Raw genomic sequence first — 57,456 nt, forward strand, 5'->3', positions numbered from 1 at the left:
AAGGAGTTTTCCGTTTCGACTGCGCCGGAAGTGGGGCGAATTATAGACATCTGAAATCTGCCGTCAACCGTTAATTTCAGTTTTCTGTCGAGACACTGAAAAAGCCTGCTTATATATAGACGCAATCCCGGCGAATGCGCAGTATATTGCCCAACACCTAAAACAATACCCTGCTCCTACCTTCGGATGATGCCTCGCAATGACTGACCAACCTCGCTCTCTGGCCTCAATGCTGTTCCCGGTTGGCCTGTTATTAATAGCCATGGCATCCATCCAGTCCGGCGCGTCGCTGGCCAAGAGCATGTTCCCGGTGGTCGGCGCTCAGGGTACGACCACCCTGCGCCTGATCTTCGCCAGCGTGATCATGTTGATACTGCTGCGTCCATGGCGCGCCAGGTTGACAGCCCAGTCGCTGCGGACAGTGATCGTTTATGGCATGGCGTTGGGCGGAATGAATTTCCTCTTCTATATGTCATTGCGAACGGTACCGCTCGGCATCGCCGTCGCACTCGAATTTACCGGTCCGCTGGCAGTCGCCATTTATGCCTCTCGCCGCGCCATCGACTTTCTCTGGATAGCCTTGGCTGCGGTCGGCCTGCTGTTGCTGATCCCCACTGGAGCGACAACCGCAGGAATTGATCTGGTCGGGGCTGGTTATGCCTTGGGCGCCGGCGTCTGCTGGGCACTTTACATTCTGTTTGGCCAGAAGGCCGGCGCTGACAACGGCGTCACCACCGCCGCTTTGGGCGTAATGATTGCCGCACTGTTTGTTGCACCGATTGGCATTGTCCACGCCGGCGCAGCTCTGCTGACGCCGTCACTTATCCCGATCGCCATCGGCGTCGCGGTCCTGTCGACCGCTTTGCCCTACACGTTGGAGATGGTCGCCCTCACCCGTATGCCCGCTCGCACCTTTGGCACTTTGATGAGCATAGAACCCGCCTTTGGCGCGCTGTCGGGGCTGCTGTTTCTGCAGGAATACCTCACGTTGTCACAATGGATGGCGATCCTGTGCATAATTCTGGCCTCCGTCGGGGCAACCATGACCATGGGCAGCACCGCCAAGCCTGCCGTTGCGGCAGATTGAAACAGGATTTGACGAAGGTCTGGCAATTGGCGCTCATTTAGGCCATGTTTAGGCCCCTTAACTCAGTGCCAGATATGGATTTTTTCGGACAGGGACATCGAAACGCTTAAAGCGCAAGCGAATACAGGCAGACCCGAGCGTCAGACTCGTGGCTACCATAAGGACGGTAATGAAACGAATTTTGATACTGATCGCTGTGTTGGCAGTAACGGGGTGCGCAGCGACCTCCGAGACCCAAGTGAAGCACGGCAGAAAAGGGTTGCACATCAACTGTTCGGGGCTGTCGTCCTCCTGGGACAAGTGTTACACCAGCGCCGCCAATGCTTGCGCTCCGAAGGGCTACAAGGTCATTGCCAAATCGGGGGACGCCGTGGAAGAGCCAGGCGACTACCCGTTCGGTCTCAATCCGGCTGGCTATACCAGTCGAAGCATGATCGTCATCTGCAAATGAATCATTCTGGCTGCTCGCTTCGTCGAGCAGCCAGTTGACGCCCGATCTCCTCATGACTGGACTTCAATGCCGTCCGTTGAATCTCCGGCGTCACCAGCATCCGCGCAACCACCAACGCGCCGACGCATTGCGACAGAATCGCCCACGCAAGGCTGTCACTCTCCAGAATCTGCGCCCAACGGGTCTGCAGTCGGCAAATCCACAGCTCCGCCTGCTCGCGCACCTGAACATCTGAACGGGCTATTTCCGCACCCAGCGTCGGCAAGGCACACCCCGATTCAGGCTGCTCTACGTGTGCCATGCTCAGGTATTGCTTGAGACAGCGCTCCAGCCGCTCGCGATCCTGCTCGCCTCTCCCACCCAGTCGCTCCAGACTCTGACCCAACTCACGCTCGACGATTGCCGTGAACAGCTCATTTTTCGACGAGAAGTGGCTATAGAACGCGGCGCCACTCAGGCCGATGGCTTTCATCAAACCATCCACTCCGACCGTCGAAAATCCAGCTCGCTTTGCCGACAACGCACTGCTGTTCAGCAGTTTTTCCCGGGTTTCCAGCTTGTGACCGGCGGAATACCGCATGTGTTTGTCCTCTTGATCCAGCGCCTTGACGTTGCCCGAATCCTAGCATAACGTTCGTTCACTTAACGATCGTTTACCAAAGGGGTCTACCCATGAATAACAAGAAGGTCGTATTGGTTGTCGGTGCTGGCGATGCCACCGGGGGAGCGATTGCCAAGCGCTTTGCCAGAGAAGGCTTTGTCGCGTGCGTTACGCGACGCAGTGCCGACAAATTGCAGCCTTTGGTCGAGGCGATTCAGGCTGAGGGTGGAGAAGCACACGGATTTGCCTGCGATGCGCGCAAGGAAGAAGACGTGATTGCGCTGATTGAAGAGATCGAGACCCGCCTCGGCCCGATCGAGGCATTTGTCTTCAACATCGGCGCCAACGTGCCTTGCAGCATTCTTGAAGAAACCGCGCGCAAGTATTTCAAGATCTGGGAGATGGCCTGTTTCTCCGGTTTCCTCAATGCCCGCGAAGTGGCCAAGCGCATGGTCACCCGCAAGCGCGGCACTATTGTGTTCACTGGCGCCACCGCCGGGTTGCGCGGCGCCTCGGGGTTTGCGGCATTTGCCGGTGCCAAACACGGTATCCGCGCACTGGCACAAAGCATGGCGCGCGAGCTGGGCCCGATGAACATCCATGTTGCGCATGTAGTGGTCGATGGCGCTATCGACACCGACTTCATTCGAAACAGTTTCCCGGAGAAGTACGCGACCAAGGATGAGGACGGTATTCTCAACCCCGAGCACATCGCCGAAAACTACTGGTATCTGCACAGTCAGCCACGGGATGCCTGGACATTCGAGCTGGATCTGCGCCCGTGGAACGAACGCTGGTAAGCCCTGCCTCCTCCATAACAATAAATAGAGAGCAGCGAAGATGACGAAAACCGTGGAGTTCTATTTCGACCTCGGCAGCCCGGCCACTTATCTGGCCTACACCCAGTTACCGAAAATCTGTGCCGACACCCATAGCGAACTGAGCTACACCCCGATGCTGCTGGGCGGCGTGTTCAAGGCGACCGGCAATGCCTCACCGGCGATGATCCCGGCCAAGGGGCGCTACATGTTTCAGGATCTGGATCGCTATGCCAAACGCTATGGTGTGCCACTGAAGTTCAATCCGCACTTCCCGATCAACACGTTGATGCTGATGCGCGCCGTCACCGGCATACAACTTCGGCAGCCGGAGCGTTTTCAGGCGTTTATCGATTGTCTGTTCAAGGCACTGTGGGTGGAGGGACGCCCTCTCGATGAGCCAGCGACTGTCGCAGGGGTATTGAGCGAACATGGCTTCGATCCCAATGAAGTCCTGGCCCTGACCAATGACGAAGCAGTCAAGGCAGCACTCAAGGACAACACCGAGACAGCCATTAAACGCGGCGTGTTTGGTGCGCCGAGTATGTTTATCGGCAATCAGTTGTTCTTCGGCCAGGACCGCCTCGACTTCGTCGAAGAAGCCCTGCGTCAGGCCTAAACCCAGAATAGAACCCAGGCGCTGGCAACAGCGCCCGGGTTTCAGCCATCAGATAGCCGCTGTCCGCGTGTTCAACCACGCCAGCGCACTGCCCTCAAGCAACGGACTCAGACGCTCACGCACTTCGGCGTGATAGGCGTTGAACCACTGTTTCTCTTCCTGCGTCAGCAAGGACGGTTCCAGGCAGCGCGTATCGATCGGGCACAGGGTCAAGGTTTCAAACTTGAGGAACTCGCCAAACTCGCTGCTGCCCGCCTCGCGATTCATCGCCAGGTTCTCGATCCGCACGCCCCAACGGCCTGGACGGTAAGTGCCCGGCTCGATGGACGTGATCATCCCCGGCTGCATCGCCGTTTGCGGTGCCGGTGCGGCCTGATAGGCGATCACCTGTGGGCCTTCGTGAACGTTGAGGAAATAGCCGACTCCATGACCGGTGCCGTGACCATAATCCACGCTTTCAGCCCAGATCGGCGCACGCGCAATGGCATCGAGCAGCGGCGACAGAATGCCTTTCGGGAATTGTGCCCGCGACAGTGCAATCACGCCTTTGAGCACGCGCGTGCAGTCACGCTTCTGCTCGTCCGTTGGCGTACCGACCGGCACCATTCGGGTGATGTCGGTCGTGCCGCCCAGGTACTGGCCGCCCGAGTCGATCAGCAGCAAGCCGTCGCCCTCGATCACCGCGTGTTCTTCTTCGGTGGCGTGATAATGCGGCATTGCACCGTTGGCGTTAAACGCGGCAATCGTGTTGAAGCTCAGCGACACATAATCCGGACGACGTTCGCGGGCCGCGGTGAGTTTCTCGTCGATGGTCAATTCGGTGATGCGTTCGCGCCCCCAGGCCGACTCCAGCCAGGCGAAGAATTCGCACAGCGCCGCGCCATCCTGCTCCATGGCCTTGCGAATGTGCTGCGCATCGGCCTCGCTCTTCTGCGATTTGGCGAGAGTGGTCGGGTTCAGGCCTTCGACCAGTTTCACGCCGTCGTCCAGGTTGTCCAGCAAACCGCTGGTCACGCGCGCCGGATCCACCAGCAGGCTCGCGCCGTTTGGCACGGCGCGCAAGGCGTCGGCCACTTCGCGGTAATCACGCAGGGTCACGCCATCCTGCTCCAGTACCGCACGCAACTCGGTATCGACCTTGCTCAATGCCACAAACAGGGTCGCTTGCTGTTGATTGATCAACGCGAACGACACAAACACCGGGTTGAACGAGACATCCCCGCCCCGCAGGTTGAACAGCCAGGCAATGTCGTCGAGGGTGGCGATGAAGTGCCAGTCGGCGGCGCGCTCCTGCAAGGTCTCACGCAATTTGGCGAGTTTCTCGCCACGGCTGACCGTCGCCTGCGGTGGCAGATGCTGATAAATCGGCGCGTTCGGCAGGCTCGGGCGATCGGCCCAGACTTCATTCAACAGATCGAGGTCAGTACGCAGACGCGCACCACGAGCTTCAAGCTTGCTAATCAACGTACGCGCCGCGGCCACGGCCATCACCGCACCATCGACCGCCACAACGCCACCTTCCGGTGTCTGCTCGGCCAGCCAGTCCAGCGGACTCGGTTGCCCCGGTTGCAGCTTGACCAGTTCGATGCCGCTGCCCTTGAGTTCCTTGGTCGCCTGTTCCCAGTAACGACTGTCGGCCCAGACCCCGGCGAAATCAGCGGTGACAATCAAAGTGCCGACCGAACCGTGGAACCCCGAGAGCCATTGCCGCCCCTGCCAGTATCCCGGCAGGTATTCCGACAGGTGCGGGTCGGCCGATGGCACCAGCAACGCATGAATGCCTTCGCGGCGCATCAGTTCACGGGTGTGCGCCAGGCGCTGGGGAACCGTTCCTTCGGTCAAAGTCTGGGTACTCATCATGTCTCCTGCCAATCACTTCATCGTTATTGTTCGTAGCCGTGGAAGTCGGCTGGTTAACGCCCTGTCGCCCAGAATGCCGGGGCACTGGTGCAGGCGCCTTTGATCAGTTCTGCCGCCTGATCGATATCGTCGGTGGTGGTGAAACGGCCGAGGCTCAGGCGAATGGTGCGACCGGCCAGATGAGCGTCATGCCCCAGTGCCAGCAGCACGTGGGAAGGCGCGTCGCTCGCCGAGTTGCAGGCCGAAGTCGCGGAAAACGCGAGCGAATGGCTCAAGGCTGCACTGTTGAACTCGCCTTCGCTGAACGTCAGGCTCAAGGTATGCGGGATGCGCTGGTTGACGCTGCCATTGAGGCGTACGCCCGGCAGGCTCAGCAACTGTTCGAGCAAGCGTTCGCGCAGGGCCACGATGGCGTTTTTCTCCTCATCGAACGCGGCGGCAGCCAGGGCAAATGCGGTGCCCATGCCGGCGATCTGATGCGTCGCCAAAGTCCCGGAGCGCAAGCCGCCTTCGTGTCCGCCGCCATGAATCTGCGCTTGCAAACGCTGTTGCGCGCGGGGGCCGACATACAGCGCACCGATGCCTTTGGGGCCGTAGAGCTTGTGCGCCGAAAACGACATCAGATCCACCGGCCACTGCTGCAGATCGATCGCCACTTTGCCGGCGCCCTGCGCCGCATCGACATGGAACAACGCCCCACGGCTGCGCACGACTTCACCGATAGCCGGGATGTCGTTGAGCGTGCCGAGTTCGTTGTTGACCAGCATCAGCGACACCAGAAACGTGTCATCGCGCATTGCTTCGCTGACAGCCTGCGGGGTGATCAGGCCCTCGGCGTCCGGCACCAGATAGGTCACCGCAACGCCGGCGTCCTGCAGTTGCCGGGCGGTATCGAGGATGGCTTTGTGTTCGATCTGGCTGGTAATGATGTGTCCGCCGGCAACGCCGCGCGCCTGGGCCACGCCTTTGAGGGCGAGGTTGTTGGATTCGGTGGCACCGGAGGTCCAGACGATCTGCGCGGCCTCGGCACCCACCAGTTCGGCGACTTGCCGACGAGCGTGCTCGACCGTTTGCCGGGCCTGCTGGCCGAAGGCGTGAGAGCTGGACGCCGGATTGCCGAAGTTGGCGTGAAAACCCAGACAGTCGATCATCACCTGGATGACCCGCTCGTCCACCGGGGTGGTGGCGGCGTAATCGAAATACAACGGACGCTTATTCATAAAAGACTCGCAGAGCGTGTTCCGGGATCAGGAGGCTCGTATCTGCAAACGGCACAGCGCAGCCTTGTGAGCTGCGCGTCGGTTGGAGAGCGTCATCAATACCTGATCGGATGCCGTTAAAGAAGAACAACTTCATTTAAAAGTGCGTAGGAACGCTCCTGAAGCCGAGCTTAACAGGCATCGGGCCGGCGGTTGAAGCAATGCGTCAGTGAAAGCTTTCGAGAAGTAACGGGTACAGCGAAATCACCAACAGCGCGGCCATGCCCCAGTTGAATACGCGCAACCAGCGCGGGTCCTTCAGCACGTTGCGCAGCAGCGTGCCGCACGCCGCCCAGACGCCGACGCTGGGCAGGTTGATGATGGCGAACACCGCAGCAATCACCACGACGTTGGTGAAATAGCCCTGCATCGGCGTGTAGGTGCTGATGGCACCGATGGCCATGATCCAGGCCTTGGGATTGACCCACTGAAACGCGGCGGCACCCAGATAGCTGATCGGTTTGGCCTCGCCTTCCACACCCTCGCCCACCGGCCCCGAATGGGCGATCTTCCACGCCAGGTACAACAGATACGCGGCGCCGACATAGCGCAGCACCGTGTAGAGCAGCGGGTAAGTCTGGAACACCGCGCCCAGGCCAAAGCCCACCGCAACCACCAATACGAAGAACCCGCAGGTGATGCCGAGCATATGGGGAATGGTGCGGTTGAAACCGAAGTTGACCCCCGACGCCAGCAACATGGTGTTGTTCGGCCCCGGTGTAATCGAGGTGACAAGAGCAAACAGGGCAAAGCCCAACAGCAGATCAAGCGAGAGGGTCATGGGGGTAATCCGTCGAGGGTCATTCAGGTGTTGACCCTATCGCACGGCAGCCCGCAAACCCACGGACAGTTGGGTAAAACTTCGAGCAGTACAGTTTGCTATCAGCTTGGACGACCGTGCAGCTGTATGGCACGTCCGGCACTCATTTCAGCTTTCTTGTCGAATGGCGATTGGCCGAGCAGCGCGGATTTTTTCGCGTGGTATTCGTCGAAGGACAAGCCGCTGCGATTCAGCGCTTCCATCGCCAGTTCGCGGCTTTCTTCGGCGGTGTACGGTCGTAGTTCGGGGGAAACGTGGGTGGCGCAACCGGCGAGCACGGAGACAGCGAGCAGCAGCGAAACAGTCAGTAAGCGATTCATGGGGGAGCGTCCTGGCGAGCGGTGTTAGTCGATGGACAAAGGCTACGCCCGCGCCCGCCCGGGCAAAAATCAACGCTCTCAATAGTGGCTATCAGGATTTCAGCTTATCGGCCTTATATCCCTTAAAGATCTATAAATATCGATTAACGTTCTTTTACGGAATAACAGGCAGCCGCTATAAATCCCTTCACACGGCGAACAACTGTTGCCCCAGCAACTGTTGCCCCAGCAACTGTTGCCCAGGCAACAGCAGATCAACAAACCCGCCTGATATCTGCACAACGCACTCGCGTCAAAACGCTCAACGCCCGGTAAACCGGGGCTCTCAGGAATTGGTACAGCGCTTGCTCAAGCCTTGGCACTTACTCACTGCTCGCTGAGCAACTGTTGATAAAAAGGAACTCATCATGTCGCGTCCCCTGAAAGTCGTCGCCTTGTCCGGCGGCACCTGGCGTCCCTCCCGCACGCTGGTGCTGACTCAGGCCCTGCTGGCCGAACTGGCCGGGCACCTGTCGATCGACAGCCACCTGATCGAACTCGGCGACATCGCCCGTGCGCTGGGCGCCGCGCTGTCGCGTCAGGAACTGAGCAGCGACGTCGAAGCCGAACTGCAAGCCATCGAACAGGCCGATCTGCTGATCGTTGCGGCGCCGGTGTATCGCGGTTCCTACCCGGGCCTGCTCAAGCATCTGTTCGACCTGATCGACCTCAATGCGTTGATCGACACTCCGGTGTTGCTGGCCGCCACCGGGGGCAGCGAGCGTCATGCGCTGGTGCTCGATCATCAGTTGCGTCCGCTATTGAGTTTCTTCCAGGCCGTGACCCTGCCGATCGGGGTGTACGCCACCGAGGCCGATTTCGCCGACTACCAGATCACCAGCGAGCCGCTGAAAACGCGCATCCGCCTGGCCGCCGAACGCGCCGCGCCACTGTTCGGCACGCAAATCAAACCGTTGCTGAAAATCGCTTAAGGAGCTGTTCATGGATGTTTTCTGGTTCCTGCCGACCCACGGCGACGGCCACTACCTGGGCACCACGCAAGGCGCGCGCCCGGTCACCCTGAATTATCTGAAACAAGTGGCGCAAGCCGCCGACAGCCTCGGCTACCACGGCGTGCTGATTCCCACCGGACGCTCCTGCGAAGACTCGTGGGTGATCGCCTCGGCGCTGGTGCCGTTGACCGAGCGCCTGCGTTATCTGGTGGCGATCCGCCCGGGAATCATCTCGCCAACGGTGTCGGCACGCATGGCGGCGACCCTCGATCGACTGTCCAACGGCCGCTTGCTGATCAACGTGGTGACCGGCGGCGACCCCGATGAAAACCGTGGCGACGGCAGCTTCCTCAGCCACAGCGAACGCTACGAAGTCACCGACGAATTCCTCAAGATCTGGCGCCGGGTGTTGCAAGGCGAGTCTGTGGATTTCGAGGGTAAACACCTGAAAGTGCAGAACGCCAAAGCCTTGTATCCGCCGGTGCAGAAACCGTATCCGCCGCTGTATTTCGGCGGTTCCTCCGACGCGGCGCATGACCTGGCTGCCGAACAAGTCGACGTGTACCTGACCTGGGGCGAACCACCCGCCGCTGTGGCCGAAAAACTTGCCGATGTTCGCGAACGCGCCGCACGGCATGGACGCAAAGTGAAATTCGGTATTCGTCTGCACGTGATCGTCCGCGAGACCGCCGAAGAGGCCTGGAAAGCTGCGGACAAACTGATCGAGCACATCAGCGACGAAACCATCGAGGCCGCGCAGAAGTCCTTCTCGCGTTTCGACTCCGAAGGCCAGCGGCGCATGGCGGCATTGCACGATGGGCGTCGCGACAACCTGCAAATCGCCCCCAACCTGTGGGCCGGTGTCGGCCTGGTACGCGGCGGTGCCGGCACCGCGCTGGTGGGCGATCCGCAGCAAGTGGCGGCGCGCATCAAGGAATACGCGGATCTCGGCATCGAGAGCTTCATCTTTTCCGGTTATCCGCATCTGGAAGAAGCTTACCGCTTTGCCGAACTAGTGTTCCCGCTGCTGCCGGAACCGTACGCGAGCCTGGCCGGACGCGGCGTGACCAACCTCACCGGGCCGTTTGGCGAAATGATTGCCAACGATGTGTTGCCCAACCAATCCAAGGCTTGAAGCCGATCCCCTTGTGGGAGCGAGCCTGCTCGCGAAAGCGGTGTGTCTGCGGCGGTGATGTCGACTGTGCTGACCTCATCGCGAGCAGGCTCACTCCTACAGGGGATCGCGTCGATTTGATGAGGAACACCGTGTGACCGCCAAACCACAAAGTACTTTGATATCCCCCTTGCAGACCGCCCGCCAGCTAGCCGCCGAATTCGCGCTCACCGCCGTCGAGCGCGACGAGCGCGGTGGCACGCCGAAGGCCGAGCGCGATGCCCTGCGCGACAGCGGCCTGCTGGGCCTGAGCATCCCAACGCGCTACGGCGGCCTCGGCGCGCGCTGGAGCGAAACCCTGCAGATCGTGCGCGAGTTCGCCAAGGTCGACAGTTCCATCGCCCACGTCTTCGGTTTTCATCACCTGATGCTCGCCACCGTGCGCCTGTTCTCGCGCCCGGAACAATGGCAGCCGTGGTTCGAACAGACCGCACGGCAGAACTGGTTCTGGGGCAACGCGCTCAACCCGCTCGACATCCGCACCGTGGTCAAGGACTGCGGCGGCTGGCGCGAATTTTCCGGCAAGAAGAGTTTCTGCTCCGGCGCCAGCGACTCGCAGATGCTGATCGCCTCGGCGGTGGACGAAAGCGTCGGCGGCAAATTGTTGATCGCGGCGATCCCCAGTGGGCGCAGCGGCATCACCCTGCACGATGACTGGAACAACATCGGCCAGCGCCAGACCGACAGTGGCAGCGCCACGTTCGAACGGGTGCGCGTCGAAGAATCCGAGCTGCTGCTCGATCCCGGCCCGTTGAGCACCCCGTTCGCCTGCCTGCGTCCGCTGATCGCGCAACTGATCTTCACCCACATGTTTCTCGGCATCGCCGAAGGTGCCTTTGAAGAAGCCCGGCAATACACGCTGAGCGAGACCCGGCTGTGGCACAAATCCGCGGCCCGCGATGTGCGCGAAGACCCGTACGTGCTCGCGCATTACGGCGAGTTCTGGGTCGCGCTGGAAGGCATTCGCCTGCTGGTCGAACGGGCCGCGGCGCTGCTCGACGACGCCTGGGCCAAAGGCCCGAATCTGAGCGCTGAAGAACGTGGGCATCTGGCCACGGCGATTGCCACGGCCAAGGTCGCCGCCAGTCGTCAGGGCCTGGAGATTTGCAGCCGCTTGTTCGAAGTCACCGGCGCGCGCTCGACCCACGCCTCGCTGCGCCTCGATCGGTACTGGCGCAACCTGCGCACGCAGACCCTGCACGACCCGCTCGATTACAAACTCCATGAGCTGGGCGACTGGGCGCTGAATCAGGCGCTGCCGGTGCCGACGTTCTATTCCTGATCTTGCCTTTAATGGAGCGAGCCCATGCAACTGCTGACCCTTCCACCCTCACCCGCCCTGGCGACGTCGATCCGCGCCACCGCGCAGGTCTTCGAAGACCCGAAATCCCAGGCCCTGCTCGCGCATCTGCAACAGGTCGCGCCGAGCGAAGCCAGCGTGCTGATCATCGGCGAGACCGGCACCGGCAAGGAGTTGGTGGCGCGGCACATCCACAATCTGAGTAACCGCCGCCATCGGCCATTCGTCGCGGTCAACTGCGGCGCGTTCTCCGAATCGCTGGTGGAAGCCGAACTGTTCGGCCATGAAAAAGGCGCTTTCACCGGCGCGCTCAGCGCCAAGGCCGGCTGGTTCGAAGAAGCGGACGGCGGCACCTTGTTCCTCGACGAAATCGGTGATTTACCGATGGCGATTCAGGTCAAGTTGCTGCGGGTGTTGCAGGAGCGCGAAGTGGTGCGCCTGGGCTCGCGCAAGAGCATTCCCATCGATGTGCGGGTGCTGGCCGCGACCAACGTGCAACTGGAGAAAGCCATCAATGCCGGGAATTTCCGCGAAGACCTGTTCTATCGCCTGAACGTGGTCAATCTGGAACTCAGCCCGTTGCGCGACCGCCCCGGCGATATCCTGCCGCTGACCCGGCATTTCATCGAGGCCTACAGCCAGCGCCTGGGTTACGGGCGGGTCAGCATCAGCCCCGGCGCCGAGCACAAACTGCGCAGCTACAGTTGGCCGGGCAACATCCGTGAACTGGAAAACGTCATTCATCACACCCTGCTGATCTGCCGCAACGGCGTGATCGAGCGCGATGATTTGCGCCTGTCGAACCTGCGCATCGAGCGCCCGGACGATCAGCAGGCGAGCGCCGACGATTCACCGGAAGCGCTACTGGAACGGGCCTTTCAAAAACTCTTCGAACAACAGGCCGGCGCCCTCCACGAAAAGGTCGAAGATGCCCTGCTGCGCGCCGCGTACCGTTTCTGCCATTACAACCAGGTGCACACCGCCGCCCTGCTCGGACTGAGCCGCAACGTCACCCGCACGCGGTTGATCAAGATCGGCGAACTGGCGGTGAACAAGCGGCGACTCACGGAGAACCTGCAAGGCGAACGCCTGATTCAGTTGTCGATCTAGCCCACCAGATTGCAGTGCAGCGCATCGTCATGACTGCGGGCGATGCTGCTCAGCACCTGGAATGAATTGAAGGTCACGGTTTTCGCCTGATGGGCGCGGATCAGTTGCCAGAAATCCTGCTCGCCGCTTTCAAAACGGCTGAACGCCGCCTCTCCGGCTTCGCGGGTCTGCCATTGCAGCAGGCTCAGCACCCGCCGACCGTCGTCGCTGACCTGGACGCTGGCGCTGACGAAGCCTGCGTAGCGCTGCGCCAGATGTTCGGTCTGCTGCGACAGCGCCGTCACCAGCGACGGTTGCTGGCGTGGTTCGATTTCGAATTCGATCAATTGGGTAAAGCTGCGATTTTTCGCTGACGTTTGCATGACAAGTCCCCACTCACCGTAAGACGAGTCTTGCGACTCGAAGGCCTGCAGGGTAAAACCTCTAGTTAAGTCAAGGTCAAGAGCCTTTTGCCAATGATTACTAAAGAAACCCTGCACAAGCCGCTCACCGTCGGCGAAGTCGCCGCCCGCAGCGGTGTGGCGGTCACTGCCCTGCACTTTTATGAAGCCAAGGGCCTGATCAAGAGCCAGCGCAATGCCGGCAACCAGCGCCGCTATCCACGGGAAGTGCTGCGTCGGGTGGCGCTGATCAAGGTCGCGCAACGCCTGGGCATTCCGCTGGCGGAGATTGGCGAGGCGCTGAAAAGACTTCCGGACGACCGCGCGCCGACCGCGGCGGACTGGAAAGTGCTGTCCGAGCAATGGCGCCGCGAGCTGGACGAGCGGATCAACCAATTGACCCTGTTGCGCGACCGGCTCACCGGTTGCATCGGTTGCGGCTGCCTGTCGATGGAAGCCTGCCCGTTGCGCAATCAGGGCGATGTACTCGGTGAACAGGGGCCAGGCGCGCATTTCCTCGGCTGACTGCTCGTCGGGCAAAAATCGTGGCCGCGCAGACAGCTCTATAGTGAACCTTCCACAAATCCGGTGGAGCCACACACCTCGCCAAACAAAGAACAGGGAGAACGTCATGAGCGTCAAACCCATTCCCGAGGGGTATCACAGCATTACCCCGTACCTCGGCATCCTCAAGGCCGCCGAAGCCATCGAATTCTATAAAAAAGCCTTCGGCGCCACGGTGGTCATGCGCCTCGACATGCCGGACGGCCGCATCGGCCACGCCGAACTGCGGATTGGCGACAGCGCGATCATGCTCGGTACGCCATGCGATCAAGGACCGCTGAGCGGTCCGGACAACAGCGTGTCGGTCGGTCTGCATCTGTATGTCACCGATGTCGACAAGTCCTTTCAACGGGCGCTGGATGCCGGGGCGAAAACGGTGTCCGAGGTCAAGGATCAGTTTTATGGCGACCGCAGCGGGACGCTGAAGGATCCGTATGGGCATCTGTGGTTTCTCGCTACGCGCAAAGAAGATCTGACCGAGGAGCAGATCAAGCAGCGGGCGATCGAGATGTTCAGTCAGGGTTGAGATCTTCAGCGTCTGGACCGGCCTCTTCGCGGGCAAGCCCGCTCCCACAGGGATCTCTGGTGTGAACACTATCGTGGTCAAACAGCAGAACACTGTGGGAGCGGGCTTGCTCGCGAAGGGGCCAGTGCGGACACATCACACTTCATGAACCACCACACCACGCTGCGCCTGTTGCTCCCGAACGTAAACAATTTCAGCATGCCGACAACGACTGAAAAAAGGATCAGCCCGATGTTAGCCGGATTCGTCAAAGACCAGCGCCACGTCAACGGCGTCGACATCGCCTACCGCCTCGGTGGCAGCGGCCCGGGCCTGTTGCTGTTGCACGGGCACCCGCAGACCCACGTGATCTGGCACAAGGTTGCCGAGCAACTGGCCGAGCACTTCACCGTGGTCGCCGCCGACCTGCGCGGTTACGGCGACAGCTGCCGGCCCGCCGCCGATGAACTGCACCGCAACTATTCAAAACGCGAAATGGCCAGGGACAATGTCGAGCTGATGCAAGCGCTGGGCTTCGAGCAGTTTTCGGTGCTGGCCCATGACCGTGGCGCGCGGGTCGCCCATCGCCTGGGCCTTGATCACCCGGCAACCGTGCAGCGGATGATGCTGCTCGACATCGCCCCGACCCTGTCGATGTACGCGCAAACCAACGAAGCCTTCGCCCGCGCCTATTGGCACTGGTTCTTCCTGATCCGCCCGGCGCCGTTGCCGGAAACCCTGATTGAGGCCGATCCCGAAGCCTACCTGCGCAGTGTGATGGGCAGCCGCAGCGCCGGGCTCAAGCCGTTCACCGATGAGGCGTTCAGCGAATACTTGCGTTGCCTGCAACGTCCCGGCAGCGCCCGGGGCATTTGCGAAGACTACCGCGCCAGTGCCGCGATCGATCTGGAACATGACCGCGCCGACATTGCCGCCGGCCATCAACTGAATCTGCCGCTGCGGGTGCTGTGGGGTGCCGACGGCACGGTCGGGCGCTGCTTCGATCCGCTGCACGAATGGCAGCAAGTGGCAACAAATGTCAGCGGCAAGGCGCTGCCGGCCGGGCATTATCTGGCCGAGGAAGTGCCTGATCTGCTGCTCGCCGAAGCCCTGGATTTCCTGCGCTGAATCGAGCGTTCCCTGCCGATGCTATGCTGGCGGCTTGTGCCGCCAATGCTCGCTCCGACATGTCCCAGAACCAAGACCCCGTGCCCCTGCCCGAAGACCTGCGCGTACTGCTGACCGTGATCCGCAAGAACGGTTTCGCGGCCGCTGCCGACGAGTTGGGCCTGTCCCCGGCCTACGTCAGCAAGCGCATCCAGATTCTCGAATCGACCCTCGGCACTCGCCTGCTGCACCGCACCAGTCGCCGCGTGTCTTTGACCGAGGACGGTGAACGGGTACAGCGCTGGGCCTTGCGTATCCTCGATGACTTCCAGCAACTGCGCGATGACCTCGCCGACGCCCACGACAGCCCGCGCGGGCGTTTGCACATCTGCAGCAGTTTCGGTTTCGGCCGCAACCATGTGGCGCCCGCCGTTTCGCTGCTGGCCGAGCGTCACCCGCAGTTGCAGATTCGCCTGGACCTGTTCGACCGCGCGGTGGACATCGTCAACGAGGGCTTCGATCTGGAGATCCGTGTCGGCGATGACCTGCCCGGTCAGCACATCGGCCGGCAACTGGTGAGCAACCGCCGGGTGCTGTGCGCAGCTCCCGAGTACCTGCAACGCCACGGCACGCCGCAAGCGCTGGACGACTTGCAACAGCATGATTGCCTGGTGATCAAGGAGCGCGACAACGCCTTCGGCATCTGGCACCTGGATCGCGACGGCGCGCAGGAAAGCGTGCGAGTCAGCGGGCCGTTGTCGTCCAACAACGGCGAGATCGTCCTGCAATGGGCGCTCGACGGACGCGGCGTGTTGCTGCGCTCATTGTGGGATGTGAAACCGCTGCTGGAGCAAGGCCGGTTGATGCCAGTGCTGGCCGATTACAGCCAGAGCGCAAATGTCTGGGCGGTGTACCCGACGCGGCTGGCCAGCTCGGGGAAGCTGCGCGCGTGTGTGGAGTTTTTGCAGGGGCATTTCAAGGATCTTTCGCTGTAAACACAGTCCCTTGTGGGAGCGAGCTTGCTCCCACAGGGTCAGGGGTGTCAGGTTAGCCAGGGGTTGGCAGCCAGGTGTTCGCTTTCGAACGCCTTGATCTGCTCGCGCCGCTGCAAGGTACTGCCAATCGCATCAAGGCCCAGCAACAGGGCGGTCTTGCGCAAGCCATCAATATGGAAACCCAGCGCTTCACCGTCCGCCAGACGAATCTGTTGAGCGTCCAGATCAATGCTGATCCGCGCACTTTCAGGCTGACTTACCAACCTGCCAATACGCTGCACCTGTGCCTCGTCCAGAGTGATCAGCAACACCCCGTTGCGCTGGCAGTTGTCGTAGAAGATCCCGGCGAAACTGCTGCCGATCAGCGCGCGAATGCCCATTTGCTGCAGCCCCCACACTGCGTGTTCACGGCTGGAGCCGCAGCCGAAATTCGGCCCGACCACCAGAAAACTCGCGCGCTGCCAGGCCGGCTGGTTCAATACGAACTCAGGGCTGGGCGTACCGTCGGCAAGAAAACGCAGGTCGAAAAACACCCCGCGATCCAGTCCACGACGATCAATGCCCTTGAGAAACTGCTTGGGCATGATCACGTCGGTGTCGACATTGGCCGCGAGCAGCGGCGCGGCCTGGCCGCTAACTTGAGTGAAGGGTTGCAGGCTCATGGGCGTTCTCCAAAGTGGCGGATGTCGGTCAGGTGGCCACTGATCGCGGCGGCGGCGACCATCGCCGGGCTCATCAGGTGGGTGCGCGCACCAGCACCCTGCCGGCCTTCGAAATTGCGGTTGGTGCTGGAGGCGCAACGGTCGCCGGGCGCGAGCACGTCATCGTTCATCGCCAGGCACATCGAGCAGCCGGACTGGCGCCATTCAAACCCGGCGTCGATGAAGATCTGCGCCAGACCTTCCGCTTCAGCCTGAGCACGGACCTCGCTGGAACCTGGCACGATCATCGCTCGCACATGCCCGGCCACCCGTCGCCCGCGCACGACACGGGCGGCATCGCGCAGGTCTTCGATCCGCGCGTTGGTGCAGGAACCAATGAACGCATGGCTGATGACGATATCGCGCAGCGCCATCCCCGGCTCCAGGCCCATGTAATGCAGGGCCCGGCGCATGTCCTGACGCAGAATCGGATCGTCGATGCCTTGCGGGTCCGGCACTTGCGCGCCGATCGCCGCCACCTGATCCGGGCTGGTGCCCCAAGTGACCATCGGTTCCAGCAGGCTGGCGTCGAGGTGTACTTCACGGTCGAACACGGCGTCGGGATCGCTGCGCAGTTCACGCCACTTCTGCAACCCGCGTTCCCAGAGTTCGCCCTGCGGTGCTCGGGGTTTGCCCTTGAGATAAGCAAAGACTTTTTCGTCCGGCGCCATGAACGCACCGCGCGCACCGGCCTCGACCGCCATGTTGCAAATGGTCATGCGCGCTTCGACGCTCAGCGCGTCGATGGTCGAACCGCAGAACTCGATAGCGTAACCGCTGGCACCGGACGCACCGATCTGGCCGATCAGCGCCATGATCACGTCCTTGGAGGTCAGGCCTGGCGCCAGCGCACCGTCGACAGTCACGCGCAGGCTTTTCAGGCGTTTGTAGACCAGGGTCTGCGAGGCCAGCAGGTGTTCGATCTCTGAGGTGCCGATGCCGAAACCGAACGCCCCCAGTGCACCGTAGGTGGTGGTGTGGCTATCGCCGGCGGCGATGACCATGCCCGGCAGAATGAAGCCTTGCTCCGGGGCGATCACATGCTCGATGCCCTGGCGCTTGTCGAGGACGTCCAGCAGTTCGATGCCGAAGTCCCGGCAGTTTTCCGCCAGATACGACACCTGCCGCGCACCGCCGGCATCGGGCATCGCCGCGACCCGCAGCGGCGTGGTCGGGTTGACGTGATCGACCACCGCCAACGCCGTGCCCGGTCGCCAGACCTCGCGCCCGGCGGCACGCAGACCGCTGAACGCCTGAGGGCTGGTGTATTCGTTGATCACCTGGCGATCGATATACAGCAGGACATGGCCCTGCTCGTCGAGACGGCACACGGTGTGCGAATCGATGTGTTTGTCGTAGAGGGTTCTGGGGCTCATCAAGGCGCTCGCTCAGGCTCGTTCGGTGATGTCCATCATAGGGAGCAGGTGGCGGCCATCAATTGGCAGGCAGTGAGCGCGGCGTTCATGAATCGTGTTCGATCGGCTTATCACCGAACGCCCCCTGTAGGCCTTCGCCTGCTCGCGAAAGCGTCGTGTCATTCGACGTCTTCATTGACTGAGTCACCGCTATCGCGAGCAGGCGAAGGCCTACAGGGGTTGGTGGTGACTGGGGGAAGTGCGAAACATTTACTTTCATATATGCCATCGGGATTTGCCCGGCTCATCCGTCCTATAGAGATGCAGGCCGCTCGCGTAGGCAACAGCCACGACCGCGCCTTTCGGGGACACCCGCGCTGCGAAGCCCGTAGCCACGTGCCCTCTCATCGAAATCAAGACGCGCAATCATGTCGAAGAAATCCCGTTCCAAACTGTGGTTCCTGGTGCATAGCTGGCTCGCGCTGCCGATCTGGTTTTTTGTCCTGATCGTGTGTGTCACCGGCACGCTGGCGGTGGTCAGCCAGGAAATCGTCTGGCTGGCCAACCCGCAGATGCGCGCCAGTCAGCCGGCGGACGACGCACCGCTGCTCAGTTACGAGCAAGTGCTGGCCGCGATCAAGAAGGCCGAACCGCAATTGCTGGTCGAAAGCATCAGCCGCCCTGACGAATCGCATTTCGCCCTCGACGTCGAGGTCAGCTACCCCGACGGCCGCGCGCAGACGGTGTACGTCAACCCTTACACCGGCGTGATCCAGGGCCCGGCGCCAGACTTCAACTTCAAGGCATTCACCCGTGCCCTGCACGGCTGGTGGCTGGTGCCGTTCACCAACGGTTTCAGCTGGGGCTGGTACCTGGTGTCGTTCCTCGGCCTGCCGATGCTCGCGTCGCTGGTCACCGGATTGGTGGTCTACAAACGCTTCTGGAAAGGCTTCTTCAAACCTACGCTGCGTTTTCGCCATGGCGCGCGTATTTTCTGGGGCGACTTCCATCGACTGAGCGGCATCTGGTCGATCTGGTTCATCGCGGTGATCTCCATCACCGGCACCTGGTTTCTGATCCAGGCCTTTCTGGCCGACAACCAGGTGTCGATCACCACCGAGCCGATCATTCCCGCCATGTCCCGGGAAAGCGTTCCGATGTCGAGCAACGCCAGTCCTGCGCCACGGATCAGCCTCGATCGCGCGGTGCAGATCGCCGAACAGCACATGCCCGGGCTGGAAGTCAGCTTCATCAGCCTGCCGGGCAATGCCTACAGCCACCTGAGTGTCGGCGGTCGCGGCTGGTATCCGCTGATGTTCCAGACCGCCACGCTCAACCCTTACACCGGCGACATGGCCGCCACGCGATTGATCACTGACCGCTCCTCGCTGGAGTTCGTCACCGAGTCGATGCGTCCGTTGCACACCGGTGACTTCGGCGGCCTGTGGATCAAGCTGATCTGGTTCTTCTTCGGCCTGCTGCTGAGCATGATGGTGCTCAGCGGCCTGTTGATCTGGACCAAGCGCACCGCGCTGGCCACCGCCAACGCACTCAAGCGCGAGAATAAAAAGGTCCGCAGCACCCGCGTCAGCCGTGAACCGGCGGAGGTCAGCCTGTGAGCCAGTCCAACCGCATTGCCCAACCGTCCGCACTGCGCCGCTTCTGGCGCAAATGGCGCTTTCACCTGAACGCCTTGCTGCTGCTGATTCCGCTGGGCTTCATGCCCAAGTACTTCGCCGACGCCGCGCTGTTTCGCGGCGACATCGGCCTCGGCGAGCACGAGGTTGGCGAAGTGCAGGTCGGCCCGTGGAGCCTGCGCCTGGCCGAACTGCGTAACGAAGCGCCGCGCCTCAGTGGCCCCGCCGGTTACATGAAGGATTTCAATGCTGCCCTGTGCGACACCTGCGTCGAACAGGTCAAGGCCACCTACCTGCGCATCGGCAAACCCCGCAGCCTGCGCGCCGCCGGGGTGATCTTCTTCGGCACACCGTACCGCATGGGCGCGCAGTTGCCGGTAGCGGAAAAGACCCAGGCCGACGCCGAGCTGTGGATCACCATGGAAGGCTGGGACGGCAGCCTGCATCAAGCCTCGATTCCCCTGAGCCAGGCCTCCCCCGCCACCATTGCCTGGCTGAACAAACAAGGAGCCAAACCATGAACCGCGTTCAACGCCCCTCCCGCCTGCGGTTGCGCGCCGCGTTGCTGCTGTTGTGCAGCGGTTTCAGCGCCGGCGCCCTGGCCCACAACCCGATGTGCGAATGCAAGGCCGTCGATGCCGAGCAGATCAAATGCACCGGTGGTTTTTCCGACGGCAGCGGTGCCCCCGGGGTGACCCTGGACGTTATCGGCTACGACGAAACCATTCTGGTGCCGGGCAAGCTCGGCGCCGACTCGAGCCTGACCTTCAAGAAACCGGCGGCCGAGTTCTACGTGCTGTTCGACGCCGGCCCCGGCCACGTCGTGGAAATCGACCAAGCGGACATCGAAGCCCCATGAGTACGCCCACCACGCAAGTCGTCCGCCCGGCCGGTGCCGGCCATGAAACCCTCAATGTCCTGCTGCTGTGCCTGCTGATCCTCGCGGTTGCCGGGTCGGTGGTGGCGTGGCGCGGGGTGTCCCATGAACCGCAGCCGGTTGCCAGCCATCAGCTCGATGCCCGGCGCGACCTCAGCGCCGCCGAACAAGGCATCTACGCCGACCTGCGGGTGACCCTCGACGAAATCCGCCTGTTGCGCGAAGAGCAGCAAATCCTGCCGACGCCACAGACCCTGGCCGACGAAGGTTTCGCCCCGTTTGCCGAGGACGCCAGCTCGGTCAGCCGTGGCGGACATGCCTGGCAGTTGCTGGCGGATACCGCCTATTTCGGCCACAGCCAGTCGTCCGCCGTGGCCGGATCGTTCGTGATGCTGCTGAGCGCCGATGCCAATGCCGCGCCGGACATCTGGCTCAACCGCGCCGCCGATCTGCAGACGCCCGCCGAACTGACCGACGCCGCGCTGTCGGCCGCAGGCTGGAAGCAGATCGTCGCGCAATTCGATGCCGGCGTGACCCGCGAGCATCGCCACTGAACCTTCGCCTTCACCCCAGAGAAGACCGCTTGCCCATGTCTATTTCATCGCCTCGCCGTCCCTTCCTGCGCTTGCTGCTGGCTGGCCTTTGCGCCTGTCTGCTGAGCCCGCTGGTCAGCGCCGATCCAGCCAAACGCCTGCGCATCGGCATCACCCTGCACCCGTATTACAGCTATGTGGCGAACATCGTCGGCGACAAGGCCGACGTGGTGCCGCTGATTCCCGCCGGCTTCAACCCGCACGCCTACGAGCCACGGGCCGAAGACATCAAACGCATCAGCGGGCTCGACGTGATCGTGCTCAACGGGGTCGGCCATGACGACTTCGCCGACCGGATGATCGCCGCCAGCGAAACGCCGAACATCAAGACCATCGAAGCCAACGAGAACGTGCCGCTGCTGGCGGCCACCGGTACCGCTGCGCGTGGTGCCGGTAAAGTGGTCAACCCGCACACCTTCCTGTCGATCAGTGCCTCGATTGCCCAGGTCAACAACATCGCCCGCGAGCTGGGCAAACTCGACCCGGACAACGCCAGGACTTACACGCAGAACGCCCGTGCCTACGGCAAACGCCTGCGGCAGATGCGCGCCGATGCCCTGGCGAAACTGACCCAGGCCCCCAACGCCGAACTGCGTGTGGCCACGGTACACGCGGCGTACGACTATCTGCTGCGCGAATTCGGCCTGGAAGTCACCGCCGTGGTCGAGCCAGCCCATGGCATCGAACCCAGCCCGAGCCAGTTGAAAAAGACCATCGACCAACTGCGCGAACTCGACGTGAAGGTGATCTTCTCCGAGATGGACTTCCCGTCCACCTACGTCGAAACCATTCAGCGTGAATCGGGCGTGAAGCTGTACCCGCTGTCGCACATCTCTTACGGCGAATACAGCGCCGACAAATACGAAAAGGAAATGACCGGCAACCTCAACACCGTGGTGCGGGCGATTCAGGAGTCCGGGGCATGACGGTAAAAGAAACCCTCTCTGACACCCCCCAATCCCCTGTGGGAGCGAGCCTGCTCGCGAAAGCGCCTGGCCACTCAACCACATCGTTGAATGACACACCGCCATCGCGAGCAGGCGAAGGCCTACAAAGGGTGAGCGGGCCGACACTGGATTTTGCGCAGGTCAGCCTGACGCTTGGACGCACGACGATTCTCGACCACGTCAGCTTCCAGGTTCAGCCCGGCCACGTGCACGCACTGGTCGGCCCCAACGGCGGCGGCAAGAGTTCGCTGATCAAGACTTTGCTCGGGCAGATGCCGCATCAAGGTCAACTGAGCCTGCACTGGCCCGGTGAGCCCGGCACCATCGGTTACGTGCCGCAGGCGCTGGAGTTCGATCACGGCCTGCCGATGACCGTCGACGATTTCATGGCCGCCATGTGCCAGCGCCGTCCGGCGTTTCTTGGCCTGAGCAAACACTACGCCAAGGCCATCGGCGAAGCGCTGGAACGGGTCGGCATGCAGGACAAACGCAAGCGGCGCATGGGCGCGCTGTCCGGCGGTGAGCGGCAACGCGTGCTGCTCGCCCAGGGACTGATTCCGCCGCCGCAACTGCTGGTGCTGGATGAGCCAATGTCGGCGCTCGACGAAGCCGGGATTCAGGTGTTCGAACGCCTGCTCGGCGACTGGCGCGCTGCCGGCATCACGGTGCTGTGGATCGAGCACGATCTGGAAGCGGTCAAGCGCCTGGCCGATCGGGTCACCGGCCTCAACCGTCGCGTGCTGTTCGACGCCACGCCGCAACAGGCGCTGACCCCGGAGCGGCTGCTGACGTTGTTTTCGACGCATCCACGGAGCGCTGTCTGATGAGTTACGAAGCCTTTCGTTTGATGGTTCAGGGCTGGGCCTCCTCCGGTTATCTGCCGGAAGCGCTGGCCTATGGTTTTGTCGTGAATGCACTGCTCGCCGGCCTGTTGATCGGCCCGGTGCTCGGCGGCCTCGGCACACTGGTGGTGGTCAAGCGTTTCGCGTTTTTCTCCGAAGCGGTCGGTCACGCGGCGCTGACCGGCGTGGCCATCGGCATTCTGCTCGGCGAGCCCTACACCGGGCCGTACGGCAGCCTGTTCGGCTACTGTCTGTTGTTCGGCATCCTGCTCAACTACTTGCGCAACCGCACCGGTCTGGCGCCGGATACGCTGATTGGCGTGTTTCTCTCGGTGTCGCTGGCGTTGGGGGCGAGCCTGCTGCTGATTCTGGCCGGCAAGATCAACGTGCACATTCTGGAGAACGTGCTGTTCGGTTCAGTGCTGACGGTCAACGGCAACGACCTGCTGGTGCTGGCGATCGTCGGTTCGCTGGTCATGGCCCTGGCGCTGCCGCTGTACAACCGCATCATGCTCGCCAGTTTCAATCCGCAACTGGCGGCGGTGCGTGGCGTCGCGGTGAAGACCCTGGACTACCTGTTCGTGATTCTGGTGACGCTGATCACCGTCGCGGCGGTGAAGGTCATCGGCGCGATTCTGGTCGGCGCGCTGCTGGTGATTCCGGCAGCGGCGGCGCGCTTGCTCAGCCAGTCGCTGAAGGGCTTTTTCTGGTGTTCGGTGCTGATTGCCACCGTCAGCACCTTGTGCGGAATTCTCGCCCCGATCATCTTCGATCTGCCGATTCCGTCCGGCGCCGCGATCATTCTGGTCGCCGGCATTGCCTTCGCCCTCGCCGCGATTGCGCGCGGGGTTGTTCCGAGTCTGAAAGGGAACCTTGGATAAATGGCTTTCTCATTGCGCAAACTGACCCTGGCCATGGCCCTGTGCGGCGTGGTCTGCAGCCCGTTGCTGGCGGCTGAAAACCCTAAACCGCTGCGCGTACTGGCCTCGTTGCCCATCACCTATGGCCTGGGCGAAGTGCTGCTCAAAGGCACTGACGTCAGCCTCGAACGCGCGGCTCCGGCGAATCTGCCGGGCAGCCGCCAGACCGCGTATTTCACCGGTCGCGGTGCGCCGGCACTGGGCAAGCTGGCCTCCGGCGCCGATGCAGTGATCGGCGTGCGCTCGCTGTGGGCCGACGATCCGCTGTACCCGATTGCGAGGCGCAGCAACATTCGCATTGTCGAGGTCGACGCGGCGCGTCCAGTGGATGGCGCCCTGCCCGGGATTGCCGTGCAACCGGGAATCAAGGTCGATGGCTTGAACAGTCAGCCATGGCTGGCGAGCAACAACATGGGGCGCATGGCCGACGTGATGGCGGCGGATCTGGTGCGCCTGGCGCCGTCCGCCAAACCGAAAATCGAGGCCAACCTGGCGGCATTGAAACAGCGCTTGCTCAGGCTCAGTGCCGACAGCGAAGCGCGTCTGGCCGAGGCCGACAACCTGAGCGTGATGAGCCTTAGCGATCACTTCGGTTACCTGATCGGCAGCCTGAATCTGGAGCTGATCGGCGAGGATCCACGACCGGATGCCGAATGGACTCCGGAAGATCTGCAGAAACTCACGGCGACGCTCAAGGACAACGACGTGGCGCTGGTGCTGCATCATCGTCAGCCATCGGAAGCGGTGAAAGCGGCGATTGCCGAGTCGGGGAGTCGCTTGCTGGTGTTGAGTACCGATGCCGAGGATCCGGTGGCGGAGCTGGAGGGGAATGTGGATTTGCTGCTCAAGGGGCTGAGCGGGGCGTAGTTTCAGTTGCACCGCGTTATCGCTCTTCGCGAGCAGGCTCGCTCCCACACTGGATCTGTGTCACTCATAAATCCCCTGTGGGATCGAGCCTGCTCGCGAAGAGGCCCGCCAAAACACCACAAATGCCGGCCATGAAAAAACCCGCTGACTGTCACCAGTCCAGCGGGTTTCTTTTTGGCCGACGAGTTACTGAGCAGCCGCCTGCCCTTCCATCTTCTGGCGCAGGCTCAGCGGACGCATGTCGGTCCAGACTTCCTCGATGTAGGCCAGGCATTCCTTTTTCAGGCCGCTCTTGCCCACGGTGCGCCAGCCTTGCGGCACGGCTTTGTAATCCGGCCAGATCGAATATTGCTCTTCGTGGTTGACCACGACCTGAAAGAGGATGTCCTCGCGGTCGAATACTGACGTCATGCTGGTTCTCCATCACTGTAGGGGTGGGCTGCACACGGGGTGCAGCCGGGTATGTAGAAAGAACGTTGGGCGCTGAGAAAAATTTACCCGGCGGCCGTGGCGGCGGCCAAGGCACGGCCGAAGATCTCGGCAACGCGGTCGATTTCCGCAGCGCTGATCACCAGTGGCGGCAGGAAACGCACCACCGCGCCATGGCGGCCGCCCAGCTCCAGAATCAGCCCGCGCTTGAGGCATTCGCGCTGCACCAGCGGTGCCAGGCGGGCGAAGGCCGGCGGATGGCCGAGGGCATCCGGCGTACCGTTCGGGTCCACCAGTTCGACACCGAGCATCAAGCCGCGACCACGAATGTCGCCCAGTTGCGGGAAGTCTCGTTGCAGGATGCGCAGGTGTTCGCTCAGACGCTCGCCCATGGCGGCAGCGTGTTCGCAGACCTTGTGCTCAAGCAGATAACGCATCACCGCAGAACCGGCGGCCATTGCCATCTGATTGCCACGGAAGGTGCCGGCATGGGCGCCCGGTTGCCAGGTGTCGAGCCAGTCGCGATAGATCACCACCGCCAATGGCAGACTGCCGCCGATGGCTTTGGACAGCACCACCACGTCCGGGATGATGTCGGCATGTTCGAAGGCAAACATTTTGCCGGTGCGGGCGAAACCGCTCTGGATCTCGTCGAGGATCAGCGCCACACCAGCCTTCTCGGTGATCCGACGCAAGCCGCGCAGCCACTCGATGTCGGCCGGAATCACCCCGCCCTCGCCCTGCACCGCCTCGACAATCACCGCCGCCGGCAACTGCACCCCGGCTTCGGGGTCATTGAGCAGGTTTTCCAGATAACTCAGGTTGGCTTTCACCCCGGCCGCGCCGCCAAGGCCGAACGGGCAGCGGTAGTCATACGGGAACGGCATGAACTGCACGCCATTGCTGAGCAAGGCCCCCAGCGGCTTCTTCGGCCCCAGGCTGCCCATCAGGCTCAACGCACCCTGGCTCATGCCGTGATAACCGCCGGAGAATGACAGCACGGTGCTGCGCCCGGTGGCGGTGCGCACCAGTTTCAACGCGGCTTCCACCGCATCGGTGCCGGTCGGGCCGCAGAACTGGATCTTCGCCTCGGCCGCCAGCGCTGGCGGCAGCAAGCCGAACAGGTCCTGGACGAATTGATCCTTGACCGGTGTGGTCAGGTCGAGGGTGTGCAGCGGCAACTCATCGGCAAGCACTTGCTGGATCGCCTCGATCACCACCGGGTGGTTGTGCCCCAAGGCCAAGGTGCCGGCACCGGCCAGGCAATCGATGAAGCTACGGCCTTCAACGTCTTCGACATACAGGCCCTTGGCGCGCTTGAGCGCCAGCGGAATGCGTCGCGGGTAACTGCGGGCATTGGACTCCTGCTGGCTCTGACGGGCCAGCAGTGGCGATTCGTTGAACTGATACAGGGTTTCTGCCGGCGCGGAGGCAATCCGGGCCGACGGCTCTTCGATAAGGCTGGTGGCGACTGACATCTCTCGACCCCTCAATACGCTATGGATAGTGACCAAAACAGCACACCGCACAGGTGCGCGTTCCGGTCGCGGGGCGCACATGCAGGTTTTCCTGTTCTGGAAACGCTTAAGCGGGGCGAGGATTTAGACCCTTGATCGAGTTGTCAGTCGGGCAATGGCAACGGTTTGTGCATCGCCACGCGCTGCAAGCCCTGATCGATGAAGGTTGGCGCCGATTCGCGGTAGCCCAGATGCCGATAAAAAGCCGCACCGGTGCGTGTACTGACGATGCTCACCTGCGGCACTGCGCGAATCCGCAACCAGCCTTCCAGGTCCATCATCAGCGCCCGCCCCGCGCCACGGCGAAACCATTCCGGTTGCACATGACAAAAACCGATGTCCCCGCTGGCCGTGGCCATCCCGACACCTACCGGTTTGTCCTGTAACAACGCGATATTCAGGTAGCAATGCGAGTCGGCAAGCCGAGCGCTGATGAAGTCGGAGGATTGCCGGGCGATCCAGCGGTTGACCAATTGTGGGTCATTGCGATGTTCGAGCGCACAACCGAGACGGATCGAACGCTCGATGATGCGGCTGATGATGCCGGCGTCGGCGGGTTTCGCCGGGCAGATACAGATTGCTGCTTCCATGCTGCGGTCCCTCAATCCATTGAGTCAGAGCAGTCCCGACCATAACGCCGGGACTGGCGAATGACTAATGCACAGACGTTACATTTGATGTGCCACACCCACGGATCCACTTTAGGAGTGAGCCTGCTCGCGATAGCGTCGTGCCGGTCGACATCTTCATCGGCTGAATCACCGCTATCGCGAGCAGGCTCACTCCTACAGGATTTGTGGTGTTACATGGACTGCAGCGGCATGGTCAGCTCGACGCGCAGCCCATCCGGGCGGCTGTCGAAATGCAGAGTGCAGGCGCAACGCTGGACGATGGCCTGGACAATCGCCAGGCCGAGGCCGCAGCCGGTGCTCTGGCCGTTGCGCCAGAAGCGTTGGGTCAGGTGCTGCAGATCTTCTGCGGCAATCCCCGGGCCATGGTCGCGCACCACAAAATGTGCGCGCTGACCGACGGTTTCCAGACTCAGCTCCACCTCAGCGTCCGCCGGGGTATGGCGCAGGGCGTTGTCGAGCAGATTGCGCAGCGCGGCAATCGACAGCACCGCCGGCATTTGCACCGGCGCGCTGGACAGCGGCGTCGGCAATTGCAGTTTGATGCGCTGGCGCTCGCCACCGGCCGCATCCTGCATCGCCAGTTTCGCCACCTGCTCGGCGCTGCACTGCACGCCATCGTCAAACGACAGGCTGCCCTCGACCCGCGCCAGCAACAACAGTTGCTCCAACGTGCGGTGCATGCGGTCGGCGCCCTCTTCGGCCCGGGCCAGCGACTGATCGCGGGCACTGCCCTCGGTCATGCGCGCCACTTGCAGGTGGGTCTTGATCGCCGTCAGCGGGCTGCGCAGTTCATGGGCGGCGTCACCGGTCAGCCGGCGTTCACGTTCGATGGTCTTGCCGATGCGCTGAAACAACTGGTTCTGGGTGTCGAGCAGCGGTTTCAGTTCGCTGGGAAACGACTGCAGTTGCAGCGGCTCCAGCGAGTCGGCGTTACGCCGCATCAAGGCTTCGCGCAGCCGATTGAGCGGTGCCAGGCCCTGACCGATGCCCAGCCACAACAGGCACAGACAACCGAGCAACGCCACGCCGACCGGCACCGAGGCCGCCAGCAGAATCGACATGTTCAGGGCTTCGCGTTCGATCTGCCGGTCGGCGGTGGTGATGCGCACGTCACCGCGCGCGAGGGTGAAACTGCGCCACGGTGCGCCGTCGATCATCTGGTCGTGGAAGCCCATCTTCTCGGCTTCCAGGGTTTGCTCGGGACTGCTGTGGCTACGGGCCAGAATCTCCCCGCGCAACGAACTGACCTGGCAGGCCATGCCACCGGGAATGTTCAACTGTTCGGCACTGAAATGGGTGCCCTCGCCCTTGCTCGGCAATGCCGGCAGTTGCTCGAGCAATCCGGCGACCATGCGCGCCGAAGCCACCAGCCGCTGGTCGAGGGAAAACATCATCTGATTGCGCAAGTCGCTGAGCATCCAGGCCGCAGCCAAAGCCCAGATCAGGGCGAACGCGGCGCCGAGGGTCAGACTCAGGCGCAGACGCAGACTCATCACTTCTGTGGCTCTCCACCATCGGCCGGCCCGAGGCGATAACCCAGACCGCGCACGGTTTCAACAATTCCCTTGCCGAGCTTGCTGCGCAGGTGATGGATATGCACGTTCAGGGCGTTGCTCTCCAGTTCGTCATTGAAGCCGTAGACGCTGTCTTTCAATTGCTCGGTGGACAGCACCCGGCCACGGTTGTGCAGCAGCGCCTGCAACAACGATTGCTCGCGCCGCGACAGGTCCACCGGTTGCCCGGCGAGCATCGTTTCACGGCTGCTCGGATCGTAGGTCAGTGCGCCGTGTTCGATCAGGTTGACGCTGCGTCCGGCAACCCGGCGCAACAAGGTTTGCAGACGAGCGAACAGTTCGCGCAGATCGAACGGTTTGAGCAGGTAATCGTCAGCCCCCGCCTGCAAACCATCGACCCGGTCAGTCACCGAGTCCCGCGCGGTCAGAATCAGCACCGGAATTTCCAGGCCCTGCTGCCGTAACTGTTGCAGCAACTTGAGGCCATCTTCGTCGGGCAGGCCAAGATCGAGCACCATCACGTCGAATTCGGCGACCTTGAGCATCGCCCGCGCTTTCGAAGCCGTATTGACGTGTTCGACGGTCAGGCCTTGAGCGGTGAGGCCAGCGACGATGCCACTGGCGATCAACTCATCGTCTTCGCAAACCAGTACGTGCATGTGAGCTCCATGAGCAAAAACGCGATTCAAGCAACCGAAGATTAAGCCGCAATTATGCCAAGTGTACCAACTCACGAGAAGCGCGATGCGACGCTGCACACGGTAGCAGCCTGCCAGGCAAATAGCCCGGGCGCCTGCCCGCCTGCCAGTCTTATTAACAATAGCGACGACGCAACTTTCAAATTGAAACACACCGGGCATATTAAAAAACAAACTTAACAACTAGCATCAACCCGACCAAACAATCAAAGGCAAACAAAAACCAACAGACCGACAATCAAACCAGAGAACAAAAACACAGCAACTCATTAATACTTCACCCCATCGCATCGCGTGCACCCTGAACAAACCAGGTCGCACGCGATCAGCAACAACTCTTTCTCAAAACAACCATTCAAAGGATTGAACAATGTCTCGCTTAGGAAATGTCGTCACGGTTGACTGGCGCTCTGGCAAAGACCAGATCTACTTCTTCTTCAAGGACTACAACATTTATTCACGCTTCAGCATCCCTGACAATGAAGTACCCAGAAACTACCCGCGGGAGGTATCCGGTAACTGGAGCAACTTCCATAACGCCTACGATCTGCGTTTTGGCTTCACCACCACTGGATTCGACACTGAAGAATTTGACGGTGACATTTTGTGGCTGTTCCATTACCACGAGGATCGATTCACTCCCTGCGTCAGCAAATATGATCAGGACAATGATCACTGCATCAGCACTGTTCCAGTTAGTGAATCACGATGGAAACAACTGACGCCCTACTTCGACCGGATCGTTGCCGGCACATGGTGGCAAACCATTCCGGGGCGAGCGCACTTGTTCCGCTTCCTGCTGGACAATGGAAAGGCGCTCAAGCTTGATTTCGGCTATGAAACACTTATCGAAGAACCCATTGATGATGAAACATGGCCAGGGTTGGCCAAGTATCAAGACCGGATCATGACCGCTGCGCAAAACGATCGTACTTTTGCCGACAGTTACTGGTATCTGTTTTTGAATAAGGATGAATATATCCGCTACAACATCCAGGAAAACCGTGTTGTATCCGAACCGATAAAAATCGATAACGAAAGCTGGCCCGGACTGTTGCGCTATTGAAAATTCGCGACCTGAAACACACAGACGATCAGGTTCAAGCCACCACCATGCCAGGACCACAACCGACTTGACAGAGGTACCCACGCTGTCCCACACAAACTAGAAACAGCTAACAAATTACAAAAAAGCAGACATAAAACACACGACTTTTACAAACACAAAACAAACATTCAAAAAACCGAAAAAACAATGGAAGAATCGTATAAATGAGCATTACAAAAAACTTCGTCACCGTTGACTGGCGCACCGGCCCCGACCGCATTTATTTCTTTTTCCCCGAGAAAAACAACTATTCCCGTTTCGACTTCGAGGATGACAAAGTACTTTCCGGTTTCCCCAAGCCGGTGGATGGCAAATGGGCAGGCTTCGACAAGACTGCTGCCGACTTGCGCTTTGGCTTTACCACGACGAGCACCCGTTGGAACGGTGGTGTCGACACGCTCTGGCTGTTCTACGACGAAGGAGCAACGCCATCCGTTTGTGAGTTCAGCCAACAAGCCGACAAGGCGCTCTCCAAAACCCCCATCGCAAAATCAAAGTGGGAAAAACTATTGCCTTACTACTACAAAATAGTTGGCGTAATGTGGAGTGAAAACACTGCACAAAGGGAGAGCTACTGGTTATTGTTGAATGACGGAAATTACCTGATCTACGAAACATACTCCAACACCTTGGAAGTACTACCTCTAAAAGGTTCGTCCTGGGCACCACTGGAAGAATATAAAGACAAAATGATGACGGCCGTCACCAACGACTACCCGACACTTGATACTTACTTTTACGTTTTCCTGAACGACAACCGCTACCTGCGTTATGAGCAGGGCGCGAAAAAAGTATTTGGCCCGTATACAATCTCCGAATCCACCTGGCCCGGGCTGCTGAAGGACTGAGCCACTCGCAGGCACCAGTGAATCGGCGTCGGGTCGCCCATCCGACATCGTGCGGGGCGGTTAATCATCGGTTAATCGCCACCCGCCACTGTGCACCACACTTGCACAGGGACAAGGCTCCTCCATGCGTCATTTTTTTCTTTTCTTTGCACTGTTGATCTCCGGCCTGGCACAGGCGGGAAATAATCCATTCGAGACCAAACCGGAGTTTTTGCCGGTCGACAAAGCATTCGTGCTCACCTCCGAACGCCTGGAGTCCGGGGAAACCCAGCTGTTCTGGCAAATCACCGACGGCTACTACCTGTATCAGAAACGCCTGAAATTCGACGGTCTGAAGGCTGAACAACAGCCGGTTCTGCCCGAGGGCGAGTCCCACAGTGACGAATTCTTCGGTGAACAACCGGTATACCGCCAGGGGCTGGAGGTGAAAGTCCCGGCCTCGGCCAGCGGTCAGATCAAGGTCAGTTACCAGGGCTGCGCCGATGCTGGCTTGTGCTATCCGCCACAAACCCGGGTCATCGATCTGGGTGGCAAAGCGACGCCGTCAAGCAGCGCTGAAGCGCCGGACCAAGCCCTGGCCAGCGGTCTTGAGCAACGCGCGCTGGGCTGGAGCCTGCTGGTGTTCTTCGGCCTGGGCCTGCTGCTGGCGTTTACTCCATGTTCACTGCCGATGCTACCGATTCTGGCGGGGATGATTGTCGGCAGTGGTGCCACGCCACGCCGTGGTTTCGCTCTGGCCAGCAGCTATGTGATCTGCATGGCGCTGGTGTATGCGGCGATGGGGGTGATCGCGTCTCTGCTCGGCGCCAACTTGCAGGCATGGCTGCAAAATCCATGGCTGCTCGGTGCGTTTGCGGCGGTGTTCGTGGTGCTGGCGTTGCCGATGTTCGGTTTCTTCGAATTGCAATTGCCGGTGGCCTTGCGAGATCGCCTCGAACACGCCTCGCGCAGCCGCAACGGCGGCAGCCTGATCGGTGCCGGGGTGCTCGGCGCGCTGTCGGGGCTGCTGGTCGGCCCGTGCATGACCGCGCCGCTGGCCGGCGCCTTGCTGTACATCGCCCAGAGCGGCAATGCGTTGCACGGCGGGCTGATTCTGTTCGCGCTGGGCATCGGTATTGGAGTGCCGTTGTTACTGCTGGTGACCGTCGGCAACCGCTTCCTGCCAAAACCCGGGGCGTGGATGAACCTGCTCAAGGGCATCTTCGGCTTCCTGTTCCTGGCGACAGCGCTGCTGATGTTGCGTCCGGTACTGGACTCCTCGCTGTGGCTAGGCCTGTGCGGCGCGCTGCTGCTGATTGCGGCGTTCTGCGCCTGGAAGCAATCGGAAGGCTTCGGGCGCGTCGCCCAGGTGTTCGGCGCCAGTTCTTTGTTGCTCGGTCTGTGGGGCAGCCTGCTGCTGATCGGTGCCGCCGGTGGCGGTGATGACCCTTATCAGCCGCTGCAGGTGTACAGCGCCGGCCGTGTTGCCAGCGCTACGCCAAGCGGGCATGACGCATTCACCACGATCAAGAACCCGGCAGCGCTGCAACGTGAACTGGATACCGCCAGGGCCAGGGGTCAGTGGGTATTGCTCGATTACTACGCCGACTGGTGCGTGTCGTGCAAAGTCATGGAGAAACAAGTGTTCGGCAAGGACAAGATCATGCAGGCACTCGGCGATGTGCGTCTGCTGCGCCTTGATGTCACCGCCGACAATGCCGCCAGCCGCGAGCTGCTCGGCCGCTACAAAGTCCCGGGGCCACCGAGTTTTGTCTGGATCGGCACTGACGGCGAAGAGCGGCGTAGCCAGCGCATCACCGGTGAGGTTGATGCCGATACGTTCCTGCAACGCTGGACCACCACTCGAGACGCCAATTAATGCTGACGTTTACCCTCGGCACCTTTGCCATCGCGCTTAACCACCTGCTGCTGATCAGTGCCCTGGCGCTGGCGACCTTTGTCGGCTGGCGGGTGGCCAAGCGTGGCGGCGATAACCCCGAGTCGGCGCTGTTCAGTCTGTTTCTGCTCGGCATGCTCGCGGCACGCGTGGCGTTTGTCGCGCTGTATTGGGGCCACTATCGCAACGATCCGTGGCAGATCATCGACCTGCGCGATGGCGGTTTTCTCGCCTGGCCGGGGGTGATCGTGCTGTTGCTGGCGGCGTTGTATCGTGGCTGGCGCCGCCCGGGCCTGCGCCGGCCACTGGGTTTTGGCGTGGCCAGCGGTGTGCTGTTCTGGCTGCTGGCGACCCTGTCGTTGAATATCTACGAACAAGGCACGCGCCTGCCGGAAATCACCCTGCGCAACGCCGCCGGGGAGACCATCCAGCTCAGCGATTATCAGGGCGGTCCGCTGGTGATCAACCTGTGGGCGACCTGGTGCCCACCGTGCCGGCGCGAAATGCCGGTGCTGGAAAACGCCCAGCAACAACGCCCGGACCTGACCTTTCTGTTCGTCAATCAGGCCGAGAGCATGCAAAGCGTTGCCACCTTTCTCGAAACCCAGGGCCTGAGCCTGAACAACGTGCTGTTCGACCGCAGCGGCCGACTCGGTCAGGCCGTGGGCTCCATGGCGTTGCCGACTACGCTGTTCTATAGCCCTGACGGACGACTGTTGACCAGCCATCTGGGCGAGCTGTCGAACGCCAGTCTGGCCCGCGCCCTGGAAAACTTCGACAGTCCGAATCCATCCGCCGCACCGGCCACCTCTGCAAGGAAACTGCCATGCCCCGCCTCCGCCACCTGCTGACGCTGACTCTGGGCACTGCCCTGCTGCACCTGCCGTCGGTACAGGCCGCCGAAGAATTGCCCGCCGCGATCAAGCAGATCGAAGCCAAGGGCGCAAAAATCGTCGGCCAGTTCGACGCCCCGGACGGCTTGCGCGGTTACGCGGCGCAGTACCAGAACCGTGGCATGGCGTTGTACCTGACGCCGGACGGCCAACACGTGTTGCTGGGCAATCTGTATGACGCCGACGGCAAGGACTTGAGCAGCGAGCCGTTGCAGAAACTGGTTTACGCACCGATGACCAAGGAAATCTGGGGCAAGTTCGAAGCCAGCAACTGGATTCAGGACGGCAACAAGGATGCACCGCGCACCGTGTACCTGTTCAGCGATCCGAATTGCCCGTACTGCAACATGTTCTGGGAGCAGGCGCGGCCGTGGGTCAAGGCCGGCAAGGTGCAGTTGCGGCACATCATGGTCGGGATCATCCGCGAAGACAGTCCGGCGAAATCCGCCGCGCTGCTGGCAGCGAAGGATCCGGCCAAAGCCCTGGAAGAACACGAGAAGGCTGGCAAGGAAAGTTCGCTCAAGCCATTGAAGAACATTCCACCGGCCGTGCAGAGCAAACTGGCGGCCAACATGCAGTTGATGGAAGACCTGGAGTTGCAGGCGACTCCGGCGATTTTCTACATGGACGACAAGGGTGAGCTGCAACAGCAGCAAGGCGCGCCGTCGCCGGAGAAGCTGGCGAAGATTCTTGGGCCTAAGTAACGTCGGATTCTTTATTGCCTGAAGCGGCCTTTTCGCGAGCAGGCTCGCTCCCACACTTGGTTCTGTATACGCAGAACCAAGTGTGGGAGCGAGCTTGTTTGCGGGGCAGCGTTCCAACAAAGAACGATTACTCGGTGCGCCGGTGGCGCTCGCTGAGGAAGGTAAACAACACCTCGTTCACAAACTCCGGGTTCTCCAGACTGGAAATATGCCCCGCCTCCGGCACCAGCGCCCACGGACAACCAATCAACTCGGCCATTTCCTGCGCCTCCGACGGCGGTCGCGGTTTGTCCTGATCGCCGCACAGCACCAGCGTGGTCGCGGCATTCAATTCGCCCAGACGCGGCAACCGATCATCACGACTGAACGTGATACGCCCCATCGGCACAATGCTTTCGCGCAGGCGTTCAGTGGTGTAAGCCGCCAGTTTGGCGCGGAAGCCCTGATACAGCGCCGACTGTGGATCGATGCCTGGGCGGAAGAAAATCGGTACGACAATGTCGAGCAACTGCTCGGAAATTTCGCCGCTGTCCTCGATCTGCTTGAACAGCGAGAAGTAGTACTGGCGGGTAGGCTCAGGTTCCACGCCGACGTAAGTGTCCATCAGCACCAGGCCATTGATCCGCTGCGGCGCCGACAACGCCAGACGCACGCCCCACATGCCGCCGACCGACAGTCCGACCAGAGTGACCTGATCGATACCCAGATGATCGAGCAAGGCCTGCGCCTGACGGGCGATGTCATCCAGTGATGCCGTGCCTTCAGGTAACCGTCCCGACTCACCATGGCCCCAAAGGTCCAGCGCAATCACCCGATAGTGCGGCGCCAGCGCAGCGATCTGCGGCGCCCACATGGCGCTGTCCCACAGATAACTGCCAGCCAGCAGCACGGCCGGGCCGCTGCCTTGATCAATGTAGTGCAGCGCTTGTCCGTCAACCGTGAAGAAAGGCATCGACCACCCCCGCGATGAAAAAGAGAACCGGCAGACTGAGCTGCCGGTTCTGGATCGTCAACCGTGTAAATGTCTGAAAATGTGCCGCCCCCAATCGCGAGCAGGCTCACTCCTACAGGGGAATGCAATCCCATTGTAGGAGCGAGCCTGCTCGCGATGAGGCCGCAACCGTTGACGGAGATTACAAGCCTTCCAGTTCCGCCATCAGATCATTCAACCGATCCGCCTTGTCCTCGGTGATGTCGCTGGCCGCAAAGCCCTCAATGTACTCGGCCAGTTCCTGCACCGTGCTGCACTCGAACATCGCCCGCAGCGGCACGTCGCGTTGCAGGGTTGTCTGTACCCGCGAGGCGATCTGCGTGGCGAGCAACGAGTGACCACCCAACTCGAAGAAGTTGTCGCGCACACCGACCTTGTCGACCTTGAGCACCTCGGCCCAGATGTCCGCCAGGGTCTGCTCCAGCTCGTTGCGCGGGGCCAGGTAATCCTGGCTCTGCAACTGGCCGATCTCCAGCGTCGGCAGGGCCTTGCGGTCGAGTTTGCCGTTGGCGTTGTGCGGCAACTGATCCAGCCACAGCCAGTGCAGCGGCACCATGTACTCAGGCAGTTCGCTGCGCAGGCGTTGCTTGATCCGCTCCAGGCGTTCGCTCGGACTCAGCGCGGTGTCGGCCGCGACGAGGTAGCCGACCAAGTGCTTGCCATTGACCCCTTCCTGCACGCCGACCGCCGCATCGCGGACTTCCGGTTGCTCGTGCAGACGCGCCTCGATTTCGCCCAGTTCGATGCGGTAACCGCGAATCTTCACCTGATGGTCAACGCGGCCGACGTATTCCAGCACCCCGTCACTGCGACGACGCGCCAGGTCACCGGTGCGATACAGACGTTCGCCCGGCGCGCCGAACGGGTTCGGCACAAACACCGGCGCGGTGCGCAGCGGATCGCTGACGTAACCGCGACCGACGCCGGTACCGGCCACGCACAACTCACCCACCGCGCCTAGCGGCACCAGTTCCAGCGCACCATCGACCAGGTACAGCACGTTGTTGTCGGTCGGCGTACCGATCGGCAAGTAGCTGCCGCGAGTCGAGGCCAGATCGACGCGGAAGAACGCCACGTCATCGGAACATTCTGCCGGGCCGTAGGCGTTGACCAGACCGATCTGCGGATAACGCAGCAGCCACTGGTGCGCCAGTTCCGGCGGCATCGCTTCGCCGGTCGGCAGCATCCAGCGCAGGCCCTCGAGGCTCAGGCGCTCAGCGGCAAGCATGCCCTGAATCAGCGACGGCACGCTCTCCAGCACGGTAATGCCTTGGGCTTGCACGTGCACCAGCAAACCTTGCGGATCGTGGGCGATGGTGTTCGGCACGATGTCCACTCGCGCGCCGAACAACGGCGCGGCGAGGAACTGCCAGACCGAAATATCGAAGCTTTGCGATGCGGTCTGCGCGATCACATCGGCGTCGCTCAAATCAAGGTACGGACGCTTGCTCAACTGGTTGTTGAGCATGCCGCGCTGCTCGACCATCACGCCTTTCGGCAAACCGGTTGAACCCGAGGTGTAGATCACATAGGCGAGGTTGTCCGGGCCACTGTAGATGCCCGGATTTTGCAGCGCCGTCGCCAGCGCCTGAACCTCTTCCCAGACCAACAGCCGTGGGCGGTTGGCGCAGCTGAATTCATCGAGCAAGGTCTGCGCCTGTTCGCGGCAGGCTTCAGTGCACACCAGCAGCGGCGTGCGGCTCAGTTCGATGATGCGTTGCAGGCGCTGGCTCGGCAGGCCCGGATCCAGCGGCAAGTAACCGGCACCGGCCTTGAAGCTGCCGATGATCATGCCCAGCAGGTCGAGGTTACGCTCCGCCAGCAACGCCACCGGTTGATCCATCTGCACACCTGCGGCGACCAGTGCATGGCCGAGGCGGTTGGCGTTGTGGTTCAGCTCGGCATAGTTCAGTTGCTGATCGAGGCAAGTGGCGGCGATGCGTTGCGGATGCGCGGCGACCTGCGTTTCGAACAGCGCAACGTAGCTTTGCTCCAGCGGATACTCGTGCGCGCTCTGGTTGCAACCGTGCAGCAGGAATTGCTGTTCATCAGAGCCCAGCAGCGGCAGCTCGGCCATGTCGCCATGGAAGCCATCGACCAGCGCCAGCAACAGCCGCTTGAACTCGCCGAGCATGCGCTCGATGGTCGATTCGTCGAAGTAACGCTGGTCATACGACAGATGCAGCCCAAGGTCATCGCCCGGGTAGCACACCGCCGTCAACGGGAAGTTGGTGTGGGTACGGCCGGAGTCCGAAGTCGCGTTGAGGCTCTGCGCGCGGTCCAGCACCGAGACTTCCACCGGCGCGTTTTCGAACACGAACAGGCTGTCGAACAGCGGCTGGCCTTTGGGCAGTTCGCTCTGCTCCTGAATGTTCACCAGCGGCAGGTATTCGTACTCGCGCAGTTGCATGTTGCTGTCGAGCAAAGCGCTCAGCCACTGCCGCACGCTGCTGCGTTGATCGTCTTCAGGCATTTTCACCCGCAGCGCGATGCTGTTGATGAACAGGCCGACGGTGCGTTGCATCTCGGGCATGTCCACCGGGCGCCCGGCCACGGTGACGCCGAACAGCACGTCGCGATCACCGCTCATGCGTCGCAGGACCAAGGCCCACGCCGCCTGGGCGAAGGTATTGATGGTCAATTGATGGGCTTGGGCCAATTCACGCAGACGCGCACCGTCCTCGACATTGAGGCGGGTGTAGCGGTCACCGACGATCATCCCGCCGCTTTCACCGGCGTGTTCCCGCAGGAACGGCCGGTCGCTCGCGATCGGCGTGGTGCGTTCGAAGCCTTGCAGGTTCTGCTGCCACCATTGGCGCGCCTCGGCCAGGCTCTGGCGTTGCAGCCAGCCGATGTAATCGCGGTAACGCGGCGGCAGCGACAACTGCGCTTCGCGACCTTCACCGAGGGCGGTGTAGATCTCGAAGAAATCGTTCATCAGCAGCGAACGGCACCAGGCATCGATCAGGATGTGGTGGTTGCTCATCATGAACCAGTAACGCGCGGCGCCAACCTTGATCAGGCGCAGGTGGAACGGTGGTTGATTGAGCAGATCGAAACCGGCCTCGCGCTCGTTTTTCAGCAGCGTTTGCAGCTGCGGTTCCTGCTCGATTTCGGCGACAGCGCTCCAGTCCAGGTACTCGATCGGCGTGCGTCCCGGGGTGTGAATCACTTGCAGCATGTCTTCGCCGACGTTCCAGCAGAACGACGCGCGCAACGCTTCATGACGGGCGACCACCGCTTGCCAGGCCTGGGTGAAACGCTCGGGATCGAGCTCGCTGTTGATGCGGTAGCGATCCTGCATGTAGTACAGGCCGGTGCCCGGTTCAAGCAGGGTGTGCAGCAACATGCCTTCCTGCATCGGCGTCAGCGGATAAACGTCTTCGATCTGCGCGGCTGGCACCGGCAACGCATCGAGTTGCGCCTGGGTCAGTTTCGCCAGCGGGAAGTCCGACGGCGTGAGGCCGCCGGCTGTGTCTTGCAGACAATGGGCGATCAGGCTTTGCAGTTCGCCGAGGTAGGTGTCAGCCAGCTCATCGATGGTCTGTGCGTCATATCGCTCGGCGCTGAAGGTCCAGCGCAGCAGCAGTTCACCGCCATACACCTGACTGTCGATGCTCAACTCGTTGGGCAGCGGCGCCTGCGGATCGTGGGCGGCACCGACCGGCTCATCCAGCGGACGGAACAGCGCATCGCTGCCGAAACTCTGGTCGAACTGGCCGAGGTAGTTGAAGGTGACCGGTGCGTTCGGCAACGCCGCCATGCTGCGCTGGCTGAGGTCATCGGCCAGATAACGCAGCACGCCATAGCCCAGGCCTTTGTGCGGCACATCGCGCAATTGCTCCTTGATCGCCTTGATCGAAGCGCCCTGCCCGGCAGCCTCTTCGATGTTGTGCGGGGTCAGGCGTAGTGGATAGGCACTGGTGAACCAGCCGACGGTGCGGGTCAGGTCAATCTCGTCGAACAGGGTTTCGCGGCCGTGGCCTTCCAGCTGAATCAGCGCCGACGGCTGACCGCTCCAGCGGCACAAGACGCGGGCCAGTGCGGTCAGCAGCAGGTCGTTGACCTGAGTGCGATAGGCGCGCGGCGCCTGTTGCAGCAGTTGCTGGGTACGCTCGGCATCGAGGCGCACGCTGACGGTTTGTGCATGGCGGTTCTGCCGTCCGCCCTGCGGGTTTTCGCATGGCAGTTCGGCGTTCGGCCCAGCCAGTTGCGTCTGCCACCAGTTCAGTTCTTCGCGCAGCGATTCGCTGCCGGCATAGGCCTGCAAGCGTGCCGCCCAGTCCTTGAAGGCACTGGTTTTCGCCGGCAGTTTCACCGACTGTTCGGCGTCGAGTTGGCGATACACGGTTTGCAGATCATCGAGCAGCACGCGCCACGAGACACCGTCGACCACCAAGTGATGGATCGTGATGAACAAGCGTTGCTGACCTTCGGGCCCATCGACCAGCAACGCGCGCATCAGCGGGCCGCTTTGCAGGTCGAGACTGCGCTGTGCATCGGCGAACAGCGCTTCGCACTTGTCCATCGCCGCCACACGCACCTGCCACAACACAGCGGCATCCGAGACCGGTTGATGCGCCGCCTGCCACTGACTGCCCACCTCAGTGAAACGCAGACGCAGGGCGTCGTGCTGCTCGATCACTGCCAGCAGCGCCTGCTCCAGACGATGCGGCTCCAGCGCCACGCTCGGCTCCAGCAACAAGGCCTGGTTCCAGTGCTGACGCTGCGGGATTTCAGTGTCGAAGAACCAGTGCTGAATTGGCGTCAGCGCCGACTCACCGCTGACCAGGCCTTGCTCGGCCGTCACTTGTTCGCTGCGGCTGGCGACGCCGGCGAGGGTCTGCACGGTCTGATGCTGGAAGAGATCACGCGGGCTGAAGTGGATGCCCTGCTGTCGCGCACGGCTGACCACTTGAATCGACAGAATCGAGTCACCGCCCAGTTCGAAGAAGTTGTCGTTGAGGCCGACCTGTTCGAGGTTGAGCACTTCGCACCAGATCTGCGCCAGGGCCTGTTCCAGCTCATTGCTCGGGGCGACGTAGTCCTGACGATTGAGCTCAGGGTCCGGCGCCGGCAAGGCGCGGCGGTCGAGTTTGCCGTTGGCGGTCAGCGGCATGCTCGCCAGCAGGATCAGGTGCGTCGGCACCATGTAGTCCGGCAGTAGCGTCTTGAGATGCGACTTCAGTGCTTCGCGCAGTTCGGCCTGTTGTGCTTCGCCTTGCTCGGCGACTTCGCTGACCAGATAGGCAACCAGTTGTTTGCCGCTTGGCGCATCCAGCGCCAGCACCACCGCTTCCCGGATCGAAGCGTGATCGAGCAGACGGGTTTCAATCTCGCCCAACTCGATACGGAAACCGCGAATCTTCACCTGATGGTCGATCCGCCCCAGGTATTCCACCAGCCCATCGGCACGCTGGCGCACCAGGTCGCCGGTGCGGTACATGCGCCCGCCATTGCCGGCAAACGGGTCGGCGACAAAACGCTCGGCGCTGATGCCCGGACGGTCGTGATAGCCCTGCGCCAGACCGGCACCGCCAACGAACAATTCTCCGGTTGCGCCTTGCGGCACCAGCGCCAGATCGGCATCGAGAATGTACGCCACACGGTCGCCGATCACGCTGCCGATCGGCACACTGCCGGCCCCCTCTTCCAGCACCTCCGGCGCCAGACTGGCGAGCGGCATGACCACGGTTTCGGTCGGGCCGTAGGCGTTGAAGAACAGGCTCGGTTTGAACGCGGCGCGAATCCGCTGCAGGTGTTCGCCGGTCAGCGCTTCGCCGCCGGTGATGATCATCCGCACCGGCAGAATCTCGTGTTGCGTGGCGAGGAACTGCGCCAACTGGCTGCCGTAGCTCGGGGTGAAACCAAGCACGTTGATCCGGTGAGTACGGATCAAGCCGCAGATCTCTTGCGCGTCCCACTGCCCTTGCGCCCGCAGCACCACTTGCGCACCGCTGAGCAACGGCACCAGCAGACGCTCGGTGGCAGCGTCGAAGTTGATCGAATAGAAGTGCAGTTCGCAGTCATCCGCACGCATGCCGAAACGCGCAATCACCGCCTGGCAATGCATGGCGATTTCACCGTGAGACACCACCACGCCTTTCGGCTTGCCGGTGGAGCCCGAGGTGTAGATCAGGTAGGCCTGATGCTGCGGCAGACTGATGAACGGCAACTCGCTGGCCGGGTAATCGGCCAGCGCCGCGCTGTCCTCCTCCAGGCACCAGCGCGCCACGCTCGGCGGCAGATCGCCGAGGGCGTTGAACATCGCCCGATCACTGAGCAGAAGACCAATGCGGCTGTCTTCGATCATGTAGTGCAAACGGTCGAGCGGGTATTCCGGATCCAGCGGCACGTAAGCGCCGCCGGCCTTGAGAATCGCCAGCAGACCGATGACCATTTCCAGCGAGCGCTCCAGCGCCAGACCGACCCGCACTTGCGGACCTACGCCGCGTTCACGCAAGGCCCAGGCCAGGCGATTGGCGCGGGCGTCGAGTTCGGCGTAGCTCAGGGTCTGCCCGGCGAACGTCAGGGCCGGCGCGTCTTTGCGTGCCAGCGCCTGCTCGGCGAACAGGTGATGGATGCACTGGTCGAGGCGATGCTCGCCCGGCTCGACACCAAGGCTGTCGAGCAGTTGCTGTTGCTCCGGGGCAGCCAGCAACGGCAATTGGCTCAGGCGCTGCTGCGGATCGGCGATCAACGCTTCCAGCAGATTGCGCCAATGCCGGGCCATGCGCGCAATGGTCGGTTCGTCGAACAGGTCGGTGCTGTACGTCAGGCAGCAACCGAGGCGATGGTCGAGGTCGGTGACTTCCAGGTTGAGGTCGAACTTGGTCGCCCGCGCGTCGTTGGCCAGGTACTCGACGGTCATCCCGGCGAGCATGCGGCTCTGCTGGAATTCCCAGCGCTGCACGTTGCACATCACCTGGAACAGCGGGTTATACGCGGCGCTGCGCGGTGGTTGCAGGGCTTCAACCAGATGATCGAACGGCAGGTCCTGATGCGACTGGCCTTCGATGACGGTGTGGCGCACCTGCTCGAACAACTCGCCGACCGACATCTGGCCGTCGAGCTGGCAACGCAGCACCTGGGTGTTGAGGAACGCGCCGATCAGCCCTTCGCTTTCCGGGCGGATACGGTTGGCCACCGGTGCGCCGATACGCAGATCGGTCTGGCCGCTGTAGCGATAGAGCAAGGTGGCGAGCGCGGCGGTCATGGTCATGAACAGAGTCAGACCGTTTTGCGCGTTGAACGCACGGACACGGGCAGCGAGGTCATCACTGAGGTCGAAGCGCAACAGTTCGCCCTGATGGCTTTGCACGGGTGGACGCGGACGGTCGCCGGGCAGCTCCAGCAGTGGATGCTCGCGACCCAGTTGCGCAGTCCAGTAGTCGAGCTGACGCTGACGCTCACCGGACTCCAGCCAGTTGCGCTGCCAGACGCTGTAGTCGAGGTACTGCACCGGCAGCGGTTCCAGCGGCGAGTCGCGGTCATCGACGAACGCTTCGTACAACGCGCTGAGTTCACGGGCGAAGATATCCATCGCCCAGCCTTCGGTGACGATGTGGTGCAGGGTCAGGACAAAGTAATGCTCGTGCTCGGCGGTCTTCACCAGACACGCGCGCAACAACGGGCCGGCTTCCAGATCGAACGGCAGATGCGCTTCGGCGTCGGCCAGTTGTTGAACCTTTTGCTCGCGCACCTCTGCCGCGAACTTGGATAAATCCTTCCAGTCCATGCGCACGCCCGTGTCGGCATGCACCTGCTGCCGGGCAACGCCGTCGATGCTCGGGAAGGTGGTGCGCAGGGTTTCGTGGCGCAGGATCAGCGCCTGCAAGGCCGCCTCGAAACGCTCGACATGCAACACGCCACGCAGGCGCACCATGCCGCCGACGTTGTACGCCGGGCTGTCCGGCTCCATCTGCCAGAGGAACCACATGCGCTGTTGCGAGTACGACAACGGCACCGGTTGGCTGCGATCAACCTTGTCGATCGGCGGCTGTTTGTTGGTGCGGCCGCTGGCCTGAATCAGCCGGATCTGTTCGGCGAAATCACCCAGCTCACTGTGCTCGAACAAAGCGCGCAGCGGCAGCTCGACGTCACAGGCCTGACGGCTGCGCGAGATGATTTGTGTGGCCAGCAGCGAGTGTCCGCCGAGGGCGAAGAAGTCATCGCGCAGACCGACCTGTTTCAGGCCGAGCACTTCACGCCAGATCGCGGCGATCTGTTGTTCCAGTTCGGTGACCGGCTCGACGTGTTCGCGCACTTGCCACTGCGGTTCGGGCAATGCGCGGCGATCAAGTTTGCCGCTGGGGCTCAGGGGCATTTGTTCCAGACGCATCAGTTGCGCCGGGACCATGTATTCCGGCAGCTCGGCGGCCAGTGCGGTCTTCAGGCGGGCGCTCTGCGCGTCCTGATCTTCGTTGGCATCCAGCGCGGTGAAATAGCCGATCAGCTGCGCACCGGCGGCGGTTTCGCGCACCAGCACCACGGCTTGGGCGACGCCATCCTGGGCCAGCAGACGCGCTTCGATTTCTTCCGGTTCAACGCGCAAGCCACGCAGCTTGACCTGTTGATCGAGACGCCCGAGGTATTCGATCACGCCGTCCGAGGTCCAGCGTGCGCGGTCACCGGTGCGGTACAAACGTGCGCCCTGCTCGCCCAATGGATCGACAACAAAACGTTCAGCCGTCAGTGCCGGACGGCCAAGGTAACCGCGAGCGAGACCGATGCCGCTGATGCACAGCTCACCCGGCACACCGGCCGGTACGGGATTGAGATCGGCGTCGAGCACGCGGCAGATCACGTTGCCCAGCGGGCGGCCAATCGGCGAACGCTCGCCGTCGGCGCTGGTGCAGTGCCAGTGGGTGACGTTGATCGCGGTTTCCGTCGGGCCATAGCGGTTGTGCAATTGCACCGCTGGCAGTTGCGCCAGCACCCGGTTACGCAGCTCCGCCGGCAGCGCTTCACCGCCGGAGAATACCCGGCGCAGGCTGGTGCACTCAGCGCTCAGCGGTTCATCGATGAACAGCGAGAGCAACGGCGGCACGAAGTGCAGCGTGGTCACGCCGTATGTCTGAACCAGTTGGGCGATGCGATGCGGATCACGGTGCTCGCCCGGTGCGGCAATCAGCAATCGTGCGCCGGTGATCAGCGGCCAGAAGCACTCCCACACCGACACGTCGAAACTGATCGGCGCCTTTTGCATCAGCACGTCGGTGTCGTTCAGGCGATAAGTGTTCTGCATCCATTGCAGTCGTTCGGCCAATGCCGCGTGAGTGTTGCCGACGCCTTTCGGCTGGCCGGTGGAGCCCGAGGTGTAAATCACATAGGCGAGGTGGTCGCCGTGCAGGTGCAGACCCGGCGCCTGGCTCGGCCAGTTCTCCAGGTGCAGCGCATCCATGGCGATCACGCTGACGCCGTCGCTGGCCGGCAGACGGTCGAGCAATGCGGTCTGGGTCAGCAACAGTTCGACACCGCTGTCGCTGAGCATGTAGGTCAGGCGTTCGGCCGGGTATTCCGGGTCCAGCGGCACATAGGCACCGCCAGCCTTGATGATTGCCAGCAGACCGATCAGCAGTTGCGGCGAACGCTCGGCAGCGATCGCCACGCAGACATCCGGGCCGACACCTTTGTCGCGCAGGTAATGCGCAAGGCGGTTGGCCTGGGCGTGCAGTTCGGCGAAATCGAGGCTGCCGCCGTCCCACACCAGCGCGGTGCGTTCCGGGGTCTGGCGCGCCTGTTCGTTGAGCAGTTCCGGCAGCCATTGTTGCGCTGGGGTGCACGGCGCGACGCTCCACGCATCTTGCTGATCGTGCTCGCACGGAGTGAGCAACTGCAGATCGCCGATCGCTTGTAGCGGTTGCTCGCAGACGGCGCGCAGCAGGTTGCTGAAGTGTTCGGCCAGACGCTCGATGGTCGTCGCTTCGAACAACTCATCGGCGTAGTCGAAGGACAGGGTCAGGCGTCCGTTGCGATCTTCTTCACTGTGCAGTTGCAGGTCGAACTTGGCCTCGCGGCTGTGCCACGGCAGCTCTTCGGCGAGCAGCCCCGGCAGGCGTTTGAGCGCACTGAGGTCGCGCTGCTGGTGGTTGAACATGACCTGGAACAAACCCTGCTCACGCGCCTGCGGGAAGGCTTCGAGCAGTTGTTCGAAAGGCAGATCCTGATTCGCCTGAGCACCGAGTGCGGCCTCGCGGGTTTGCGCCAGCAACTCGACAAACGGCAGGCGCGAATCAACCTCGGCGCGCAGCACCTGGGTGTTGATGAAGAAGCCGATCAGGCCCTGGGTTTCCAGGCGCGGACGGTTGGCGTTGGGCACGCCGATGCGAATATCGCGCTGACCGCTATAGCGGTGCAGCAGGCTCTGGAACGCCGAGAGCAACAGCATGAACGGCGTCGATTGGTGCGCCTGGGCGGTCTGTTTGATCGCATCGCTGAGGCTGACACCGAGACGCACGCTGTGACGGGCGGCGCTGTGCACTTGCCTGGCCGAGCGCGGATGATCGCTGGCCAGTTCCAGCGCGCGATGTTCATCGCCCAGTTGCGCCTTCCAGTAGGCCAGTTGCCGCTCGCCCTCGCCTTGCGCCAGCCATTGACGCTGCCAGCTGCCGTAGTCGGCGTATTGGGTCGGCAGCGGCGCCAGTTCGGCGCGCTGGCCTTGGGATGCTGCGGCGTACAGGCGCGAGAACTCGTCGATCAGCACGTTCAGCGACCAGCCGTCGGCGATGATGTGGTGCAGCGTCACCAGCAACTGGTGATCTTCGTCGTCAAGACGCACCAGCGTCACCCACAGCAGCGGGCCTTTTTCCAGATCGAACCGGGTGCGGGCTTCGTCTTCGCGGATCTGTTGCGCGCGGGCTTCACGCTCATGGGCCGGCAGGTCGCTGATGTCGATCAGTTGCAGGTTGAATTCAGTCGCCGCCTCGACCTGTTGCAGCGCCACGCCGTCCTGCTCGAAGAAGCGCGTGCGCAGGGCTTCGTGGCGTTCGATCAACTGCTGGAAGCTGGCGCGCAGCGCATCTTCGTCCAGTTCACCACGCAGACGCAGAGCACCGGGGATGTTGTAGGCGCTGCTGTGCGGGTCGAGTTGCCAGGTGATCCACAGACGGTTTTGCGCCAGTGATTGCGGCAGCGCTTCCGTGCGCGGCAACGCAGTGATTTCGCCTTGGGCGCTGCCACCGTCCTGTTGCTGTTGCGCCATGGCAGCGGCGAACGCGGCCAGGGTCGGCGCTTCGAACAGCAGACGCAGGTTCAGCTCCAGGCCCAGTTCTTCGCGCACCTTGGCGATCACCTGAGTAGCCGCAATCGAGTTGCCGCCGAGGAGGAAGAAGTGGTCGTCGGCACTGACCTGTCTGACGTTGAGTTGCTCGGCCCAGATCTTGCCGATCAGGGCTTCCAGTTCGGACGCCGAGGCGCCTGAGTGTTCAGTGGATTTGCTGGCGGACGGAAACACCGCGTAGCTGTCGAGGCTGCCATCGGCCAGACGATTGCGGCAGGCCGAGCGCTGCAGTTTGCCGCTGGAGGTCTTCGGCAACGCGCCCGGATTGAGCAGCACCACCACGCTCGGCGCCTCTTGATACGCCTCGGCCACCGCCTGGCGAATGGCTTTGATCAGCGCATCGGGCGGGAGGATTTTCTGCACGCTGCGGCTGATTTCTGCGGCGATACCGATGCCTTCCTCACCGTCCTGACTGACCGCGAATGCCGCGACCCGGCCCTTGCGCACCACTTCCACTTCGCGCTCGACGGTTTGCTCGATGTCCTGCGGGTACAGGTTGTGGCCGCGCACGATCAGCATGTCTTTCAGGCGCCCGGTGATGAACAGTTCGCCGTCGCGAATGAAACCCAGATCGCCTGTGCGCAGCCAGGTCTGGCCGGCGTGCTGGACGAAGGTTTTGGCGCTGGCTTCGGGATTGCGCCAGTAGCCATGGGCGATGCTCGGCCCGGCGGCCCAGACTTCGCCGACCGCGTGGTCATTGAGTTCCTGCAGACTGGTTGGCTCCACGATCAGCACCGCGTGCTCTGGCTGGCTGACGCCGCAACTCATGATCGGGCTGCCATCGCCCGGTTCTGCGCGGTTTTGCGCCAGCGCCTGATCGTCCACGCGCAGTGCAGGAATGCCGGTGCCACGCGGTGTACCGGCAACGAACAGGGTTGCCTCGGCCAGACCGTAAGAGGCCATGAAACTGGTCTCGCTGAAGCCGCACGCGGTGAACTTCTCGGCGAAGCGCTCAAGGGTGTCGAGACGGATCGGTTCCGAGCCGGAATAGGCCACGCGCCAGCGGCTCAGGTCGAGACGCTCCAGCGCCGATTCACTGACGCGCTCGCTGCACAGACGGTAGGCGAAATCCGGGCCGCCGCTGATGGTGCCGCCGTATTCGCTGATCGCTTCCAGCCAGCGCAACGGCCGACCGAGGAAGTACGCCGGCGACATCAGGATGCACGGCACGCCGCTGAAAATGGGCTGGAGCAATCCGCCAATCAGGCCCATGTCGTGGTACAGCGGCAGCCAGCTGACGATCACGTCGTCGGGGTTCACGTCGATACCGAAACCGTGGCGGATCAGCAGCTCGTTGGCCACCAGGTTGCCGTGGCTGACCTGCACGCCTTTGGGCAGTGCCGTGGAGCCGGAGGTGTATTGCAGGAAGGCGATGTGATCGCCGGGCAATTCTGGTTCGACCCAGTTCTCGGCCAGTGTGCTGTCGAGCGTATCGACGCACAGCAACGGCGGTGCCCCTTCGATTTGCTGCAAGGCATCGCACAGGTCGGCGCTGGTCAGCAGCAGACGCGGTTCGGCGTCGGCAATGATCGACAGCAGGCGCTCCTGATGGTGACGCCGGGCGGACTCCGGCGGATAGGCCGGCACCGCGATCACCCCGGCGTACAGGCAACCGAAGAACGCCACGACGTAATCCGGGCCGCTGGGAAACAGCAGCACCGCGCGATCGCCGAATTCGGCTTCAGCCTGCAACGCGGCCGCGATGCTGCGGGCACGCTGATCGAGTTCGCGATAACTGAGTACCACAGCCTGCTCTGGGTTTTCGGCGAGAAAACGCAAGGCCAGTTGATCCGGCGTCAGGGCCGCGCGGCGCTGGAGGGCTTGGACCAGGGTGCTGGGGAGTTCGAACGCGTCGGTCATGAGGTTTCCTGCCTGAATTCGGCTTGCTAATGGAATCGGGTTGCTGCGTCACGCCCCTCGAAGGGCATGCAGGGCGCGGTCTGTGCCGACCGCGCAAGGCTTCGGAATGCTGTCTGGCCGGGGTTGTGTACCCGGAACCATTCACCAATGAGAACGGATGACGTCTTGAAATAATTAGTCGCCCGGCCGGAGCGCCAATGGGACTGGGGTGTGGCGGCGTGTCGCAGTTCTCAGAACGCACCTTTGTGGCGCATTACTTCTCTTTCTCAATTGACAATCATTATCATTCAACATAATTTGTCGCTCGATGTGTAGGACGGCCCCGTCCCCCAGGCGTCCCACTAACCTATTGGCAGCAAGGTGATTTCCATGACGGAACAAGTATCCACAAGCAGGTGCGATTCACCGCTACTTCAGGCCTTTGTCGACAACCGACTGATTCTGGTGAAGATTGCAGCGCGCATTACCGGCTGCCGTTCACGCGCCGAAGACGTGGTGCAGGATGCGTTCTTCCGGCTGCAGTCGGCGCCACCGATCACCTCGTCGATCAAGGCGCAGTTGAGTTACCTGTTCCAGATCGTGCGCAACCTCGCCATCGATCACTACCGTAAACAGGCGCTGGAGCAGAAGTACTCGGGCCCCGAGGAGGAAGGGTTGAACGTGGTCATTCAAGGCGCTTCGCCGGAAACCTCGCACATCAACTTCTCGACTCTGGAACACATCGCCGACGCGCTGACCGAACTGCCCAGCCGCACCCGCTACGCCTTCGAGATGTACCGCCTGCATGGCGTGCCGCAGAAGGACATCGCCAAGGAACTCGGCGTCTCGCCAACCCTGGTCAACTTCATGATCCGCGATGCGCTGGTGCACTGCCGCAAGGTGTCGGGCAGTCGTGGGGATTCGGTGATCGCCGGTCGGCGGTAAGTTCTTAATTGGGCGTCAAGCCATTCGCGAGCAAGCCCGCTCCCACATTTGACCGGCATACAAAGGTCAATGTGGGAGCGGGCTTGCTCGCGAAGGCAGACTTGAAACCGCAATAGATCCCAAGTCTTGTCACCTCAAGCCAACTTGCACCGATCAAAAAACCGCTCACGCCCCAGAATCATCAACGCCGCGCGCTTGTGCGGGAAGTCGAATTCCTTTTCGCAGTGGAAGCACTGGTTGTGCATGTGGCCGATCATCTTCGCGTTGTCGGCACGCGGTTCGGCGACCACGCGCTGGGTGCGCGGATCATCCAGAAACAGGTAGTGCACCAGCGCCGACAACCAGCTCGCCACCTTGTGCGGGCCACGGTGATCCTCTTCCCCCACCAGCATGTGAATGCCGCGGTCGTAATTGTCGGCGTCGTAGAACGGCGCGATACGATCTTCCTTGGCCCAATAGGCTTCGAAATAGGCAAACGGCTGATCGTCGAAACAGCCGATCAACGTCAGGGTGTGCGGATCGGCATCGAGCTTGCTCAGGTAGTCGCGATGCTGCTCAAGACTGCCCTCTTCCTGCCAGAAACTGGCGACCCGCGGGCTGTTCTGCCAGCGGTTGAAACGCGCCAGATCCTGCTCGATCTCCACCGTACGCAGGGAAATCCACGCGCCCAGACGCGCATCGAAACGTCGATAGACCTCACCGCGCGGTTTCACCGGGCGCAGCGGGTGGCGCTTGCCACTGCTGATCACCATTTGTTGCGGGTAGGCGCCACTCAGTGAAGTACCGAGCCATGGCTGTGGCAGTTGCCAGAACAGCGTACGCTCGCAGCGATATTCGCCGGCCACCTCGGTGCTGACCAGCAGACCGCTGAGCAAGGCTTCGGTGGGTGGCTGATCCAGTTGCCAAATCAATTGCTGGCGCGCCGGCTCGCGGGCGAACAACCAATAACAGGCCGCCCACAGCGCCAGGCCTGGCGGCAAGGCAAAACGCTCATCGAGCTGAATCGGGCCGTTACCTTCACGGTCCAGACGCAGGCGAATCAGCGGTTGCCCATCCAGGCTCAGGCTCAGACGGCTTTCAGTTGCATCGGCTATCAGTTGGCTGCCCGAAGGCAGGGCCAGGGCAGTCAGGTCATTCAGATTGGACATGGGGCGGGCTCACGATAATCGTCGACAGTTCAACGATGGGACGTGAGCCGAGAGCGAAAATTTAGCCGCCCGGGTGAAATCACTCAGTGATGCGGCACTGGCACCACGGCAATTTTGTAAGGGTCGAAGATCTTCAGCATCTGGCCGTTGTCGCGCAAACCCTGCAGCAACTTGCCGAATGCCTCGCCAGTGATCGGTGCGGTCGGACGCAGAATGGCGTAGTGGTGATAGATCTGGTCGATACGCTGCGACACCAACAGCTCGTCTTTAATCTTTTCATTGCGCTTCAGATAATCGAACAGATAAGAACGCGTCACCAAGGCAATGTCGGCTCGCCCGCGCAGCACCATCAGCAGGTTGCTGTCGTGGGAATAGGTCAGCGTTGCGTTGAACGTCTCAGCAAGGTATTTGGGATCGGCATTGAAGTTGGCGAACTCATAGTGATAACCGCTGTACAGCGCCAGGCGCTTGCCCTTGAGATCGGCGAAATAGTTCTCCTGCCGACCGTCTTTGCTTTGCGCGACGAAAATCTCGGCATCTTCCAGGCCCATGTCGACCGTGGTGTGTGGAATGTCCTTCCAGCCCCACTCCGGGTTTTCGAAAATCGCCATGTCGGTGCGACCTTCCTTCAGATCGCCGAAACGCCGGGGAATCGAGGTCGGTACCAGGACAAACTGATAGTCCGTCTGCAACGCATTCAGCGCTTCGACCAATTCCGGCAGCAGTCCGGTATCGGCACCGCTTTCCGGGCGGATGGTGTAAGGCGGAAAATGTGCGGCGCCCACTCGAACCTGTTGCGCCGCCTGCGCAGGCGACCCTGAAAATGCCGTCAGCGCGACGAGTACCAGACCCGTGGCCGTCCGAATTGGCGAAGACTTCAAAACACCCCACTCCCCGAAAAAATACCGATCAATGCATTCAAGCTAGGCGGTTTCGCCCAGTTAGCCAGTTTCCCGACCCGTTAGAAAGTGGGTCAGCGCTCTTCAAGCACCAGAATCAGCGCTTCATCGGCCAACTGGTCGAGGCTCAGACTGCCGCCGGCACGGAACCAGGTGGTGGTCCAGGACAACGCGCCAGTGAGAAAACGTCGGGTTATAAATACATCGCCACGGATGAACCCGATCTCCTTGGCTTCGCCCAGCACCTGCAGCCAGATATCTTCGTAAACATCACGCAGGGCCAACACTTTGGCCTGACCTTCTTCGGACAACGAGCGCCATTCGTAGACCAGCACCGCCATCGCTTCGCCGCTGCCGCCCATGATCGACTGCAATTCGCAACGGATCAGCGCCAGCACCCGCTCGCGCACACTGGTCGCGTCGGCCAGCGCGGCGCGCATCAGCGCGGTGTTGTAGCGGATGGTTTCTTCCATCACCGCCCGGAGGATTTCATCCTTGCTTTTGAAGTGATGAAAAATGCTTCCGGACTGGATCCCCACCGCCCCAGCCAGATCGCGCACGGTGGTGCGTTCATAGCCCTTGTTGCGAAACAGGTGAGCGGCCACTTGCAGCAGTTTGCCGCGAGCGCTGTCAGGGTCGGTCAGTTGGCCTTGGTCGACCAGTTCGCGCATGACCCGCAGGGCTTTTTGCTCGTCCACCCGTTCTCTCCTACAGTCGATCAGTCTGTTGCCCCCTGAACACGCAGGGTTGCGCGCAATTTAAGCCGCAGGCCGCGACCAAGCAAGCGCTTGGGCAGAAGATATTTCAGCTGTTTACAAACCAAGCGCTTGCTTGGTAGCCTCCAGACACTTCTGTCGCAGGTTCCTGAGTCGGAGATAACAATGCCAACCACCGTTCGCATCGGATGCGCCAGCGCATTCTGGGGTGACACCAGTACCGCCGCCGCGCAGCTTGTGGCAGGCGGGCGCCTGGATTATCTGGTGTTCGACTACCTGGCCGAGATCACGATGTCGATCATGGCCGGCGCCCGCCTGAAAGACCCGCAGGCCGGGTTCGCCGGGGACTTCATCGAGGTGCTCGCCCCGCTGCTGCCAAAATTGGCCGAACAGAACATCCGTGTCATCAGCAACGCTGGCGGAATCAATCCACAGGCGTGTGCCGCCGCTCTGCAAGCAATCTGCGACAAGGCCGGTGTGGCGCTGAAAATCGCCGTGCTGCTGGGCGATGACCTGCAACCGCAATTCAAGCAACTCGCCTCCCAGGGCATCCATGAGATGTTCAACGGCGCCCCGCTGCCGCCAATATGCGTGTCGACCAACGCCTACCTTGGCGCGCCTGGCATCGTCGAGGCATTGCGCCTGGGCGCCGACATCGTCATCACCGGGCGCGTGGTCGACAGCGCGGTGGTCAGCGCGGCGCTGGTGCATGAGTTCGGCTGGGCCTGGCACGACTACGACAAGCTCGCCCAGGCCGCGCTGGCCGGGCACATCATCGAATGCGGCGCACAATGCACCGGCGGCAATTTCACCGACTGGCGCGACGTGCCGGATTACGAACACATCGGTTTTCCCATCGTTGAAGTCAGCGCCGACGGCCAGTTCATCGTCAGCAAACCTGAAGGCTCCGGCGGCCTGGTGACGCCACTGACCGTCGGCGAGCAGATGCTCTACGAAATCGGCGACCCGCAGGCGTACCTGTTGCCGGACGTGGTCTGCGATTTCACCCAGGTCAAATTGCAGCAACAAGGCAAAAACGCCGTACAGGTGCACGGCGCCAAAGGCTTGCCGCCCAGCGACAAATACAAGGTCAGCGCCACCTGGCCGGACGGCTTTCGCTGCACCGCCAGTTGCCTGATCGCCGGCATCGATGCGGTGGACAAGGCACAGCGCGTGAGCCAGGCGATCATCGACAAGACCTCGGAGCTGTTCAGCCAACGTGGCTGGCTGCCCTACAGCGAAGTCGACATCGAACTGCTCGGCAGCGAAGCCACCTACGGCCCCCACGGTCAGCGCCGGGACAGCCGCGAGGTGGTGATCAAAATCGCCGTGCGCCACCCACAGAAACAGGCGTTGGTGCTGTTCTCCCGGGAAATCGCTCAAGCCGCCACCGGCATGGCGCCGGGGCTGACCGGCATCGTCGGCGGACGGCCGACGGTGTACCCGCTGATCCGTCTGTTCTCGTTCCTGATCGATAAAAGTGCCTGCACCCTGCAAGTCGACATGGCCGGTGAGCAGCACCCCTGCGCCCTGCCCGCGCAGGGGTCGCTCGACAGCCACGACCTGCCCACCCCCGACCAGCCGCCCAAACCCCAGGGCTGTGCCGACGCCAGTGTGCCGTTGGTGAAACTGGCGGTGGCGCGTTCCGGTGACAAGGGCGATCACAGCAACATCGGCGTCCTGCCGCGCCGGCCCGAATACCTGCCGTGGATCGCCGAAGCGCTGACCCCGGCAGTGATCGTCGACTGGATGCGCCATGTGCTCGACCCGATTCACGGCCGGGTCGAACGCTGGTATCTGCCTGGCACCCACAGCCTGAACTTCCTGCTGGAAAACGCCCTCGGTGGCGGCGGTGTCGCGAGCCTGCGCATCGACCCACAGGGCAAGGCCTTCGCCCAGCAATTGCTGGAAATCCAGATCCCGGTGCCGCAGAGCATCGCCGAACAACTCGACTAGAGGTTGGGCTTCATGGCTTACAAATCGATTTTCAAAGCCGATCTGTTCAGCGGCCAGACCGTCATCGTCACCGGTGGTGGCAGCGGCATCGGGCGCTGCACCGCCCATGAACTGGCGGCGCTCGGGGCCACTGTGCTGCTGGTCGGACGCAAGCCGGAAAAACTGCAAAAAGTCGCCGCCGAAATCACCGAAGACGGCGGCCGCGCCCACTGGCAAGCCTGCGACATCCGTGACGAAGAAGCGGTGAAGCAACGGGTCGCCGAGCTGATCGCCGAACACGGGCCGATCCACGGTCTGGTCAACAATGCCGGCGGCCAGTACCCATCGCCGTTGGCCTCGATCAATCAGAAAGGCTTTGAAACAGTGCTGCGGACCAATCTGGTCGGCGGCTTCCTGATGGCCCGGGAAGTGTTCAACCAGTCGATGAGCAAGCATGGCGGCAACATCGTCAACATGCTCGCCGACATGTGGGGTGGCATGCCCGGCATGGGGCACTCGGGTGCGGCACGTTCGGGCATGGACAACTTCACCAAGACCGCCGCCTTCGAATGGGGTCACGCCGGCGTACGGGTCAATGCGGTGGCGCCGGGCTGGATCGCCTCAAGCGGCATGGACACCTACGAAGGCGCGTTCAAAGCGGTGATCCCGACCTTGCGCGAACACGTGCCGCTCAAGCGCATCGGCACCGAGTCGGAAGTCAGCGCAGCGATCGTTTTCCTGCTCAGTCCGGCGGCGGCGTTCATCAGTGGCAGCACCTTGAAGATCGATGGCGCGGCCAGCCTCGGCAGCCGCGCGTGGCCGCTGCACAAGGCGAGCCACAGCGAGGCGTTCAACGGTTTCCATCGGGCGTACTTGCCCGACGTCCTCAAGGACAAGGAGTAAGCCATGCCGCAGATCCACTCCCAACTCGATCCGCACAGCGATGCCTTCGCCCGCAACCGTGCGGCGATGCTCACGGCCATCGAGCAAGTCCAGCAACTGGAACAGAACCTGCTGAACAAGGCAGCCGAAGCCAAGGGCAAATTCGACAAACGCGAACAACTGCTGCCCCGTGAACGCCTGAACCTGTTGCTCGACCCCGGCGCACCGTTCCTCGAACTGGCAAGCCTGGCCGGCTACAAACTGCACGACGACAAGGACGGCAGCGCCGCCGGAGGGGGTTTGATCGCCGGCATTGGTTACGTCTCCGGCGTACGGGCGCTGGTGGTGGCCAACAACAGCGCGATCAAGGGCGGTACGATTTCCCCCAGCGGCCTGAAGAAATCCTTGCGTCTGCAGCAGATCGCTCAGGACAACAAACTGCCGGTGATCACCCTCGCCGAAAGCGGCGGCGCCAATCTCAACTACGCCGCCGAAATCTTCGTCGAAGGCGCGCGCAGCTTCGCCAATCAGGCACGGATGTCAGCCATGGGCCTGCCGCAGATCACCGTGGTGCACGGCTCGGCCACTGCCGGTGGCGCGTATCAGCCGGGGCTGTCGGATTACGTGGTGGTGGTGCGTGGCAAGGCCAAGCTGTTTCTCGCCGGGCCGCCGCTGCTCAAGGCCGCGACCGGCGAAATCGCCACCGATGAAGAACTGGGCGGTGCCGAGATGCACGCGCAGGTCGCAGGCACCGCCGAATACCTGGCCGAGAACGATGCCGACGGTGTGCGCCTGGTGCGCGAGATCCTGCGCATGCTGCCGTGGAACGAACAACTGCCGTGGCTGCCGGAGCCGCAATACAAGGAGCCGCTCTACCCGATCGACGAATTGCTCGGGCTGATTCCCGACGACCCGAAAAAAACCTACGACGTGCGCGAAATCATTGCGCGGATCGCCGATGAGTCGGAGTTTCTCGAATTCAAGGGCGAGTTCGATCAACAGACCGTGTGCGGCCAACTGAAAATCCAGGGTCGCGCCTGCGGGCTGATCGGCAACAACGGCCCGATTACCCCGGCCGGTGCAAGCAAGGCGGCGCAGTTCATTCAGCTGTGCGACCAGAGCCAGACGCCGCTGCTGTTCTTCCACAACACCACCGGGTTCATGGTCGGCACCGAGTCCGAGCAGCAAGGCGTGATCAAGCACGGCTCGAAACTGATTCAAGCAGTGGCCAATGCACGAGTGCCTAAACTGACGATTGTCGTCGGTGGCTCCTACGGTGCCGGCAACTATGCGATGTGCGGGCGCGGTCTCGACCCCCGGTTCATCTTCGCCTGGCCCAACAGCCGCACGGCGGTGATGGGCGGGGCACAGGCCGGCAAGGTGCTGCGCATCGTCACCGAGGCCAAACAGCTCAAGGAGGGACTGGTGCCGGATCCGAAAATGCTCGACATGCTCGAACAGGTCACCGCGCAGAAACTCGACAGCCAGTCCACCGCGCTCTACGGCAGCGCCAACCTGTGGGACGACGGCCTGATCGACCCGCGCGACACCCGCACCCTGCTCGGTTACCTGCTGGATATCTGCCACGAAGCCGACATCCGCACGCTGCAACCCAACAGCTTCGGCGTCAGCCGCTTCTGACGGCCACGGATCCCAAGGAGAACAATAAAAATGATCTTCACCCCGGAACACGAAGCACTGCGCCGCACCGTCCGCCAATTCGTCGAACACGAGATCAACCCGCTCGTCGATGAGTGGGAAAAGGCCGGGCGTTTTCCGATCCACGAGATTTTCCGCAAGGCTGGCGACCTCGGCCTGCTGGGGATCTCCAAACCGGAAAAATTCGGCGGCATGGGCCTCGACTACAGCTACTCGATTGTCGCCGCTGAAGAGTTCGGCA

48 protein-coding genes (1 of these 48 only partly in view) are annotated in these 57,456 nt (G+C 61.9%); 30 read left to right on the forward strand and 18 right to left on the reverse strand.

Going from position 1 to position 57,456, the window contains the following annotated elements; genetic code table 11:
- Positions 1–199: 199 nt before the first annotated feature.
- Together rhtA and PseAD21_RS00010 are read left to right on the forward strand one after the other, a co-directional pair.
- Positions 200–1,087: a threonine/homoserine exporter RhtA gene (gene rhtA, locus PseAD21_RS00005; RefSeq protein ID WP_102353947.1), complete on the forward strand. Its 888-nt coding sequence runs from the start codon at positions 200–202 to the stop codon at positions 1,085–1,087.
- A 169-nt stretch (positions 1,088–1,256) separates the two neighbouring features.
- The gene (locus PseAD21_RS00010) at positions 1,257–1,538 is read left to right on the forward strand and encodes a hypothetical protein (protein WP_102353948.1); all 282 of its coding nucleotides are present in this window, start codon (positions 1,257–1,259) and stop codon (positions 1,536–1,538) included.
- A gap of 1 nt (position 1,539) precedes the next feature.
- Here the strand turns inward: PseAD21_RS00010 and PseAD21_RS00015 are convergent, their stop codons facing one another.
- Positions 1,540–2,118, reverse strand: a complete 579-nt coding sequence (locus PseAD21_RS00015) for a TetR/AcrR family transcriptional regulator (RefSeq protein ID WP_102353949.1) — start codon at positions 2,116–2,118, stop codon at positions 1,540–1,542.
- 92 nt (positions 2,119–2,210) lie between these two features.
- Between PseAD21_RS00015 and PseAD21_RS00020 the strand changes: the two genes are divergently transcribed.
- Positions 2,211–2,939 carry an SDR family oxidoreductase gene (locus PseAD21_RS00020; RefSeq protein WP_102353950.1) on the forward strand — a complete coding sequence of 243 codons (729 nt, stop codon included), beginning with the start codon at positions 2,211–2,213 and terminating at the stop codon, positions 2,937–2,939.
- A 40-nt stretch (positions 2,940–2,979) separates the two neighbouring features.
- Positions 2,980–3,576, forward strand: a complete 597-nt coding sequence (locus PseAD21_RS00025) for a 2-hydroxychromene-2-carboxylate isomerase (protein WP_102353951.1) — start codon at positions 2,980–2,982, stop codon at positions 3,574–3,576.
- 48 nt (positions 3,577–3,624) lie between these two features.
- Here the strand turns inward: PseAD21_RS00025 and PseAD21_RS00030 are convergent, their stop codons facing one another.
- The 4 genes from PseAD21_RS00030 to PseAD21_RS00045 all read right to left on the reverse strand — a co-directional run bounded on the left by PseAD21_RS00030 (position 3,625) and on the right by PseAD21_RS00045 (position 7,835).
- Entirely contained in the window at positions 3,625–5,433 is a 1,809-nt protein-coding gene (locus PseAD21_RS00030) for an aminopeptidase P family protein (RefSeq protein WP_102353952.1), read from the reverse strand.
- A 56-nt stretch (positions 5,434–5,489) separates the two neighbouring features.
- Positions 5,490–6,656, reverse strand: a complete 1,167-nt coding sequence (locus PseAD21_RS00035) for an aminotransferase class V-fold PLP-dependent enzyme (protein WP_102353953.1) — start codon at positions 6,654–6,656, stop codon at positions 5,490–5,492.
- 205 nt (positions 6,657–6,861) lie between these two features.
- A complete protein-coding gene (locus tag PseAD21_RS00040; RefSeq protein ID WP_064588463.1) occupies positions 6,862–7,476 on the reverse strand; it encodes a LysE family translocator in 615 nt (204 codons plus the stop codon).
- A 101-nt stretch (positions 7,477–7,577) separates the two neighbouring features.
- A complete protein-coding gene (locus PseAD21_RS00045; protein WP_102353954.1) occupies positions 7,578–7,835 on the reverse strand; it encodes a hypothetical protein in 258 nt (85 codons plus the stop codon).
- 407 nt (positions 7,836–8,242) lie between these two features.
- Between PseAD21_RS00045 and msuE the strand changes: the two genes are divergently transcribed.
- The 4 genes from msuE (at position 8,243) to PseAD21_RS00065 (ending at position 12,411) form a co-directional block, all read left to right on the forward strand.
- Entirely contained in the window at positions 8,243–8,806 is a 564-nt protein-coding gene (gene msuE / locus PseAD21_RS00050; RefSeq protein ID WP_102353955.1) for an FMN reductase, read from the forward strand.
- A 10-nt stretch (positions 8,807–8,816) separates the two neighbouring features.
- The gene (gene ssuD / locus PseAD21_RS00055; RefSeq protein ID WP_102353956.1) at positions 8,817–9,962 is read left to right on the forward strand and encodes an FMNH2-dependent alkanesulfonate monooxygenase; all 1,146 of its coding nucleotides are present in this window, start codon (positions 8,817–8,819) and stop codon (positions 9,960–9,962) included.
- A gap of 133 nt (positions 9,963–10,095) precedes the next feature.
- On the forward strand, positions 10,096–11,283 hold the full coding sequence (locus tag PseAD21_RS00060) for an acyl-CoA dehydrogenase family protein (RefSeq protein ID WP_102353957.1): 1,188 nt from the start codon (positions 10,096–10,098) through the stop codon (positions 11,281–11,283).
- Between the two features lie 24 nt (positions 11,284–11,307).
- The gene (locus tag PseAD21_RS00065) at positions 11,308–12,411 is read left to right on the forward strand and encodes a sigma-54-dependent Fis family transcriptional regulator (RefSeq protein ID WP_102353958.1); all 1,104 of its coding nucleotides are present in this window, start codon (positions 11,308–11,310) and stop codon (positions 12,409–12,411) included.
- Here PseAD21_RS00065 and PseAD21_RS00070 read toward each other — a convergent pair.
- Positions 12,408–12,773: an antibiotic biosynthesis monooxygenase gene (locus PseAD21_RS00070; RefSeq protein ID WP_102353959.1), complete on the reverse strand. Its 366-nt coding sequence runs from the start codon at positions 12,771–12,773 to the stop codon at positions 12,408–12,410. The genes PseAD21_RS00065 and PseAD21_RS00070 overlap by 4 nt on opposite strands.
- Positions 12,774–12,866: 93 nt before the next feature.
- Between PseAD21_RS00070 and soxR the strand changes: the two genes are divergently transcribed.
- The 4 genes from soxR (at position 12,867) to PseAD21_RS00090 (ending at position 15,962) form a co-directional block, all read left to right on the forward strand.
- The gene (soxR, locus tag PseAD21_RS00075) at positions 12,867–13,316 is read left to right on the forward strand and encodes a redox-sensitive transcriptional activator SoxR (protein WP_102353960.1); all 450 of its coding nucleotides are present in this window, start codon (positions 12,867–12,869) and stop codon (positions 13,314–13,316) included.
- Positions 13,317–13,422: 106 nt separating this feature from the next.
- A complete protein-coding gene (locus PseAD21_RS00080; protein WP_102353961.1) occupies positions 13,423–13,881 on the forward strand; it encodes a VOC family protein in 459 nt (152 codons plus the stop codon).
- A 231-nt stretch (positions 13,882–14,112) separates the two neighbouring features.
- Positions 14,113–14,988, forward strand: coding sequence for an alpha/beta fold hydrolase (locus PseAD21_RS00085; protein WP_102353962.1), 876 nt, complete (start codon positions 14,113–14,115; stop codon positions 14,986–14,988).
- 23 nt (positions 14,989–15,011) lie between these two features.
- Complete coding sequence (locus PseAD21_RS00090; RefSeq protein WP_102353963.1) at positions 15,012–15,962, forward strand: LysR substrate-binding domain-containing protein; 951 nt, start codon at positions 15,012–15,014, stop codon at positions 15,960–15,962.
- A gap of 47 nt (positions 15,963–16,009) precedes the next feature.
- Here the strand turns inward: PseAD21_RS00090 and leuD are convergent, their stop codons facing one another.
- Positions 16,010–16,624 carry a 3-isopropylmalate dehydratase small subunit gene (gene leuD, locus PseAD21_RS00095; RefSeq protein WP_102353964.1) on the reverse strand — a complete coding sequence of 205 codons (615 nt, stop codon included), beginning with the start codon at positions 16,622–16,624 and terminating at the stop codon, positions 16,010–16,012.
- On the reverse strand, positions 16,621–18,039 hold the full coding sequence (gene leuC, locus PseAD21_RS00100; protein ID WP_102353965.1) for a 3-isopropylmalate dehydratase large subunit: 1,419 nt from the start codon (positions 18,037–18,039) through the stop codon (positions 16,621–16,623). Before leuC ends, leuD begins: the two co-directional genes overlap by 4 nt.
- Before the next feature lie 407 nt (positions 18,040–18,446).
- Here leuC and PseAD21_RS00105 point away from each other — a divergent pair, with 407 nt between their 5' ends.
- From PseAD21_RS00105 to PseAD21_RS00140, 8 genes are read left to right on the forward strand one after another with little or no spacing between them, the layout of a single operon-like run.
- Complete coding sequence (locus PseAD21_RS00105; RefSeq protein ID WP_102353966.1) at positions 18,447–19,637, forward strand: PepSY domain-containing protein; 1,191 nt, start codon at positions 18,447–18,449, stop codon at positions 19,635–19,637.
- Positions 19,634–20,176, forward strand: coding sequence for a thiamine pyrophosphate-binding protein (locus tag PseAD21_RS00110; RefSeq protein ID WP_102353967.1), 543 nt, complete (start codon positions 19,634–19,636; stop codon positions 20,174–20,176). Before PseAD21_RS00105 ends, PseAD21_RS00110 begins: the two co-directional genes overlap by 4 nt.
- Positions 20,173–20,514: a hypothetical protein gene (locus PseAD21_RS00115; protein WP_102353968.1), complete on the forward strand. Its 342-nt coding sequence runs from the start codon at positions 20,173–20,175 to the stop codon at positions 20,512–20,514. The genes PseAD21_RS00110 and PseAD21_RS00115 overlap by 4 nt, the downstream gene beginning before the upstream one ends.
- A complete protein-coding gene (locus PseAD21_RS00120; RefSeq protein WP_102353969.1) occupies positions 20,511–21,086 on the forward strand; it encodes a DUF6162 family protein in 576 nt (191 codons plus the stop codon). The genes PseAD21_RS00115 and PseAD21_RS00120 overlap by 4 nt, the downstream gene beginning before the upstream one ends.
- Positions 21,087–21,121: 35 nt before the next feature.
- Entirely contained in the window at positions 21,122–22,051 is a 930-nt protein-coding gene (locus PseAD21_RS00125; protein WP_102353970.1) for a metal ABC transporter substrate-binding protein, read from the forward strand.
- A complete protein-coding gene (locus tag PseAD21_RS00130) occupies positions 22,048–22,896 on the forward strand; it encodes a metal ABC transporter ATP-binding protein (protein ID WP_102353971.1) in 849 nt (282 codons plus the stop codon). Before PseAD21_RS00125 ends, PseAD21_RS00130 begins: the two co-directional genes overlap by 4 nt.
- Positions 22,896–23,795, forward strand: a complete 900-nt coding sequence (locus PseAD21_RS00135) for a metal ABC transporter permease (protein WP_102353972.1) — start codon at positions 22,896–22,898, stop codon at positions 23,793–23,795. Before PseAD21_RS00130 ends, PseAD21_RS00135 begins: the two co-directional genes overlap by 1 nt.
- Positions 23,796–24,701: a metal ABC transporter solute-binding protein, Zn/Mn family gene (locus PseAD21_RS00140; RefSeq protein WP_102353973.1), complete on the forward strand. Its 906-nt coding sequence runs from the start codon at positions 23,796–23,798 to the stop codon at positions 24,699–24,701. It abuts the gene before it with no gap.
- Between the two features lie 186 nt (positions 24,702–24,887).
- Here PseAD21_RS00140 and PseAD21_RS00145 read toward each other — a convergent pair whose 3' ends face one another.
- The 5 genes from PseAD21_RS00145 to PseAD21_RS00165 all read right to left on the reverse strand — a co-directional run bounded on the left by PseAD21_RS00145 (position 24,888) and on the right by PseAD21_RS00165 (position 29,452).
- The gene (locus PseAD21_RS00145; protein ID WP_016985437.1) at positions 24,888–25,112 is read right to left on the reverse strand and encodes an MbtH family protein; all 225 of its coding nucleotides are present in this window, start codon (positions 25,110–25,112) and stop codon (positions 24,888–24,890) included.
- Positions 25,113–25,195: 83 nt separating this feature from the next.
- Positions 25,196–26,608, reverse strand: coding sequence for an aspartate aminotransferase family protein (locus tag PseAD21_RS00150; protein WP_102353974.1), 1,413 nt, complete (start codon positions 26,606–26,608; stop codon positions 25,196–25,198).
- A gap of 143 nt (positions 26,609–26,751) precedes the next feature.
- Positions 26,752–27,237 carry a GNAT family N-acetyltransferase gene (locus PseAD21_RS00155; RefSeq protein WP_102353975.1) on the reverse strand — a complete coding sequence of 162 codons (486 nt, stop codon included), beginning with the start codon at positions 27,235–27,237 and terminating at the stop codon, positions 26,752–26,754.
- A gap of 212 nt (positions 27,238–27,449) precedes the next feature.
- Complete coding sequence (locus tag PseAD21_RS00160) at positions 27,450–28,772, reverse strand: ATP-binding protein (protein ID WP_102353976.1); 1,323 nt, start codon at positions 28,770–28,772, stop codon at positions 27,450–27,452.
- Positions 28,772–29,452, reverse strand: a complete 681-nt coding sequence (locus tag PseAD21_RS00165; RefSeq protein ID WP_102353977.1) for a response regulator — start codon at positions 29,450–29,452, stop codon at positions 28,772–28,774. Before PseAD21_RS00165 ends, PseAD21_RS00160 begins: the two co-directional genes overlap by 1 nt.
- A 409-nt stretch (positions 29,453–29,861) precedes the next feature.
- Between PseAD21_RS00165 and PseAD21_RS00170 the strand changes: the two genes are divergently transcribed.
- From PseAD21_RS00170 to dsbG, 5 genes are all read left to right on the forward strand, one after another.
- Complete coding sequence (locus tag PseAD21_RS00170; protein WP_102353978.1) at positions 29,862–30,557, forward strand: hypothetical protein; 696 nt, start codon at positions 29,862–29,864, stop codon at positions 30,555–30,557.
- Positions 30,558–30,763: 206 nt separating this feature from the next.
- On the forward strand, positions 30,764–31,447 hold the full coding sequence (locus tag PseAD21_RS00175; RefSeq protein WP_102353979.1) for a hypothetical protein: 684 nt from the start codon (positions 30,764–30,766) through the stop codon (positions 31,445–31,447).
- A gap of 124 nt (positions 31,448–31,571) precedes the next feature.
- The gene (dsbD, locus tag PseAD21_RS00180) at positions 31,572–33,305 is read left to right on the forward strand and encodes a protein-disulfide reductase DsbD (protein ID WP_102353980.1); all 1,734 of its coding nucleotides are present in this window, start codon (positions 31,572–31,574) and stop codon (positions 33,303–33,305) included.
- Entirely contained in the window at positions 33,305–34,174 is an 870-nt protein-coding gene (locus tag PseAD21_RS00185; protein WP_102353981.1) for a TlpA disulfide reductase family protein, read from the forward strand. The genes dsbD and PseAD21_RS00185 overlap by 1 nt, the downstream gene beginning before the upstream one ends.
- A complete protein-coding gene (dsbG, locus tag PseAD21_RS00190; protein WP_102353982.1) occupies positions 34,150–34,920 on the forward strand; it encodes a thiol:disulfide interchange protein DsbG in 771 nt (256 codons plus the stop codon). The genes PseAD21_RS00185 and dsbG overlap by 25 nt, the downstream gene beginning before the upstream one ends.
- Positions 34,921–35,047: 127 nt before the next feature.
- Here the strand turns inward: dsbG and PseAD21_RS00195 are convergent, their stop codons facing one another.
- Together PseAD21_RS00195 and PseAD21_RS00200 are read right to left on the reverse strand one after the other, a co-directional pair.
- On the reverse strand, positions 35,048–35,872 hold the full coding sequence (locus PseAD21_RS00195) for an alpha/beta fold hydrolase (RefSeq protein ID WP_102353983.1): 825 nt from the start codon (positions 35,870–35,872) through the stop codon (positions 35,048–35,050).
- 181 nt (positions 35,873–36,053) lie between these two features.
- Positions 36,054–49,052: a non-ribosomal peptide synthetase gene (locus PseAD21_RS00200; protein WP_102353984.1), complete on the reverse strand. Its 12,999-nt coding sequence runs from the start codon at positions 49,050–49,052 to the stop codon at positions 36,054–36,056.
- Between the two features lie 369 nt (positions 49,053–49,421).
- Between PseAD21_RS00200 and PseAD21_RS00205 the strand changes: the two genes are divergently transcribed.
- Positions 49,422–49,976 carry an RNA polymerase factor sigma-70 gene (locus PseAD21_RS00205; RefSeq protein WP_102353985.1) on the forward strand — a complete coding sequence of 185 codons (555 nt, stop codon included), beginning with the start codon at positions 49,422–49,424 and terminating at the stop codon, positions 49,974–49,976.
- Positions 49,977–50,110: 134 nt separating this feature from the next.
- Here the strand turns inward: PseAD21_RS00205 and PseAD21_RS00210 are convergent, their stop codons facing one another.
- From PseAD21_RS00210 to PseAD21_RS00220, 3 genes are all read right to left on the reverse strand, one after another.
- Positions 50,111–51,124, reverse strand: coding sequence for a GNAT family N-acetyltransferase (locus PseAD21_RS00210; protein ID WP_102353986.1), 1,014 nt, complete (start codon positions 51,122–51,124; stop codon positions 50,111–50,113).
- Positions 51,125–51,207: 83 nt separating this feature from the next.
- A complete protein-coding gene (locus PseAD21_RS00215; RefSeq protein WP_102353987.1) occupies positions 51,208–52,005 on the reverse strand; it encodes an ABC transporter substrate-binding protein in 798 nt (265 codons plus the stop codon).
- A 92-nt stretch (positions 52,006–52,097) separates the two neighbouring features.
- Positions 52,098–52,721, reverse strand: coding sequence for a TetR/AcrR family transcriptional regulator (locus PseAD21_RS00220; RefSeq protein ID WP_102353988.1), 624 nt, complete (start codon positions 52,719–52,721; stop codon positions 52,098–52,100).
- Between the two features lie 183 nt (positions 52,722–52,904).
- On the opposite strand from PseAD21_RS00220, the gene PseAD21_RS00225 reads away from it, so the two are divergent.
- The 4 genes in view from PseAD21_RS00225 to atuD are tightly spaced (at most 30 nt apart) and all read left to right on the forward strand, a layout consistent with a single transcriptional unit that may run on beyond the window.
- Positions 52,905–54,695 (forward strand): acyclic terpene utilization AtuA family protein, encoded by a 1,791-nt coding sequence (locus PseAD21_RS00225; RefSeq protein ID WP_102353989.1) that lies wholly within the window; start codon positions 52,905–52,907, stop codon positions 54,693–54,695.
- A gap of 12 nt (positions 54,696–54,707) precedes the next feature.
- Entirely contained in the window at positions 54,708–55,577 is an 870-nt protein-coding gene (locus tag PseAD21_RS00230) for an SDR family oxidoreductase (RefSeq protein ID WP_102353990.1), read from the forward strand.
- Positions 55,578–55,580: 3 nt separating this feature from the next.
- Complete coding sequence (gene atuC / locus PseAD21_RS00235; protein ID WP_102353991.1) at positions 55,581–57,197, forward strand: geranyl-CoA carboxylase subunit beta; 1,617 nt, start codon at positions 55,581–55,583, stop codon at positions 57,195–57,197.
- Between the two features lie 30 nt (positions 57,198–57,227).
- Positions 57,228–57,456 carry the start of a citronellyl-CoA dehydrogenase gene (gene atuD / locus PseAD21_RS00240; RefSeq protein WP_102353992.1) on the forward strand. It continues 929 nt past the right edge of the window, so the window shows 229 of its 1,158 coding nt (coding positions 1–229); its start codon is at positions 57,228–57,230; its stop codon lies beyond the right edge, outside the window.

It is taken from the genome of Pseudomonas sp. AD21 (assembly GCF_002878485.1).
Taxonomy (GTDB): domain Bacteria; phylum Pseudomonadota; class Gammaproteobacteria; order Pseudomonadales; family Pseudomonadaceae; genus Aquipseudomonas.

Bases quoted from the DNA above. Each gene is read 5' to 3' on its own strand.
- PseAD21_RS00010 (WP_102353948.1), top strand. From the start codon at position 1,257: ATGAAACGAATTTTGATACTGATCGCTGTGTTGGCAGTAACGGGGTGC.
- PseAD21_RS00125 (WP_102353970.1), top strand. From the start codon at position 21,122: ATGTCTATTTCATCGCCTCGCCGTCCCTTCCTGCGCTTGCTGCTGGCT.
- dsbD (WP_102353980.1), top strand. From the start codon at position 31,572: ATGCGTCATTTTTTTCTTTTCTTTGCACTGTTGATCTCCGGCCTGGCA.
- atuC (WP_102353991.1), top strand. From the start codon at position 55,581: ATGCCGCAGATCCACTCCCAACTCGATCCGCACAGCGATGCCTTCGCC.
- PseAD21_RS00135 (WP_102353972.1), top strand. From the start codon at position 22,896: ATGAGTTACGAAGCCTTTCGTTTGATGGTTCAGGGCTGGGCCTCCTCC.
- PseAD21_RS00165 (WP_102353977.1), bottom strand. From the start codon at position 29,452: ATGCACGTACTGGTTTGCGAAGACGATGAGTTGATCGCCAGTGGCATC.
- msuE (WP_102353955.1), top strand. From the start codon at position 8,243: ATGTCGCGTCCCCTGAAAGTCGTCGCCTTGTCCGGCGGCACCTGGCGT.
- PseAD21_RS00105 (WP_102353966.1), top strand. From the start codon at position 18,447: ATGTCGAAGAAATCCCGTTCCAAACTGTGGTTCCTGGTGCATAGCTGG.
- PseAD21_RS00025 (WP_102353951.1), top strand. From the start codon at position 2,980: ATGACGAAAACCGTGGAGTTCTATTTCGACCTCGGCAGCCCGGCCACT.
- PseAD21_RS00130 (WP_102353971.1), top strand. From the start codon at position 22,048: ATGACGGTAAAAGAAACCCTCTCTGACACCCCCCAATCCCCTGTGGGA.
- PseAD21_RS00185 (WP_102353981.1), top strand. From the start codon at position 33,305: ATGCTGACGTTTACCCTCGGCACCTTTGCCATCGCGCTTAACCACCTG.
- PseAD21_RS00120 (WP_102353969.1), top strand. From the start codon at position 20,511: ATGAGTACGCCCACCACGCAAGTCGTCCGCCCGGCCGGTGCCGGCCAT.
- PseAD21_RS00045 (WP_102353954.1), bottom strand. From the start codon at position 7,835: ATGAATCGCTTACTGACTGTTTCGCTGCTGCTCGCTGTCTCCGTGCTC.
- PseAD21_RS00035 (WP_102353953.1), bottom strand. From the start codon at position 6,656: ATGAATAAGCGTCCGTTGTATTTCGATTACGCCGCCACCACCCCGGTG.
- PseAD21_RS00015 (WP_102353949.1), bottom strand. From the start codon at position 2,118: ATGCGGTATTCCGCCGGTCACAAGCTGGAAACCCGGGAAAAACTGCTG.
- PseAD21_RS00170 (WP_102353978.1), top strand. From the start codon at position 29,862: ATGTCTCGCTTAGGAAATGTCGTCACGGTTGACTGGCGCTCTGGCAAA.
- PseAD21_RS00090 (WP_102353963.1), top strand. From the start codon at position 15,012: ATGCTGGCGGCTTGTGCCGCCAATGCTCGCTCCGACATGTCCCAGAAC.
- leuD (WP_102353964.1), bottom strand. From the start codon at position 16,624: ATGAGCCTGCAACCCTTCACTCAAGTTAGCGGCCAGGCCGCGCCGCTG.
- PseAD21_RS00205 (WP_102353985.1), top strand. From the start codon at position 49,422: ATGACGGAACAAGTATCCACAAGCAGGTGCGATTCACCGCTACTTCAG.
- PseAD21_RS00155 (WP_102353975.1), bottom strand. From the start codon at position 27,237: ATGGAAGCAGCAATCTGTATCTGCCCGGCGAAACCCGCCGACGCCGGC.
- PseAD21_RS00040 (WP_064588463.1), bottom strand. From the start codon at position 7,476: ATGACCCTCTCGCTTGATCTGCTGTTGGGCTTTGCCCTGTTTGCTCTT.
- PseAD21_RS00030 (WP_102353952.1), bottom strand. From the start codon at position 5,433: ATGAGTACCCAGACTTTGACCGAAGGAACGGTTCCCCAGCGCCTGGCG.
- PseAD21_RS00160 (WP_102353976.1), bottom strand. From the start codon at position 28,772: ATGAGTCTGCGTCTGCGCCTGAGTCTGACCCTCGGCGCCGCGTTCGCC.
- PseAD21_RS00065 (WP_102353958.1), top strand. From the start codon at position 11,308: ATGCAACTGCTGACCCTTCCACCCTCACCCGCCCTGGCGACGTCGATC.
- dsbG (WP_102353982.1), top strand. From the start codon at position 34,150: ATGCCCCGCCTCCGCCACCTGCTGACGCTGACTCTGGGCACTGCCCTG.
- PseAD21_RS00230 (WP_102353990.1), top strand. From the start codon at position 54,708: ATGGCTTACAAATCGATTTTCAAAGCCGATCTGTTCAGCGGCCAGACC.
- rhtA (WP_102353947.1), top strand. From the start codon at position 200: ATGACTGACCAACCTCGCTCTCTGGCCTCAATGCTGTTCCCGGTTGGC.
- PseAD21_RS00195 (WP_102353983.1), bottom strand. From the start codon at position 35,872: ATGCCTTTCTTCACGGTTGACGGACAAGCGCTGCACTACATTGATCAA.
- PseAD21_RS00080 (WP_102353961.1), top strand. From the start codon at position 13,423: ATGAGCGTCAAACCCATTCCCGAGGGGTATCACAGCATTACCCCGTAC.
- leuC (WP_102353965.1), bottom strand. From the start codon at position 18,039: ATGAGCCCCAGAACCCTCTACGACAAACACATCGATTCGCACACCGTG.
- PseAD21_RS00200 (WP_102353984.1), bottom strand. From the start codon at position 49,052: ATGACCGACGCGTTCGAACTCCCCAGCACCCTGGTCCAAGCCCTCCAG.
- PseAD21_RS00225 (WP_102353989.1), top strand. From the start codon at position 52,905: ATGCCAACCACCGTTCGCATCGGATGCGCCAGCGCATTCTGGGGTGAC.
- PseAD21_RS00140 (WP_102353973.1), top strand. From the start codon at position 23,796: ATGGCTTTCTCATTGCGCAAACTGACCCTGGCCATGGCCCTGTGCGGC.
- soxR (WP_102353960.1), top strand. From the start codon at position 12,867: ATGATTACTAAAGAAACCCTGCACAAGCCGCTCACCGTCGGCGAAGTC.
- PseAD21_RS00150 (WP_102353974.1), bottom strand. From the start codon at position 26,608: ATGTCAGTCGCCACCAGCCTTATCGAAGAGCCGTCGGCCCGGATTGCC.
- ssuD (WP_102353956.1), top strand. From the start codon at position 8,817: ATGGATGTTTTCTGGTTCCTGCCGACCCACGGCGACGGCCACTACCTG.
- PseAD21_RS00115 (WP_102353968.1), top strand. From the start codon at position 20,173: ATGAACCGCGTTCAACGCCCCTCCCGCCTGCGGTTGCGCGCCGCGTTG.
- PseAD21_RS00175 (WP_102353979.1), top strand. From the start codon at position 30,764: ATGAGCATTACAAAAAACTTCGTCACCGTTGACTGGCGCACCGGCCCC.
- PseAD21_RS00020 (WP_102353950.1), top strand. From the start codon at position 2,211: ATGAATAACAAGAAGGTCGTATTGGTTGTCGGTGCTGGCGATGCCACC.
- PseAD21_RS00085 (WP_102353962.1), top strand. From the start codon at position 14,113: ATGTTAGCCGGATTCGTCAAAGACCAGCGCCACGTCAACGGCGTCGAC.
- PseAD21_RS00145 (WP_016985437.1), bottom strand. From the start codon at position 25,112: ATGACGTCAGTATTCGACCGCGAGGACATCCTCTTTCAGGTCGTGGTC.
- PseAD21_RS00210 (WP_102353986.1), bottom strand. From the start codon at position 51,124: ATGTCCAATCTGAATGACCTGACTGCCCTGGCCCTGCCTTCGGGCAGC.
- PseAD21_RS00070 (WP_102353959.1), bottom strand. From the start codon at position 12,773: ATGCAAACGTCAGCGAAAAATCGCAGCTTTACCCAATTGATCGAATTC.